Here is a 57,671-nt window from a genome sequence, read left to right on the forward strand (position 1 = left end):
TCAGGGGTCGCGAACGTAGGGTGGAGCAAGTCGAGGTCTTTCGGGATGGCAAGCGTGAAGAACTTCCATCATCCGGGAGACCTCGACCCCTACCCGGTCATCGACGCGCTCAACCGACTACACCCTCGTTCGTGAAGAGCCTGTTAACACCTGTGTACAACCCTCACCGGCTTCGCTTTTCGACGGTGCGCGCCGCAGCGACCCGGGAAAACGAGAAGGCCCCGCACATGGCGGGGCCTTCTCGAACTGTCTCAACACAGTGTGGAGCCTAGGAGATTCGAACTCCTGACATCCTGTCGGCCAAGCATAGCTATTCCTGCAGGTCGCAATATCTGATTCCGCGTATCCATGCGGTCTCGCACAGCTCTACTCGTTCCGAACACACGTGGGTCCGGGGGATCCGCTTGTTTCCTGCTTGCATACATCTTGCGCGTGGATGAAGCGAGCATGAGGCATGCTGAACAGCCCATTCGAGTAGCTAACCTTCAATCTGGGCGTGCGGTAGCCGGAAGACCGGCTCGCGACATGCGCCACGCGGTGGCCCGAGATTCAGCGGTCTCGACCGTCCCGGGCCACCGGGTGCCCGCTGATGCGCAGTGCGCTCTCCCACCGTTGCGTTCGGTCTTGGGCCCAATCAGGTTCGATGTCGGTGGCAAATGCCAAGCACCCATCGATGTGATTGATCATCGACAGCGCTGAGTCAAATCGGCGTGCTTCTGCATGGGCTGCCGGGCCATACTTACCAACGCATCGAATGTGGTTGTCGATGCGGCTTCGAAACTCCCGGACAAGCCGGACGCCTGTTTCTGCGACCATGAGCCCGAGGACAATCTTGCGCGCACCAGGAGGGACGACGCGCGTCTTCTTCTTATGCACCTGGAACCCCGTGAGCCCTACAGCCCGCTCCACCCGAGCCACCAACTTCGGAACCGATGCACGATTGAACTGATCTAGCGAGGAAAACGTCAGGTCGTCTGAGTAGCGCGTATACACAAGACCGTCGTCATCTGCGATCCCTCGGAGCATGACGTCAAGGCGGTAGGCCGCCGCGTTCGCCAACGCTCCACTCGTCGGTGCTCCTTGCGGGAGAACCCCACGGTACGGGCTGCCGTATCGCTCAACACCGCGATTCTCGAGCCAGGGCATTTCCGTACCGGGCCAAACGGTCTTGGTACAGATTCTCGCCATCTCGAACGCGAGTAGTGCCGGATACCCCAGCGAGCGGAACGCCACGTATACCTGTGACTCCTCGACCGTTCCGAAGAAGTCATGTAGATCCATCTTCAGCAACCACCGAGCGCCAACATGCTCCTGGGCACAGTGCTTGATCGACAAGCCTCGTCGGTAGGCGAAGGCGGCTTCGTGCAGTGGCAACCCCGTCAGAACGTGAGTGAGAATCCAACGCTGCACGTGCATGAGGGTCGGCATCGGCGCCGATATCGCTCGAAACGTTCCGTCCCGTTTCATCCTGCGTATCGCGGTGTAGTCCTGGACTTGCCGCTCGACAACCGACCGGAGGTATCCCCACTCTGTGTCGGTTTCTCGCGCCAAGTGTCCCAACGTGAGAAGCGGGTACGCGCCGTTCGCAGAGATATCCCGTAGGTACGACGAGGCACGTCGGAGCATCCCAATATCGCGTCCGAGGCTTTGCCCATACTGGATGTAAGAGTGAGGAGATGGCACCTGGTCTACTCCGAATGGAGATCCCGAAGGGATCCACGGACAGGAAGAGCCCGAAGGCCCACGCAGGGCGGCCTGTCCGTAGTTGCACGCGTTGCGCGAGCTAGTCCGAATACACCGGCCTCCCGGGGCACCATGATTCGTTTCCGAACCAATTGGGCGAAATTACCCAACGAGTCACGACGACGTCGCGACTTCATCTCTAGGCCAGCAGTGCGCATCTCCTCACCTCAAAGATTCAGGATAGTAGGGGCTCGAGTTTTCGATGATGCGTCGAGGCTCGACACGCCGCGGCTTGCGTTTTCCTGCCGCGAGTTCCGCGATTCCACGGTCAGTCACATTCAGACGGTCGTCGATCCACCCCTGGGACTCCAGATAGTTGAGGAGCAACTTGACCTCGTCTTGCGCCAAGTCCAGAGCGCTTCCTAGGATCCGGGCTCGATCTGGAGACGCACGCAGCAACGCCAGCACCGCAAGAATGTCGCGATTGCTTTCTCGCTGCTGCTTCCTGATGCTCACTGCGAGTCGCTCTTGACGCACGGCGGCGACGATCTCATCCTGCGCGACGGCTAGCTCTGGAGATTGCGCGATCTCTCGCACGATGCCTCCCGGAACCTGGCGACCGCCCGCACCCGTGAAGAGTGGCGCCCAATCCGCACCGTTCTGTCGAAAGATTCTCGGGATCGTGTTTGGAAGACGCTCCTGCATGCCGAACAGGCCCGCGTGGTCGCCGTACCCAAGAGGTGCCTTGCCCCACCCATAACGAACGCAAAGGTCGAGGGCGGCTTCGATGTCAGATGCAGCCCAAGGCAGGTGCCGGATAGTTGGAGCTTGTCGGACGTAGCGTAAGGAGTCGACGTGCGGATGGTGCGTGATCACGCGTTCGCCTTCCGGTGATACGGCGTACGCGAGCACCACGAGTCGGACCCAGCGGAACGAGCGCCAGCTCTTGAGAGTTCTGTTGCGGAACAGAGCCTGGACGTACTTCGCGACCTGCCCGCCCGTCTCGATGGTGTCGGAGACCACAATGACGGTCCGCACACGCCTCTCGCGGAGCTCGGCGATGCTCGCCGAACTTGAAAGGACCTCCTTGCCCTGAAAATCACGTAGGAGATGGCCGATCAGCCCCTCGCTTCCTGGCATCGACGGAATCGCCATACCTGGATCGAAGTTGTCGAAGGCCCGCAGTCGCTCGTTTCTGGGAAGATTGTTAGACGACCTGATGTCGCCTGAGTCCATGGCTGGTAAGAGCCAGACAGCACCGTCACTTCGTGCCGCATGTAGCTCATCTGCGATGAGCTCGCTCAGTGAGACCCTGGCGGGACTCCAGCTATCCAGTGCGAAGGCGTCTAGGAGCCGCTTGGCAAGGTAGCGGTCGAGCGGACGGAAGTTTCCGAGCCACGCCACGCCTGCATCGGTGTCCGACAGCGCCATGCTCGCGCCTCCTCTCGTCGCCATGATGACACGGCCTGCGTCAAGAGGTGCCGCACCATGCCCTGCTGACCACGAGGGCCGCCGCAACAAGGTCGTCAAGGCAACCTTGATGTCGGTGACCGCGCCTATAGTCTGATTTCGTGACCAGTAACCCGCCGTACGCAGCACTCGGTCATGATCCAGCCCCCGCGCGCAAGGCCCGCGGTGCGTTCTATACAGACGAAGCGATCACGGAGCACCTCGCGACCTGGGCGATCCGTGACTCCAGCGACTCCGTACTCGAGCCGTCCGCCGGCGAGGCAGCTTTCCTCAGTGCGGCGGTCCGACGCCTGGTCGCTGTCGGCGCCGACCGGCCCACCGTGCACGGAGTAGAGATTCATCGACCCGCCGCCGACGCGGCACGCGAGATCGTCAACGCCACGGGCGGGGTCGCCGAAATTTCGGTCAGCGACTTCTTCCTGATCCATCCCAAGCCGATCTACGACGTAGTAATCGGCAACCCGCCTTTCATCCGATATCAGGACTGGACAGGCCCCCAACGTGACCGTGCCCGGTTTGCGGCCCTCCAACAAGGCGTCGCGCTGACCGGACTAGCGTCGAGTTGGGCGCCATTCGTCGTACATGCCGCTGCGCACCTGAGGCCTGGCGGTCGATTGGGTATGGTGCTCCCCGCGGAGCTCCTGACCGTCAATTACGCCGCGCCGGTGCGACGATTCCTTCTCGAGAACTTCGCCAAGGTCGAACTCGTAGTCTTCGACGAGCAGGTCTTCCCAGACGCGGAGGCCGACACTGTTCTCGTGAAAGCGGACGGCTGGAGGGGCGATCCAGCAGGAGTCGCGACGTTGCGTCAAACGCGGAACGCATCAACCCTCGCCGAATTGGAGAAGGGCGTCACCTGGACGCCTCAAAGGCCGACCGACCGCTGGCTTGCTCAGCCCCTGCGCGTTGAGACTCTGGACGCGGTCGCCGAGAGCATCCGCGCAGGGCATTTCGGCACCCTGCAGGACCTGGGTGAGACATCGTTGGGGGCAGTGACAGGCGCCAATCGCTACTTCGCGCTCTCGCCGGAGCGCGCCAGACGGCTGGGCATACCCGCCCGAGACCTGGTCAAGATCTCGCCACCTGGAAGCTCGCATCTGCGGGGCCTTTCATTCACCAGGTCAGCGTTCACGCGTCTTGGTGGAGAGGGCGAGTCCACCTGGTTGCTATACCCGTCGGCGAGACCCGCAAGGGCAACCTTGCGCTACATCGCAGAGGGCGAAGACACTGGTGTCTCAGCCGCTTACAAGTGCAGGGTGCGCAAGCCCTGGTTCCGAGTTCCTCTCCTCGACCCGCCGGACTTGCTTCTGACATACATGAACGCCGATACAGTTCGGCTCGTCACCAATGACGCCGGCACTCATCATCTAAATTCTGTCCACGGCGTGTACCTACGTGAGGATGTGAAGGAGCTTGCACGCGAGGTGTTGCCCATCGCCTCACTGAACTCGGTCAGTCTTCTCGGCGCCGAGTACTCTGGGCGCTCGTATGGAGGCGGCATTCTGAAGCTAGAACCGCGGGAAGCCGACGGGTGGTGGATGCCCTCTTTGGCCCTGCTCCGACGGCACCGAGACGCACTTCTCGAGGTGCGGCCCCGAGTCCAGCGGATGCTTCAAGCCAAGAACTTGCTCGGCGCCGTCGCAGAGGTGGACGCGATTGTGCTGAAAGGTGTGCTCGACGAGGTTCAGGTTGAGGCAATACGCGCCGACCGGCACGACTGGATGACGAGGCGAACCGTGCGAGGCAAGAGTGGCAAGTAAGAGTCCTTCGAAGGCATCGCAAGCATGGGCGCTGTTCGATGCAGCTGTGGCGCGCGCAGCCCCAGACGGCGACTATTCAAACCCATGGGAAGACGGCGCGTATAAGCCTGACATCGTGACGCTCGAAACGCTGCTCGGGTGCGTGCTCGCAGTTATCCCTGACCCCGCAGACACGCAGAGCGGCGTCGCCGCAAAGGCTCTGGATGTCTGGCTCGCATATGAACTGCGGAGGGCCGGCTTCTCTCCCGATGCCGTGTGGCCCCGAGCACAGCACCCCCGCGTTATACCGACGGACATCGCTGCGCTTCTCGACTCCCTGCGTCCGAAGAAGGACGCGGATTCGCTCCGCGCGCGACTTCAAGGGCCGAATCCGCCGTCGGGGATCGTCAGCGCAAACGCGAACATCCTGGGCCTCAACTACATCAAGCAAGTCGACGTCGTCATGAGCTCGTGGGCGACGGGCCCGGAGATCCTCATCTCGACCAAGCGAATGGATGCGGCGTTTGGCAAGAATGCCGCGAACCGCATCGAGGAAGCGAACGGCGACGCGAAGAACCTTCGCGGACGCCACCCGATGGCCGCGCTAGGGTTCGCGTTCGGGCTGCGATCAACCGCCTTCACCGAGGACGCGAGCTCGGCACAATGGTTGGTCGATCAGCTCCAGAAGCTAAACCGTGAGACAGATGCGTACGATGCCGTCGGTCTGATTGTGCCGGACTACGAGGTTCCCGACTGGGTGGCTAGAAAGATGCCGCCCGCACCGGAACCGACTGAGCTAGATCCGTTCGACCAGCCAGGAGCAGATGACCTGGACCCCGAGCCCGCAGAGATTCCCCTCATCGACCTGCGCCTCGACTCACTGCCGAAGGTCACGGTTCGCGGCGACCTGACACCGGAAGACCTCGCGCCCGCAGCCTTCCTTCGTTCCATCGTGAACTACGTTCTCGATGCGTCGCCAATCACCATGCACACCGAAGCGCGGCGCCGGGCCGGCAGGCCTTTCGTGGAGCCAAGGAAGGGTCAATACCGAGATTGAGGGAGCCCGGGCACGAGTCACGGGCCGACGACTGGTGTTCATCTCAATGTCCCTCGCTCTCGCTAAGGTAACGGCATGACCATCGAGAAGCGCCAAGCACGACTTCTCGTCGTGGACCTCGACGACACCCTATGGACCTGGTTCGACGCCTGGCATTCGTCCTTCTCCGAGTTCCTGCGAGTGGCATCAGAGCTTTCCGGTGTATCTGTGACGGAACTCAAGCGGGCGATCCGCCCAATTCATCAGCGCCGGGGTACCTCCGAGTACTCCTGGTTGATCGATGAACTCGAGGTGTTACGCGAGTCCGTTCCGCCCGGTTCGTCCTTGGCCGAGTACTTCGATCCCGCACTTCACGCCCAAAATCGCGCTCGCAAGGCCGCGACCCAGCTCTACCCGGGCGTTCATGACACGCTCCGACAGTTGCGAGACAACCGCACGACGGTAGTCGCGTACACGGAGTCGCTCGCGTTTTGGACGAGGTGGCGCATTCAGCACACAGGCCTGGACGGTCTGATATCCGAGCTTTACTCCTCGCCCGACCACGATACTGCCGACGGCGTCGACGTAGACGCTCGACGGACACTGCAGACCGAGGACTACCACCTTCGCGCCACCGAGCATCGACACGTGCCGAGAGGAGTTGTGAAGCCAAATCCAAAGATCCTTCAACAGATTCTCGACGACCACGGTGTTCCCGCTTCCGAGGCTGTGTACGTCGGCGACAGCCTGATGAAGGATGTCGCGATGGCACAGACTGTCGGGGCCATTGACGCCCATGCCGCTTACGGCGTAAAAACGAACGACCCTCGGTACGGGTTGCTGCAGGATGTCTCGCACTGGCCAGATGCAGTTGTGGCGAAGGAACAGGACAAGTCACCTGGGGTCCATCCAACGCCGACCTTCACCTTGGAGGACGGCCTGGCTGACATCCTCGATTACGTCGAGTTCGCTCCTACAGTGATGTTGTGACAGGAAATCCATCGCAGGACACCGACACCAAGAATCTTGCCTCCCAGATCGAGGTCTGGAAGAAGATCGTCGACGTGCAACAGCACTTCAACGACATAGGCTGGCGAATCCGCGCGCTCTCAATGACAGCACTGACTTTCACGCTCGGTGCAACGTTCTTCGGATATATCAACGCGGAGCCCGTCTCCGTTGGATGCCTCCGTCTCAATCCGGCCGCGTTTGTCCCCGTCCTCGGTCTTTTAATCTGGCTCCTCTTCTGGTTCGCTGATGGGATTTGGTACCACCGACTACTGAGCGGCGCAGGTATTGCTGCCTCACCCGTCGAACAGCAGTTGAAGGCCAGTGGCATTACCGCCGACCTCTCGACTGAGATTCAGAATGCGAGCCACCGCAACTGGCTTGGCATGGAGATGACATCAACGCGGAAGCTCCATATCTTCTACGGAGCGGGCAGCATCATTCTGATCATCACCATGATCTCCCTGCTTCTGTTGACAGGAAGCTGGGTCAGCCCGGACGTACAGATCCCAGCACCCACCCTGAGCCCGACACCATAGTTGTTCGAGCTGGCTGGTCGAGTTCTGAAGGCAGGGGCGTCAGGGACTGGCTCACCTCTCTCAGCTCTTTGCCGCCACTACACGACGGACGGTTCGCTCCGAGACGCCGAAGATCAACGCGACCTCCGTCGCCTTCCGACCCTCAGATCGCATCCGCGTTACCTCTCGACATTGCATCTCGGTCAGCACTCTTGGTCGACCTCCGACCCGACCGCGCGCGCGTGCTGCCGCAAGTCCCTCACGTGTGCGAGTTCTGAGGGTCTCGAGCTCAAGCTCGGCACACGCGGAGAGGAGGGTTACGAGCAGCGTCGATAGCGGTGATCCGTCGAACGTCAACGCCGGCTGCAAGCAACGCACCGTGACGCCCCTGCCGTTCAACTCGCGCAACAGCGACAGCACTTCAACTGTGCGACGACCCAAACGGGAGAGCTCAGCGACGAGGACTTCGTCGCCGTCCCGGATTCGAAGTACTAGCTCATCTAGCCCGTCCCGGTGCGCCGAATCGCCACTTACACCGTGCTCGATGATGATGTGATCGCTGGTCACACCGGCGAGCTTCAGCGCATCGAGCTGCCGGTCGAGCGCTTGCCGGTCTGTCGAGACGCGAGCCAGGGCGAACGTACGGCTTGTCATATCGACAACATGCGCGGCCGCGGCCATAAACGTACGTCAGCACGAAGCGGCCCGAAACCGGGTTTATGTCCGGAGCACTCACCCGGATTCCCGCCAAGCGCGGTCGCCGCTCTGGCCGGACTGGATGAGCGGCCACAGACCATCGATTGCGGCACTGATATCGGAGTCTCGAGACGATCCTTCAGTAACCATCAAGTCCTGGCGGTATGCCATCAGCACACGCAGATCCGGTCGATGTGTAGAGTCCCGTTAAAGGTGGCACTCGGCCCGGTGTCAACGAAACCTCAGAGGCGTTTCGGAGATGGATGAATGGCCCGGTTCCTAGAGCACTATCAGCGCGGTCGTCCACGTCTTGCCTCGGACGCCCTTGAGCGCGCGCTCCTGGAGGTTCTCGAACCTGCCGCTCAGCGTGCTTCCACTGACCTGTTCGTCTTGACGCACGGGCGTCCGAGTTTGGCTGGTTCCAAGCGTGAGTTCTACGAAGTGACACTCGTTCAGACGCTCTACCAGTACCTATTGATGGCGCCATCTCTCCACGACTACACGATCCGCTGGGAGGCTCCTTATGGCAACGGGGCAACCAATCCGAAGCGCGTTGATCTGGTGCTCGAGAGGCCGACTGATGGACCCGGCCCAACTTTGATGCTTCTCGAGGCCGGCAGGTTCGCAGTTAGCAAGCTCAAAGAAGACTCCGAAAAGCTGCGTGGACTACAGAAGAACGGCTCTCCGGTCAACGGCCTAAAACGAGTGCTTCTTTACTGGATCGGCTCCGATGCGCCAGCAACGGCGGCGGCAGTGCGAGAGGCCATCCAGAGACCCATGCGTAACGCTGCCAGCAGCAAGCGGGTCGGCCCTCACCACATCAAGCCGCTCTGGGTACAAGGTTGCGAACTCTTCGGCGGCCCGACCCATACGCAGTTCAGCGCGGTGATGGTGGAGGTACTGCCTTGACAGGAGCATGGCAATCGAGGGACTCGCTGAGGTCACCGGACCAGACCTCCGCGCGAGACTATTCACGCCCCTGGGCGAAGCAGCGATAGATGGCAGCCGCCTCCGAAACACCTGCGGGAACGTGCGTCGCCGAGAGGTCGAGGTCAGAAGCCCGGACGCAGACCGCCCAGAAGGCCAACTTCAGCCCAACCGGGCGGAGGTGATACGTGACGTTCTCGTAGGCGATTACCCAGAGTTCGGCGGCGTTGTCCTGCCGCCGACCGTTGAGGAATGTCTCGGGTGTGTAGATGCCGAGTGTTTCTCCGATACGGACGAGCTCCTCCTCGCTCCGCTCAGTCCTCGGCTGACGCAGGAACTCTGCCACCACGTCGCCCATCGCGCTGACGATGTAGCCGTCGTAGCCGATGGCGGTGGCGAGCAAGAAGGCTGCCCATGCTTCGAGGGCGAACCCCGCGGCCACCTTGCCTTCCTGCTGCAGCGTGGTGGCTTCGTCTACGGTCTTCGCCAGTCCGTGGACGAAGTCGGGGCCCTCTGCGACAAAGCGCATCGGGTTCTGGATTCGGAGAGGGACGCTCATTCTCATTGCGAGGGCTTCCATCTCATGGGCGAGGGTGGTCATCACAGATTCCGTTCTTCGGGTCGAACCTCCATAGGAGGTCGCAGCGTCGGCTGCATGAGCCCTATGCGCGTGCCCCTCGCTCTCTCAACATCGCTACTCGGCCTGCGGGGCCTGGTACCAGCGCACGCACCCTCCGTCGTCATCGAGGTCCACGAGCAGGTGACCGCCGGCCTCGGGTTTCATGCTTCGCGTCCCGTCGATTTCCACTGCCCACCGCTGGGCGCCATCGACCTCGCCAAGGAGCTCGGCTCCACCCAGCGACCAGGTGCTCCATGTCGAAGGAGCATCGAGACATTGAACGCTGCTGTCGCCGCCCAACCACTGCGTCGCGAGGTCACGCGCTTCGGACCCTGACGACGCGCATCCGGCGAGCGAGATCGCAAGAACACCGGATGCCGCCATAGAGGAGATGAGTTTTGTCTTCATGAGGATCGTTATGCGCGGTGGGGCTTCGTCCCGGCGTCAACCAAGGTGCAGTTCATATCGGCCGCCGCGCTCGGAGTGGACGACGCTGGCGCATGTCCGGTCGCCCCATCGACCGGACATACGTGGGTACGCCGCCGTTCGTCTATGCGCGGTCGGGCGTCCCAGTCGTCACAGTCGGCCTTGACCGTTGGTGCCTCGGCGGAGGACGCGCGTTGCCGCCCGGGCAAGCACAGCGTCAGACGGTGGGACGGTCACGAACCAGACGGCGGAAGCTGCCCGGTTGGAGCGTCGGCCGATGCGGTTGAGTCGCCAACCCCGTCTCGTGCGCTGGACCTCGGCGAAGGTCGCCGTCGTGGTGCCCCGGTGCCTTGAGGGGTCGGCATAGGCACTGACCTCGAGGCAGATACCGACACACTCGGCCGCAGTGAGCCCGAGGCGGGAGAGCGAGGTGTCTGCCTCGGCAGTCGCACGATGCAGATCGTCGATGGTGAGCACGCGTGCACGGTATGAGGTCTGTGCGAGGTGCAGGATGAGTCTGACCATCAGCGTTTCGGACAGGGGCGTGTTGATGACGTCGGGCACTTGGTACATGGAGGCCTCCTGAGGCGTAGGGGATGTCACGGGAGCTCCGTGACCATCGACCTATGCGCGAGCCGACGACACTCCTACTCGCGACAGCTCCGTCCACGCCTCAGCTGGACGGCGGAGGGGTCCTAGCCTGCGTTCAGCCCATGGTTCCTCGAGTCGAGCGCCCGCTTATAGTGGCTCTCCGCGCCGTTGATGACGGTCTCGGGGGTCGCCGGATCAAACACGCGCAGCACTGAGTAGCGGAACGATGACGGGTCGAGTCCGAGGAGCTCCCTGTTGCCCCCGTGCCCGTTGGCGGCATAGGTCGTCCATCGCTGGCGGATGTTCTCGCTCCCGTCGGCCTTCCCCACGTACTGTCGGCCGTCCTTCGTGTCGGTGATGAGGTAGATGCCTTGCACGGCGCCAAGCGCCGTCCTCCACGAGGCATACCGCGGCTCCCGCATCACGGCTTGCAGGTCTGCGTAGCCGAGGATCAGCTCGTTGAACCCAGGGAACGGGATCGGTTCGGCGTCGGCGATGCCAGTGACGGGGTACGTCTCGGCGGTCGCCGCTCGCATCCACCAACGTCGCGGTGCGCTCCACCGAATGACGAGACGGCCCGCGAGCTCGGGCATGAGGTTCGTGCGCTCGATGCCGAACTCGCGTCGGACACCGTCACCGCCGACCTCGCCGTGGTTCTCAACGACCGACCACAGTCGTGCCTCGCTCCCGCCCTCCTTGATGAACACCACCCAGTACCTCGTGGCGTGGCCGGGAACCCGTCGACACCTTGGTTACTCGTGTACGCCAGGACTTCAGCATCCGTCGAGTTCGGGTGAATTCCCCTGAATCGGGAATCTTCGTGCAGCGTGACGTACGCGTGACGGAGCACGATGGCATCAGCTGCGTCGAGGCCGGCGTCGCGGAGGAGAGGAGCGAGGGTCAGGACCATGAGACCTGATGCTACGGGAGACCGTCGTCAACGGAACCGACCGGCGGCGGAGGAATCCCTCGACGCTGAGGAGGCCGCGAGCGTGACCCACGCGGAATTCATCACAGAGCCGCGCGACAGCGCTTCGGGCTTCCACCTGACGAGCTGTCGGGGTCGCCGTGACCGAGGCCGAGGCACAGCGCAGCCTCATAGTAAGAGAGTTCCTTCCCTCCTAGCCGCCCTCTCTTCCCCGCGCTCGCTTCGCTCGCCCGTGTTGTTCGGCCGTTCATCGGTCAGTCACTCGGCTACTTCGTTCCTCGGACTGCGGGGCATAGTGGTGACGCAAGTGAGACCCGTCGAGTATGAGTGCGGGAGGTGATGCTGTTCGCGGGTTGGTGTCGTGTTGCTCGCGGCGAGCTTCGATCTTCGAGATACGGCAACTCATCACCGCGCGAAACTCATCTAGACGTCCGCAAAGGGATGCCCCGGCGACCTGTCCCCCCTCAATCTGTATCGTCACGACCCGGTGGTCTCCCTCGCGCGAACATCATGGTCATCCCGAATCGCGGGCAGATTCGGGAGACAGTCGTAGAGGGGGAGCGGGCGTAGCGCGCCAGAGTACCCGGGATGGGGGATTATCGCGGCACGGACATCTGGTATTTGTTGCCGAAAAAGATCGATTTCTGCCTCTCCTCACAGCTGATGGCGGAGCTCCCAGCCTGCAGCCAGGGACTCGTGGCGGACCCACGCTTGCGCAGTGGCCGCAGCTTCCGAGCAGTCGAGCACACTGGAGGCATGAGCGACGCCCGAGCGCCGTGCTGCCGCTGCTGACGGGGGAAGCACGATGACCTCTCTTCCCTGGGAGTGAGGCGCGACTTCCATCATGTGAATGCCGACCAGAACGTCCACTAGGAATCCGTCCGGTCGGACTCGAGTGATTTGGGCGACGCCGCCGATGTTGACGATGCTGTCCATCCAGAGAATGCATGCTGTGCCGAGACGGGTGCGCGCGACTAGCGCGCCAAGCGTCTGCGACTGGGCGCCTGTTACGTCAGCGAGGACGGCGTCGGGATTTCCTGGATGGCGGCGAGTGAGCATGATCCTCGTCATGAGAACAGACATGCGCGGTGAGTTCAAACGCCTGGTCCGCGCCGGTCTGAACGTGTCCACGCGCGCCTTAGGCTGACCGAGTGGATACCAACGCAACGTTGCCGCCGCATGCGTTCGCCGATCTCTTGCCCCGCATGTCGGATACGGAGATGAACGAGCTCGTGCGAGATATCCAGTCGAACGGGCAGCGTGAGCCTGCGACGACCTGGCAGTCGGCCGATGGGAAGGTGTGGTTGCTCGACGGTAGACATCGAGCTATCGCCGCACAACGACTCGGAAGACCGCTTCGCACGATCCCGTTCATCGGCGATGAGGACGAGGCGCGCGCCCTCGTCATGTCGCTGAACATCCGCCGGCGCCACCTTACGCCGTCTCAGCGCGCACTTGCCGCCGGAGCACTCGCGCGGCGACAACGGGGCGGCGTCCGCGGGAGTGGCCGGCATGCGGCAGGGCTGCCGGATGAAACGACGCCGACGCAGCAGGCAGCTGCAACGATGGCAGGCGTATCAGAACGGCTCGTTCGCGACGGGTCGCTCATTATCAACAGCGGTCTCGACGGTCTGATTGAGGCGGTTGCGCGGGGCGAGATGACGGTGACCGCCGCGGCCGCTGCCATTCGCTCGGGGAAGCGAGATCGACAGGCAGCCACAGCCCTCTATCTCTCCCACCGGCGGTCATCCTCGTCAGACTCCTGGCTCACACCGGGTTGGCTACTGGATCGGGCCGTGGCGTGTCTCGGGGGTATCGATGGGGACGTCGCAGCCGAACCCGAGAGGCGCGTGCCAGCGCGTTGGTGGCTGACCGCGGATGAAGACGCGTTGGCACAGGACTCCTGGGCCAACTCTGACGGAAGTCCGTCTCGACTCTGGATGAATCCTCCCTACGGGAACGACCGGCGTGGCCCCGGAGTGTGGACCTCCCGGATGGTCGAGGAGTGGCGGGGAGGTTCGGTGCGGTCGGCTCTGATGCTGCTGCCCGCACGCCCGGGCTCTCAGTGGCAACACAAGCTCGCCGAGTTCCCTCGCGTCGAGCTCACCGGCCATCTCGTTTTCGAACCCGGTGAGGGAAACCCTGCGCGCGAAGGATGGACGAGCGGCGAAGCGCCGTTTGCCAGCATCCTCGTCGGCGTCGGGATCGGTCCGGAACTGCTCCACCGACACTTCGGTGACGTGGGCATCGTATGGACCGCCTACGCGCCCGCCCGATAGTCGACATCACCCCGCGCCTGCAGCGTCCCCGTCATCGAGGCACGGAATACTCCCGCTCCCGGTGCATTCGAGGGACGAAGGGCAGCCGCTGAGCGGAAAGCCAAGAGTGTGCCGACAGCATCAACCTCTTCCCAAGTTTCTATATCGAGTTTGAGAGAAAGGGAATCACTTCCTCACTGTCATTGACGTGGGACGAAGCCCGGGTCTCGCCCTCGGTGCGTGAGTTGAGACGACACGCATAGAGGGCTCCGAACGGCCCCGCAACGAGGGCCCGAGGGATTGGACCCTCCATGACCACCAGAAGACCCGACTCGACGACAACGACGCGACCCGCGTACGAACGCGACGACCAGGGGAGGATTCTGCTCAGCAGCTTCCTCGACGCTCAGGACACCGTCCACTTCGACGAGGACGCCACCTGGACGCTCCACTGCCGAAGCCACGGAGACACCCACCCGTCCCTCGACATCACGTACAGACGCGCCACTGACTCCGAGCCCGGCAAGATTCTCATGAACTGCTGGAGCGCCGCGTGCACCAAGCAGGACATCCTCGACGCCTACCACCTGTCCCGTCGCGACATCGCCACGATGCAGGCCGACGAAGATGCCTGGTTCATCGACACCGACGGCCCTGTGCCCGGCAAGGCCCGCCGAGGCAAGAGAAGAGCAAGTGCTGTCTATCGGCCCATCGCCGGCATCGACCAGGCGCAGCTCATCGCCAAGCTCGACTACATGGCCAAGTGCCTCAAGGGAAACGTCGCCATCAACGGCATGTTCCCCGACGAGGCACTGCAATACATCCGCCGTCGTTGGGGACTCAGCGCCGGAGAGGCGCAGCGTCTCGGCCTCGGGTTCACCAACATCGCTGCCTTCAAGAACGGTGATGTGCACTCCGCGGGTGTGAGCGTGCCCTTCAGGGGTGTGGTCAAGAACACCGCCGGCGACTACGAACTCGGTGACGAGATGGGCTACCAGGTCCGCAACATCCGCCCGGGGAAGCTGAGGTGGGATGGGCCCGCTAACCCCGGCGATGGCGCCCACGGGTGGACCCGCACCGCATGGTTCAACCTCATCAACGAGGCGTATCGTGCGGACGTACCCGTCGTCGTGACCGAAGGGCCCGGGGACGCGCTGACCGCAAGCTCCCTCGGAGCAGCCGCGGTCGCCGTGCGTGGCTCGAAGAACGCTCAGAACCTCGAAGTTCAGGCAGAAGTCGTGGCAATGGTTCGCCTCCTCGCAGAAGAGCGGAGGATGCCCGTCGCAGCTCTCATCGCGAGGGATGGCGACGCAGCAGGTGAGGGGTTCACTGACCCGCTCGCCAGGGCCCTGCGGGCGGCAGACATTCCCGTCAGCGTCATGAACACTCCCGCCGGCGCCGACCTCACCTCGCTCCGCGAAGCTGATGCTTCGTTGACGATGGACGGGGTACTCGCCATGAGCAGCACCTGGGACGATGGCGCGACGATGAGCGACGCTTCCTCCGCTTCTGATTCCGCGAGGACCCCTGCGGCCAGCGTCGGAGGACTCAGCGCATTCGGCGAACTCAAGCTCGACGTTCACAGCTACAAGAACACCGACCTGAGCAGCGCATACATGGTCCAGGCCGCCCTCGAGCAGCTCGGAGGGCAGGCCCGCTACAACACGGATACCGCCAAGTGGATGACGTACGACCTGACCAGGGGCCTCTGGAAGGTGGACACCCTCGACCGTCTGCAGGCCGCCCTCCGCCGCCTCGCGTCATTCCTTGACGACGCGAGCCGCCGTGACGCACGCGCCGCGGCGGCATGTGAAGAAGGCAGCGCCGAACAGCGAGAGGCCGAGCTCCGCGCCAAGCACAGCGCTGGGATGTCGTTCCGCTTCGAGACCGCAACCAAGGTCGAGGCCACCATCAAGATGCTCAAGAGCATCCTCGTCATCGAGAACGCCGACTTCGACCGCGAGGAGAACCGCGACCTCATCGTGGTCGGCAACGGAGTCGTCGATGCTCGCACGCTTGCGCTGCACCCGCACGACCCGGAGCTGATGGCGACCCGGGGTACGCCCGTGCATTGGAACCCCGCCGCGCGGTCGGCGAAGTGGGAAGAGTTCATCGACCAAATCAGCGAAGCGGACCCCGTGAACATGCCTGCCTACCTCCAGGACCTGTTCGGCATGGTCATCATCGGTCGGATGCGGGACCACCTCTGGCACCTCTACGGGAAGGGCGGCGCCGGCAAGGGCACGTTGGTCCGAAACGTCGCAGCCGCCACCGGCAACTACATCACCGAGCTCAAAGGTACGGACCTCGAAGCAGGCTTCGCCAGCGGACGGCCGAGCGTAGAACTCCTCGACACCATGGGCGCGCGCGGAATCCTCATCGACGAGGTGTCCGAACGTTGCCTCATCGACGATGCCATGCTGAAGTCCATGACCGGCCGAGGACTGATGATGGCCCGGCCGATGTACGGGCGCGACATCATCCGCTTCCGGCTGCAGGGTTCGATGCTCTGCATTGCGAACAACTATCTGCGCTACAAGACCGTCGTTTACGGTACCGACCTCACCCGGCGCGTCATCGTGGTGCCCTTCACCATGCAGCTGACCAGCGAGCAGCGAACGAGCGACCTCGACGACCTTTTGTGCACCCCCGACGGCCTCGAAGCTATCCTCGCCTGGACCATCACCGGCGCGAACCGCACGTACGCACGTGCGACCTGGGACAAGGAGCCGTTCATCGAGCGAGCCACCGACGCGATGTGGGCCGAACTCAACCCGCTCAGCGACATCCTGGGCGCACCCGGCTCGCCACTCGAAGCAACCAACGACCACATCAACGACCGAATCCCGCGGCCGGACACCTTCGCGCTGTACAGCCAGTGGATGCACACCCGCGGAGTCGACGTGCGCATGTCCGGCACCGCGTTCTACAAGCACCTGGAAAACGCTGGCGCGAAGGTACTCAAGTCCAACGGGCAGGTCTACCTCACCGGACTTCGCGTCACGGAAGCGGGCGCGAAGCTTCCCGCCGGAAAGCAGCCCTGAGCTGACTCAGCTTCGTCGTTGTTCCGGTCGCACGACCGGAACAACGACGAAGCTGAGTCACAATGCGGGTTCCAGACCGCCTGACGGTGTCGGAGGACGGCGCTTGTCAGAACTCTTCATCGCCCGAGTAGACGAGCAGAGGGTCTGCTGTCACCCGTATGAGGTCGCCATACTCAACTAGCTCGGCCCGCACGAGATCCACAGATTCAGTATCGACGACCACATGAACGAAGCCGTCAGCCGGAGTGATTGATCCGATCTCCACTCGGCTGGTGATGCTCACCTTGAAGAGGAGGCGACTCCGCGCCTCTCGAGCCACCCTCTCGAGAGGATTGGTCCGCGCCAGTATTGCGGAGTGATCCTCAACGGTGGCACTTGGATCGACGTACGCTCTAAGAGCTCGACCGACACCCGCGTGTCCGAGCTGAGCGGCGGCAGCACGCAGACCGTCTGCTAGTCCGTACATACGCGTGAGCTCCTGGGCGAGGACGCTCGCGGCGGTATCGCGCAAGTCGTGGGGCGTAACCGCATTCCTCAGCCCGAGCTTCGCCAGCTCCCTCCGCAATCGCGTTCGGATGTTCTCCGGCGATAGAAAGCGGCTCGCAGCCGTGCGAAAAACCCACGCCGTTGGCGGCTGTCCGTCGCACCGAGCATCCAGCACCCTAGCCACATCGAAAGCGACGGTCACCGTTCGACGGCCCGCGGGAGTCTTCGCCCCAGAGATAGCGCCGTAGGTGGTGCCGCCTGGACGTGAGGCGGACTCGACCTTCCCGATGTGCGTCTCTCCGACCCGCAGTCTTCGAGTCGACGAATCCCAGTCACGCACCTGGAGCCCGAGGACCTCACCGATCCTCGCTGCCGCGCCCCGCATTGTCTGCCAAGTGTGCAGGAGTATAAGAGGATCGGTCCGACGACCTCGACTCTGAAGAGAGGCGAGATGTTGCTCGATGACCAACATCGTCTCAGGAGAAATCGGCCGCGGGGTCGGTTCGGGCGTCGCAATCTCGAATCCGCCTTGCGCCGGGTTGCTTGACACGAGGCCGCGATTGACAGCGTGTCGGAAGAAGGCGCGCATGACATCAACAAGACTCTTCGGCCGGATCGTCCTTTCATCAGCGTGGATGAAGGTGAAGATCTCATCATGGGTGACGGAATCCAAGACTCGTGCACCGAAGTGGGGGGCGAGATGGCGCTTCCAGGTAGACACGTACTGCAGTCGAGTCTGCTCGCTGACGACTGCCGTCTTTGCGTTCCGTTGAGCGGACTCCCACAGATCGGCGAGCTCAGCCATCGTCGTCGAGCGTCGGTCTCGCGGCTTACGTCCGTTGACCGCTCCGCGGATAGCTTCCAGAGCTTCCTCGCTGGTCGCTGCCTTACGTGAAAGAACAGACCGCTTGCCGTCTGGGTAGGTGACACCTACTTTCCAGGTGTAGCCGTTGCGCCGGTTCCCCCCCTCCACTTGCCATGGTTCCCCGAAAGAAGCGCCATTCAGGTCACGAGGGATTCGGGGCACTGACTCATGCAAACGGATTACTGGTTCGGATGCAACTCTCACGGATCCGCCGCTTGCTATCTGCTTGCTACGGGGAAACGAGAAGGCCCCGCACATGGCGGGGCCTTCTCGAACTGTCTCAACACAGTGTGGAGCCTAGGAGATTCGAACTCCTGACATCCTGCTTGCAAAGCAGGCGCTCTACCAACTGAGCTAAGGCCCCGTGCGGGGATTTTGAGTTTCGGAGTGGGGCTACCAGGACTTGAACCTGGGACCTCTTCATTATCAGTGAAGCGCTCTAACCGCCTGAGCTATAGCCCCGTCAACCTCCGAAACTTTACCGGAGATTCGCGGAAAGTCCCAATCGGGGACGAGACCCGGGTGAGTCCCGCCCCCGACACCCGTCAGCGGCCGGGTCGGATGGTGGCGCTGCCGGCCGAGAGCGACACGTCGATCACGTTGCGCGAGCCCGACGACTGCTTCACGGTCGCATCGAGCGACCCGGCGTCGATGCTCTGATCGATGCGGTACTCGGCATCGGGCAGGGTGAGGTCGAGCGAGCCGGCGCTCACGTCGATACCGGTGCGCGCGGGCGCGGTGCCGGTCAACCTCACCGCCAGGTCGCCGGCCGAGACCGAGAGCGTCGCCTCGTCGACGTCGTCGAGCAGCAGGTCGGCGCGACCGGCACTCATGTCGACGTCGACGCTGAGCGCCGAACCCTCGATGTCGAGCGCCCCCGCGTTCACGTCGACGGCGAGGGCACCGAAGTCGCCCACCACGTCGAGACTGCCCGCGTCGAGCGACAGGTCGGCGTCGATCGCCTCGTCGCGCAGCGACTCCGGCAGCGTGATGACCGCCACCTCGCCCTCGCCGAACCAGCTGCCGAACCACCAGCCCCATCCGCGGTTGGCGCTGTGCACGACGAGCTCGTCCGACTCGCGCTCGAACGTCCACGCCGGTCCGCGCGGGTTCGTCACCTTCAGCTCGGCCTCGTCGACGTCGGCGAACTCGACGCGCACACTGCTCGCGTCGGCATCCACGCGGATGCTGTCGATGCCGTCGACGTCGACGGTCTGCACGGCGGTGGATCCGTCGGTCGACGCGAACATCGCCCCGGCGGTGGCGAAGGCGGCGGTGCCGCCCGTTCCCACCAGAGCGAGCCCGCCGGCGATCGCGGTGATGATCCCGATCGCGGTGAATCCGGCCGTCCGCGAGGCGGCGGGGCCGCCGTCCGCCGCGGGTGCCTGACCCGTCGGTGGTGCTGGCTGCGCAGAGCCCGGCGCGGGCGGGGGAGTGAGCGGGGTGCGGTCGTCGTTGTTCGTGGTCATCGTGTCGTTCCCGTCTGGTTCGGCGACGCGGGGCCGCCGAGGTTCTCGATGTGGGCGAGGGCGGCGAGCACGCGGCGGTTTCCCGACTCGTCCTGCTCGAGGCCCAGCTTCTGGAAGATGGAGGTGATGTGCTTCTCGACGCTCGCCTCCGAGACGAAGAGCAGACCGGCGATGGCCTGGTTCGACTTGCCCTCGGCGATCAGCGCGAGCACCGTGCGTTCCCGCTCGGTGAGCCGGAGCATCCGGTCGTCGCGGTTGCGCCGCGTGAGCAGCTGGGCCACGACCTCGGGGTCGAGCACCGTGGCGCCCTCGGAGATGCGGTTCACCGATTCGAGGAACTCCGCCACGTCGGCCACCCGGTCTTTCAGCAGGTAGCCGAGGGGACCGCCCTGCGCCGCGATGAGGTCGGACGCGTAGCGCTCCTCGACGTACTGCGACAGCACGAGGATGGCGAGCGACGGATGCGTCGAGCGGAGGCCGAGCGCTGCGCGGATGCCCTCGTCGGTGAACGTCGGGGGAAGCCGCACGTCGAGGATGCACAGCTCGGGCGACTCCGCGGCGACCGCCTCGGTGAGACCGTCGGTGTCGGGCAGGGCCGCGACCACCTGGTGTCCGGCGTCTTCGAGCAGCCGCACGAGTCCTTCCCGCAGGAGCACGCTGTCTTCGCAGATCAGGATGCGCATGGCACGTTCACCTCCAGGCTGGTGGGTCCGCCGAGCGGGCTGTCGAGGCGGAACGTGCCTCCCGCGGCGAGGATGCGGTTCGCGATGCCGTCGAGCCCGCCGCCGGGCTGCACCTGGGCACCGCCCATGCCGTTGTCCTCGACGCGGGCCCACAGCGTTCCCCCGTCACGCAGTCGCACGACGACGCGCGCCTCGCTGGCCCGGGAGTGCTTGGCCGCGTTGGTGAGCGACTCGGCGATCGAGAAGTACACGGCCGCCTCGGCCTCGCGGCTGCACCGCCCGTCCATGCGCACGTCGAGGTGCACGGGGATGTGCGATCGCCCGGCCAGCGCCGACAGGGCGGCGTCGAGTCCGCGGTCGTCGAGCACCGACGCGTGGATGCCGCGCGCGAGCTGCCGCAGCTCGGTGATCGCCGCCTTGGTCGAGGTGTGCGCCTCGGCGATGAGCTCTTTCGCGGCGGCGGGGTCGTCGTCGATCTTCTGCTGGGCGAGGCCCAGGGTCATACCCACCGACACGAGCCGGGGCTGGACGCCGTCGTGCAGATCGCGCTCGATGCGGGTGCGCTCGACGTCGGCCGCACGCACCGCCCCTTCGCGCTGTGCAGTACTCGTGCGCACCTGCTCGGTGAGCTCGGCCTCACGGCTGCGCACCACGATCGCGAGCGACAGGGTGCGGTGCAGGAAGGCGAGACCGATCGTGCCCCCGACGGCGGCCGCGATGCCGAGGATGCCGACCAGCGGCGCCCACATCACCGGGATGCCCCCGCCGCCGAACGGACCGAAGACGCTCTCGGCCGGGGTCAGCGGAGCGAAGAGCAGCACCACCGAGCCGACCAGCGCGGCGAACAGGCGGAGCACGACGAAACCGAGGATCGCGGTGATGGCGAAGTTCGCCAGGGCGCGCCACATGCGTCCGTCGACGGCCTGGCGGCCGAGGGCGCGCATCCAGCCGACGAAACCGGGACGGTCGCGCGGCCGCCAGCGCAGCGGAGCGACCGGAACGCGGTACAGCGCGCCGACCCGGCCGATCTCGAACCAGCCGACACCGAACAGCGCGTAGACGAGACCCACCAGGAAGACGAGGCCGATGCCGGCGACGAGCAGCAGACCCAGACCGGTGCTGAGCACGCCGGTGAGCACCGTGAAGATCACGCCGCCGATCAGTCCGACACCGGCGAGATGCAGCACCGTGAGGAAGAAGCGCAGGGGCGGCCGGTCGGCTCTCGCCCGCTGCGGGATCGCTGTCTGTGTGGTCATGGTTCCACGGTAGAGCCGGGGGTCGGGGCCCGACACCGAGTCAACCGGACACCTCGATTCGGGTTTTCCCTACCGTGTTGTGGAGGAAGGCCCGCGGGAACGACGAAGGGGCGGATGCCGCAGCATCCGCCCCTTCGCGAGAACCGTCAGTTCGAGGTGAAGCCGACGAGCAGACCGCCCGTGACCTTCACCGCGAAGTTGTAGATGCCGGCGACGACCGCGCCGAGCACCGTGAAGACGATGAGGTTGAGGATCGCGACGACGGCCGCGAACGCCATCACCTGCGGCAGGCCGGCGATCTCGCTCAGCACGATCTCGTTGTTGCTGAAGCTGCGGAGGAACTCCTCGGCCTTGAGCATCACACCGGTCGCGTCGAGCACGAGGTAGATCAGGAAGAACGACACCATCGTGACGATCGCCAGCGCCACGGCGCCGAGGAACGACAGCTTGATCGCAGACCAGAAGTCGACGTAGACCAGGCGCAGGCGCACCTGCTTGCCGCTGGTCTTGCGGGTGGATTTCTTCGCGAGCTTGTCGGCTACCGTGCTCATGCGTCCGTGCTCTCCTCGGGGGTGTTCGTCGTCTCGGTGACGTCGGAAGCGGCATCCGCCTCCTCCGACTCCTCGTCGGACAGGCCGCGCTCACTGTTACGGGCGATCGCGAGGATCCGGTCGGCTTCCGTCGTCCGGGCGAACACCACTCCCATGGTGTCTCGGCCCTTGGCGGGCACCTCGGCCACGGCAGAGCGTACCACCTTGCCGCTGGAGAGAACCACCAAGACCTCGTCGTCCTCGGCGACGATCAGACCACCCGCGAGAGTGCCTCGATCGTCGTTCAGCTTGGCCACCTTGATGCCGTATCCGCCGCGCCCCTGGACCCGGTATTCCTGCACCGCGGTGCGCTTCGCATACCCGCCGTCGGTCACGACGAACACGAAGCAGTCGGGGTCGGCGACCGAGGCCGAGAGCAGGCTGTCGCCCTCGCGGAACTTCATGCCCTTCACGCCGGCGGTCGCGCGGCCCATGGGACGCAGCGCCTCGTCGGTCGCCTGGAAGCGCACCGACATGCCCTTGCGGCTGATGAGCAGGATGTCGTCGGATGCGTCGACGAGCAGCGCCCCGACGAGGGCGTCGTCGTCGTTCAGACGGATCGCGATGACGCCGCCCTGACGGTTGGTGTCGTACGCCTCGAGCCGCGTCTTCTTGACGAGACCGTCGCGGGTGGCGAGGACGAGGTAGTCGGCCACACCGTAGTCGCGGATGTCGAGCACCTGCGCGATGCTCTCGTCGGGCTGCATCGCGAGGAGGTTGGCGACATGCGTGCCCTTGGCGTCGCGACCGGCCTCCGGCACCTCGTAGGTCTTCGCGCGGTAGACGCGACCCTTGTCGGTGAAGAAGAGCAGCCAGTGGTGCGTGGTCGTGACGAAGAAGTGCTCGACGATGTCATCCGCCCGCAGCTGCGCGCCCTTGACGCCCTTGCCGCCGCGGTGCTGCGAGCGGTAGTTGTCGCTGCGCGTGCGCTTGATGTAGCCCTCGCGCGTGACGGTGACGACCATCTCCTCCTCGGCGATGAGGTCTTCCATCGAGACGTCGCCGTCGAAGCCGTGCAGGATGTGGGTGCGGCGCTCGTCGCCGAAGCGGTCGACGATCGCGGTCAGCTCCTCGCGGATGATCGCGCGCTGACGCAGCTCGTCGGCGATGATCTCGAGATAGTCCGCGATCTGGGCCTCCAGCTCGGTCGCCTCGTCGACGATCTTCTGCCGCTCCAGGGCGGCGAGGCGACGCAGCTGCATCTGCAGGATCGCGTCGGCCTGGATGTCGTCGATCTCGAGCAGCTGCTTCAGCCCGGTGCGCGCGTCGTCGACCGTGGGGGAGCGGCGGATGAGGGCGATGACCTCGTCGAGGGCGTCGAGCGCCTTGAGGTAGCCGCGCAGGATGTGCATCCGCTCCTCGGCCTTGCGCAGGCGGAACTGCGTGCGGCGCACGATCACGTCGATCTGGTGCGAGATCCAGTTCGTGATGAAGCCGTCGATCGCGAGGGTGCGCGGCACGCCGTCGACGATCGCGAGCATGTTCGCGCCGAAGTTCTCCTGCAGCTGCGTGTGCTTGTACAGGTTGTTCAGCACGACCTTCGCGACGGCGTCGCGCTTGAGCACGACCACGAGGCGCTGGCCGGTGCGGTCGGACGACTCGTCGCGGATGTCGGCGATGCCGGTGATCTTGCCGTCACGGGCGAGGTCGCCGATCTTCACGGCGACGTTGTCGGGGTTCACCTGGTACGGCAGCTCGGTGATGACGAGGCAGGTGCGGCCCTGGATCTCTTCGACGTTCACGACCGCGCGCATCGTGATCGAGCCGCGTCCGGTGCGGTACGCCTCGTGGATGCCCTTGGTGCCGAGGATCTGCGCGCCGGTCGGGAAGTCCGGACCGGGGATGCGCTGGATGAGCCCGTCGAGCAGCTCCTCGCGAGTGACCTCGGGGTTGTCGAGCGCCCAGAGCGCCGCCTCGGCCACCTCGCGCAGGTTGTGCGGGGGGATGTTCGTGGCCATGCCGACCGCGATACCCACCGATCCGTTGACGAGCAGGTTCGGGAACCGGGCCGGGAGGACCGTGGGCTCCTGCGTCTGACCGTCGTAGTTGTCGGTGAAGTCGACGGTCTCCTCTTCGATGTCGCGCACCATCTCGAGCGCGAGGGGAGCCATCTTGGTCTCGGTGTATCGCGGCGCCGCGGCGCCCATGTTGCCCGGCGACCCGAAGTTGCCCTGACCGAGGGCCAGCGGGTACCGCAGCGACCACGGCTGCACGAGACGCACGAGGGCGTCGTAGATCGCCGAGTCGCCGTGCGGGTGGTACTGACCCATGACCTCGCCGACGACGCGGGCGCACTTCGAGAACGACTTGTCGGGGCGGAAGCCGCCGTCGTACATGCCGTAGATCACCCGGCGGTGCACGGGCTTGAGCCCGTCGCGCACGTCGGGCAGCGCGCGTCCGACGATGACCGCCATCGCGTAGTCGAGATAGCTGCGCTGCATCTCCGACTGCAGGTCGACCTGGTCGATCCGGCCGTGATCGTGCTCGGGGACGGGGCGTTCTTCGTCAGTCATGTGTCATTTCCTGGGTTGCTGAGCGTGTCGAAGCATCCGGGACCCCGCGGCGCGCCGGGGGACCCACGGAATGGCTAGATGTCGAGGAAGCGGACGTCCTTGGCGTTGCGCTGGATGAACGTGCGCCGCGACTCGACGTCCTCGCCCATCAGCACGCTGAAGATCTCGTCGGCGGCCGCGGCATCCTCGATGGTCACCTGACGCAGCGTGCGCGTCGAGTGGTCCATCGTGGTCTCCCACAGCTCCTTGGCGTTCATCTCGCCGAGACCCTTGTAGCGCTGGATGCCGGCGTCCTTCGGGATGCGCTTGCCGTTGTCGAGGCCGTACTTCAGCAGCGCGTCGCGCTCGTCGTCGCTGAACACGTACTCGTGCGGCGAGTTCGACCACTTCAGGCGGTAGAGCGGCGGCATCGCGAGGTACACGAAGCCGGCCTCGATGAGCCCGCGCATGTAGCGGAACAGCAGCGTGAGCAGCAGCGTCGTGATGTGCTGGCCGTCGACGTCGGCATCCGCCATCAGCACGATCTTGTGGTATCGGGCCTTCTCGATGTCGAAGTCCTCGCCGATGCCCGTGCCGAACGCCTGGATCATCGCCTGGACCTCTTTGTTGCCGAGGGCCTTGTCGAGACGCGCGCGCTCGACGTTCAGGATCTTGCCGCGGAGCGCCAGGATCGCCTGCGTGTGCGGGTCGCGACCCTGCACCGCCGAGCCGCCGGCCGAGTCGCCCTCGACGAGGAAGATCTCGCTGATCGACGGGTCCTTGCTGGTGCAGTCCTTGAGCTTGTCGGGCATCGCCGCCGACTCGAAGACGCTCTTGCGGCGGGCCGTCTCGCGCGCCTTGCGCGCCGCCATACGGGCGGTCGCCGCGTCGATCGCCTTGCGGATGACGTTCTTCGCCTGCGCAGGGTTGCGCTCGAACCAGTCGCCGAGCTGATCGCCCACGACCTTCTGCACGAACGCCTTCGCCTCGGTGTTGCCGAGCTTGGTCTTCGTCTGGCCCTCGAACTGCGGCTCGCCGAGCTTGATCGAGATGACCGCTGTCAGGCCCTCGCGCACGTCGTCGCCCGAGAGGTTGTCGTCCTTCTCCTTGAGAAGGTTGTTCGCGCGGGCGTAGCGGTTGACCAGCGTCGTCAGCGCCGCGCGGAAGCCCTCTTCGTGCGTTCCGCCCTCGTGCGTGTTGATCGTGTTCGCGTAGGTGAAGACGTTCTCGGTGTACGAGGTGGTCCACTGCATGGCGACCTCGAGCGAGATCTTGCGCGCCGTGTCCTCCGACTCGAACGCGATGATCTCCTCGGTGACGACCTCGGCGTGGCGCACCTTGTTCAGGTACTCGACGTAGTCGACGAGACCGCGCTCGTAGAAGAACACGTCGTGGGGCTGCTTCGCGATCGCCTGCCCCTCCTCCTCGATCTCGTACACCGAGGACGCGCGCTCGTCGCGCAGCTCGATGCGCAGACCCTTGTTGAGGAAGGCCATCTGCTGGAACCGGGTGCGCAGCGTGTCGTAGTCGTACTCGGTGGTCTCGGTGAAGATCTCGCCGTCGGCCCAGAACGTGATGCTCGTTCCGGTCTCGTCGGTGCTCTCGCCCTTCTCGAGCGCCTGCTGCGGCTTGCCGCCGTCGGCGAAGCTGTGCCGCCAGACGTGGCCCTTCTGCTTGACCTCGACCTCGAACCGCGTCGACAGCGCGTTCACCACCGACGAGCCGACGCCGTGCAGACCGCCGGAGACGGCGTACGCGCCGCCGCCGAACTTGCCGCCCGCGTGCAGGATCGTCAGCACGACCTCGACGGTCGACTTGGTCGGGTCGGAGGAGTGCGGGTCGACGGGGATGCCGCGGCCGTTGTCGACGACGCGCACGCCGCCGTCCTCCAGCAGCGTCACGAAGATCGTGTCGGCGTAGCCGGCCAGCGCCTCATCGACCGAGTTGTCGACGATCTCGTAGACGAGGTGGTGCAGACCGCGGGGCCCGGTGGATCCGATGTACATGCCGGGGCGCTTGCGCACGGCCTCGAGGCCCTCGAGGATCTGGATCGAGTCGGCACCGTACTCGGGGAGGTCCGGGGGTGTCGATGTGTTTCCGTTCGCGGAGCCCGTCGAAGGGTCGGGGGTTCCCCCGGTCGTCGATTCGGACTCGTCAGCGGGGGATTCAGGTGTCATCAGAAGACATTCTCCACATCGATAGTTCGAACTCCCAGTCTAGCCGGGTTTCGAGTGGGAATATCGCTCAACGGCCGCGTGTGGCCCTCTGAGGCGTCCGACCCCCTCGGATGGTGCCCTACCCGTAGGTATCGCGCGGACCCCGCCCTGGGACGACTCTGGGACCCCATTTCCAGGAGGGAACGTCCGGTCCGATGAAGCGGAGGTTCTCCACCCCGGCGTCGGGATAACGCCGACCGATCTCGGTGAGGATAGTGCCGCGCATGTACTGGAGGTTCTTCGCCCAGGCCGTCGAGTCGCACTTCACCGTGAGCAGTCCGCGCTCGAGCGACACCGGTTCTGAGTGCTGGGCGGTGTCGGCGCCGGCGAGGTCGGCCCACTGCCGCACCAGGTCTTCGCGGGCGAGGGCGACCTGCCAGCCGGAGTCGCGGCTGAGCTTGTCGAGCACGTCGCCGAGCGCGCCCGGATCGCGGCCCGGAGCGAACGGCACGTTCTCGTCGTCGACCGTGAGGCGCTTCTTGCGGCGCCAGTTCTTGCTGCTCGGCTTCAGCCCGCGCAGGCGCAGATAGGTCGCAACCGTCTCGGGCGGCGCGGGCACGGAGGAGTCGGATGCCGCGGCAGACGACGCATCCGACGCCGCGGATGCGCGGGGAGCGGGCTGACCCGGCCGAAGGGTGTCGTTCATGCCGCGCCTCCCTCGCGCTCGTCGGTGATCGTGCCCGCGGTGATGCGGACGACGTGCGCGTGCAGCACCTCGGGGATGTCCTCCTCGACGGCAGCGGTCACCACCACCTGCTCGTATCCGGCGGTCAGCGCGGCGAGGCGCTGGCGGCGGTCGGCGTCGAGCTCGGCGAACACGTCGTCGAGGATCAGCACCGGGTCTCCGGCCGGCGATTCGCTGCGCAGCAGCTCGGCCGAGGCCAGGCGCAGGGCCAGCGCGACCGACCATGATTCGCCGTGCGACGCGTAGCCCTTCACCGGAAGACCGCGCACCCGCAGCACGAGGTCGTCGCGATGCGGGCCCGTGAGCGTGAGACCGCGGTCGAGTTCGCTGGCGCGCTTCGACGCGAGCGACGAGCGGAACATCTCGGCGACGGATGCCGGAGCCGGCGCATCCGCCTCGGCGTCACCGGCCGCGTCGTCGCCGTCTTCGGGGTCGCCGCCGCGGATCGACAGCGCCCACTCGAGCTCGGGGCGATGGTCGGCACCCGCGATCGCGGCGTACGCGTCGGCGACGGGCTGCTGCAGATCGGCGGCCAGGCGCTGACGGGCGACGATGATCTCGGTGCCGAGGGCCACGAGCTTGTCGTCCCACACATCGAGCGTGCTGAGCGCCTCGCCGCGGATGCCCCGGGCTCGGGCCGACTTCAGCAGGGCGTTGCGCTGCTTGAGCACGCGGTCGTAGTCGCCGAGAACGGCGGCGAGCCGAGGGGTGCGCTGAATGAGGAGCTGATCGACGAACCGACGACGCGCCGACGGGTCGCCCCGCACGATCTGCAGGTCTTCGGGGGCGAAGAGCACCACGTGGGCGTACCGGGGGAGCTCGTTCGTCTTCGACGGCGACCCGTTGATGCGCGCCTTGTTCGAGCCCTGGCGGTTGAGCTGCACCTCGGCCAGCACCTTGCGCTCCCCGTGGGAGAGTCGAGCTCGGATGATCGCGAACTCCTGGCCATCGCGCACCATCGGCGCGTCGGCCGAAACGCGGTGCGAACCGAGGGTGGCGAGGAACACGACCGCCTCGGCGAGGTTCGTCTTGCCCTGACCGTTGCGGCCGACGAGCACGTTCGGACCGCGGTGCAGAGCCAGTTCGGCGGTCGCGTAATTGCGGAAGTCCACCAGGCTCAAGTGCTCCACGATCACGCGTTCACACTACCTTCGGGGTCGGACAGTGCTCGCTCCGGCCCGATCGGGATCAGCGGAGGAGCAGGTTGGGCTGGAGCAGGTACTTGAACGAGTCGAGACCGGCCTGGTCGACCGAGGTCTGGCTCGTGATGAGCACCGGGCTGAGCTTGTTCGCGTTGTCGCTCGACGTGAACGTCACGCGCACGAACTCGCTCTTCACCGCGCCGAGCGCCTCGATGAGGTACTGCGGGTTCAGGCCGAGCACCACCTCGTCGCCGCCGGTGAGGATCGCGTCGACCGACTCGGATGCGCGTGCGTGCTCGCTGCCCGAGGCATCCATCGTCACTCCGTCGCTCGAGAACGTGAACCGCAGCGGAGCGGCACGGTCCAGGACCAGGGCGACACGACGGACGGCCTCGACGAGGTCGGCGGTGTTCACGACCGCGTAGTGGTCGGTCTGCTCGGGGAAGAGTCGGCGCACGGGCGGGAAATTGCCCTTGATCAGCAGCGACGTGACGGTCTTGTTGCCGGCGGTGAAGGCGATGATCTCGCGGTCGCCGGCACCCGAGAACGCGATCTGGATCGTGCCGGCGTGACCGAAGGTCTTGCCGACCTCGAGCAGCGTGCGTGCGGGAACCAGTGCGGTCTGGTCGCCCGCGGCTTCGCCGTCCCACGGCACGTCGCGCAGCGACACCCGGTAGCGGTCGGTCGCCACGAGGCTGAGGTTGTGCCCGGAGACCTCCAGCTGTACACCGGTGAGCACCGGGGTCACGTCGTCGCGTGATGCGGCGAAGCCGACCTGCGCGATGGCGGTGCCGAACTCGTCGGCGGGGACGACACCGGAGGGGCCGGACACCTCGGGGATCGACGGGTATTCCTCGACCGGCATGGCCGCGAGGGTGAACCGTGCAGAGCCGCAGGTCACCGCGATCCCGCCGTCGTCCTCGACGGCGATGTCGATCGGGGCGTTCGGCAGGCGGCTTGCGATGTCCGACAGGAGTCGGCCGTGCACGAGGATCGTGCCGGGGTCGTCGACCGTGGCCTCGATGGTCGTGCGGGCGGAGGCCTCGTAGTCGAACGCCGAGAGGGTGAGCCCCGATCCGTCGGCCTCGATCAGCACACCGGCCAGGATCGGCTGCGGATTGCGCTGCGGCAGGAGCTTGACGACGAACGAGACGGCCTCGCTGAAGACGTCGCGATTGACCTGAAACCTCACGGGTGCTCCCTTGTCGTCGATCTGAGACGGGTGTCGTCGGTGGGCTGCAGGGCGTGGCCGACTGCAGGGCTTCCCATGCTAGCCCCACGATCAACCCGATCCCTACGACGAGGTTTCCTGTCATGCCTCGGGGTTCTCCCCACCCGTCTGGTGATCGGATCGCGCCTTAACCGGATTAACTTCTTAACGGTGTTAACAGCTGTGGATACTGTGGATAAGTCGGTGGATAGCAGTCGGCCGTAGGGAACTACACGTTTGTCAGTTGTGGAATTCCTGAGGAATCCGGGGGTGGAGAGCATCCGACGTCCGATTCGTTGTCCCCGAGTTATCCACAGGAATGGGCGATCGGCCCACATTCGTCCCGATGCGCACCCCGATAATCCACAAGTTATCCACATGTGCATAGAGGCATCTTTTCGAGGGGGCTCGGCGGCCGTCCGGCGCGTCGCGTCTCCGCGGAAACGAGAAAGGGCACGGATCCGCGATCGGATGCCTTTCCCTGCAGGTCGAGCGCCGGTGTCAGCGGCGTCCGAGCTGGGTGGTGATCTCGGTGACCTGGTTGTAGATCGAGCGCCGCTCCTTCATGAGGTCGCTGATCTTCTTATAGGCGTACATGACGGTGGTGTGGTCGCGGTTGCCGAACAGCTGCCCGATCTTGGGCAGGGAGAGGCTCGTGCGTTCACGGCACAGATACATCGCGATCTGACGCGCAGTGGCGATCTGCTGCGACCGGCTCGACCCGTACAGGTCGTCGACGGTGAGCTTGAAGTACTGCGCGGTCGCGGTGATGATGTCGGTCGGCGAGATGATGTTGTCCTCCGCCGTGTCGACGATGTCGCGCAGCACGGTCTGGGCCAAGGAGATGTCGAGCGCCGAGCGGTTCAGGCTCGCGAACGCCGAGACGCGGATGAGAGCGCCCTCGAGTTCGCGGATGTTCGACGACACCACGGTGGCGATGTACTCGAGCACCTCGTCGGGGATGTGGAGCGCCTCGCTCTGCGCCTTCTTGCGGAGGATGGCGATACGCGTCTCGAGGTCGGGAGCCTGCACGTCGGTGATGAGGCCCCACTCGAACCGGCTGCGCATGCGGTCCTCGAAGCCGGTCAGGTGCTTCGGCGCGACGTCGCTGGTGATGACCACCTGCTTGTTGTGATCGTGCAACGTGTTGAAGGTGTGGAAGAAGGCCTCCTGCGTCTCGGCGCGACCCTGCAGGAACTGGATGTCGTCGATGAGGAGGATGTCCACCTCGCGGTACCGCGCCTGGAACGCCGCGCCGCGGTTGTTCGCGATCGAGTTGATGAAGTCGTTCGTGAACTCCTCGCTCGACACGTACCGCACCTTCACCCCGGCGTAGAGGGACTGGGCGTAGTCGCCGATCGCATGCAGGAGGTGCGTCTTGCCGAGCCCGGAGTCGCCGTAGATGAAGAGCGGGTTGTAGGCCTTGGCGGGTGCCTCCGCGACCGCGACGGCGGCGGCGTGGGCGAATCGGTTGGACTGCCCGATGACGAAGTTGTCGAAGGTGTACTTCGGGTTGAGGCGCGACTCGTGCCGCAGCGGCGTCGGCTGCTCCATCGGCGACTCGACGCGCCCCGTGCCCTCCTGTCGACCGAAGTCGGGGACGGCGATGGGTGCGGTCGGCTGCTCGGCGAGCTCGGGGTTCACCACCACGCGGAACGAGGTGACCTCTTCGCCGACGTGCGCGAGCGCCTCCATGATGGGCAGCCGAAGCCGCTTGTTGATCTGTGCGGCGGTCAGGTCGTTCGGCACCTCGAGGTAGAGCGTCGCCGACATCACCCCGGCCGGAACGGCCAGGCTGAGGAAGCCCTGCAGCTGCGGGGTCACCCGGTCGTCGTCGACGAGCAGCTCCTGCACCGTGGTCCAGATCGGCACGTCGGGCTGGGCAGGTGAGGACATGACGCTCCGGAGGCTGTGATCGGGCGAGGCGGCGCGGGTTCCGTCCTCCGCCTGTGGATAACTACGGATGCCCACGCTAGTCACCGAGGCTCGGAACGGCAACCTGCCGCGGTATATCAACGCGCGTGTTGTGTGCGGGGTGGGGACGGAGGTTGTGGATAATGGCTGTGCGGTACCCACCGGATGACAAGGGTCGCGGCGCGCAGATTTGCTCTGCGCGCCGCAGCGACGTACCCTTAGTCGGTTGACTTATGCCTTTTCGGCAGTTCCCTACAGATGTCTCCGGTCGCAGTGAATCCGGTGACAGCACCCCCGGAGTGATTCCATGAGCAAGCGCACCTTCCAGCCCAACAACCGTCGTCGCGCCAAGAAGCACGGCTTCCGCGCCCGCATGCGCACCCGCGCCGGCCGCGCCATCCTGTCGGCACGCCGTGCGAAGGGCCGCACCGAGCTCTCCGCGTAACCCGCTGTGCTCGCCCGTCCGTACCGTCTGACCCGCGGCAGCGACTACCGCATGGTGGTTCGTCGCGGATCGCGGTGTGGAGGAGCGAAGGTCATCACCTCGGTGATGACCACGGATGAGCCCCGCGGTCCGCGGTTCGGCTTCATCATCAGCAAGCAGGTGGGCGGCGCCGTCGTTCGCAACACGGTTCGTCGTCGCCTCAAGGCCGTCTGCGCCGAGGCGCTCGACCGCGTCCCCGAGGGCACGGATGTCGTCATCCGTGCCCTTCCTGCGTCCTCGTCGGCGACGTACGACGAGTTGAGGTCGGACGTGCACCGCTGCCTGCGGCGTCTGACGTCGGCGGCCGCATCATGACCGCGCTGCCCGCGTCGTCGATCGGGTCGGGACGGATGCACGCGCGCGATGCGCTGCGGAGCATCCCGCTCATCCCGCGGAACCTGGTGCTCGGCTTCCTGACGGGATACCGCAAGGTGATCTCGCCGATGTATGGCGACGTCTGTGCCTACTACCCCTCCTGTTCGGCTTACGCTGTAGGGGCGGTGCAGCAGCACGGCGCCGTGCGGGGAGCAGTGCTCTCGGCCTGGCGCATCCTCCGTTGCAATCCCTGGTCCCGCGGGGGCGTCGACGACGTGAAACCGCACGCACACTTCCGTTACGACCTGACCGCCCGTGGTTTCGTCGTTCCCGCTCGAAAGGACTGACCGGTGGGTCTCGACCTTCTGCTCGCCAGCGCCACACCGTCGCCGGCCCCCTCCTCCGGAGGTTTCGACCTGATCGGTACCATCCTCTGGCCGCTGAAGTGGCTGGTGGAGCTGGTGCTCGTGGCCTGGCACTGGCTGCTGACCGCGGTCGGGATGGCCGCGGACTCGGGTCTCACCTGGGTGCTCTCGATCGTCGGGCTCGTCGTCGTCGTGCGCGCTGCGCTGATCCCGCTGTTCGTGAAGCAGATCAAGAGCCAGCGCAAGATGATGGAGATCGCTCCTGAACTGCGCAAGGTGCAGGAGAAGTACAAGGGCAAGCGCGACCAGCTCAGCCGCGAGGCCATGAGCCGCGAGACCATGGCGCTGTACAAGAAGCACGGCACGACGCCGATGTCGAGCTGCCTCCCGCTTCTCGTGCAGATGCCGATCTTCTTCTCGCTGTTCAGCGTGCTGAGCGACGTGACCAAGCACCACGCCCAGGGCGTCGGCGGCGTGGGCCTGCTCAATCAGGAGCTCACCGAGCAGTTCTACGATGCCAAGCTCTTCGGCGTCGCGTCGCTGCACGAGACGCTCGGCAACGCGGTGGATGCCGGCAACACCACGGCGATCATCATCCTCGTCACGCTCGTCGTGCTCATGATCGCGTCGCAGTTCTTCACCCAGCTGCAGATCATTTCGAAGAACCTGTCGCCCGAGGCCAAGACCGGCCAGGCGTACCAGATGCAGAAGATCATGCTGTACGTGCTGCCGCTGGGCTTCATCTTCTCGGGTGTGTTCTTCCCGCTCGGCGTCGTCATGTACTGGTTCGTGTCGAACCTGTGGACCATGGGCCAGCAGTTCCTCGTGATCCGAGAGATGCCGACGCCCGGCTCTGAGGCGGCGAAGGCCCGCGAAGAGCGTCTGGCGCGCAAGGGCAAGGCGATCGATTCGTCGGGCAAGGTCGTGTCGATGGCGACGTACGAGGCGGAGCAGCAGCGTCTGCTCGAGGCGGCCGAGAAGGCGAAGGCCGAGGCCCCGAAGCGTCAGCAGCCGGTGGGCAAGAAGCGTGCGAAGAAGAAGGGGAGCGCATGATGAGCGAGAGCATCACCGAGCGTGTCGAGCCCACCGTGGCCGAGCTCGAGAACGAGGGCGACATCGCCGCGGACTACCTCGAGGAGCTCCTCGACATCGCCGACATCGACGGCGACCTGAACCTCGATGTGCGGCAGGGACGCGCGTACGTGTCGGTCGAGGCCGACAGCGGTTCGCTGAGCCTGCTCTCGGCTCCCGATACCGTGCAGGCCCTGCAGGAGCTGACCCGACTCGCAGTGCAGAACAAGACGGGCGCGTTCTCGCGGCTCATCCTCGACATCGGCGGGTCGCGCGATGCGCGGCGCCGGCAGCTCGAGACGCTGGTCGACGCGGCAGCCGCGAAGCTCGACGAGGGCGCATCCCAGGCATCCCTGCCGGCGATGTCGAGCTACGAGCGCAAGCTCGTGCACGATGTCGCGGCCGAGCGGGGATTGGTGTCGGAGTCGTACGGTGAGGGCGCCGACCGCCACACCGTGCTGCGCCGTCGCTGAGCCCGGAGGTCGGGACGACGATGAGCGCTGAGCTCGAGGTCGAGCCGCCTGCAGCGGTCGACATCTTCGGTGATCGGGTCGATCTCGCGCGTGCGTTCACCGCGGCGCTCGCCCGCGAGGGGGAGGAGCGCGGCCTGATCGGTCCGCTCGAACTGCCGCGTCTGTGGACGCGCCACGTGCTGAACAGCGCGATTGCCGCACCGCTCGTGCGTGGGCACGTCGCCGACATCGGATCGGGAGCGGGACTGCCGGGTCTGGTGCTCGCGATCGCCCGACCGGACGTGCAGTTCACATTGGTGGAGCCGATGGAGCGGCGTGTGTCGTGGCTCACGGAGCAGCGGGATGCGCTGGGTCTGGGTAACGTCGAGATCTTGCGGGCGCGGTCGGAAGACGTGCGGCGCCCGGGTGCGTTCGACGTCGTGACCGCGCGCGCGGTGAGCGCGTTGCGCACCCTGCTGCCGATGACGGCGCCGCTCGTGCGTGACGGCGGAGAGCTCACCCTGTTCAAGGGGATGAACGCCGACAAGGAGATCGAGGCGGCGCAGAAGCAGATCAAGAAGTACCGGCTGTCGGACGTGCGGGTCGAGGTACTGGGCGAGGGCGTGCTCGGCGAGACGACGCGCGTCGTGCGGGCATACGTCCGCACCGTCTGACTCCCACCCGCCTCTTTTTGTCGTGATTAAACCTCTGAACTGGGGTTTTCGTCCCGCTGATGCCTCGGATGCCTCGTGGATGGCCGAGCTCCGCGCCGTGGTGATGCGGCCCGACCTGGAGCGTCTCGGCGTCTTCGATCCTCAACGCGTACGGCAGCGGTTCCTTAAGGCCTATGAACCGTCCGATACCCGCGTGATCACCGTCGATGGCCGCGACCGCGGTCTGGTCGCCCTGCGCGCCGCCGTGGACGGCTGGTGGCTGGAGCACTTCTACCTGTCTCCCGAGGTGCAGGGCCGAGGGGTGGGGCATGCGGTGTTGGAGACGCTGCTGTTCGCACGCGATGAGCGTCCGTATCGGTTGAACGTGCTGCAGGGTAGTGCTGCTCGTCGTCTGTACGAGCGGTTCGGGTTCGCTGCGTATGAAGAAGACGACGTGGATGTCTTCATGATTCGGAGCATGCCTGCGGCGTCCGTCTGAGCAGGTGAGCTGGCGGTGGGTCGTCGGGTGAGACGGGGCTCGTTCCGTTCTCCTCATCGGCATAGTGGGCCGAGGGGAGTGCTTCGCGTCGCGTGCGATGCTCACCGCCCGTATGTGGGCGTCGAGTTCGAGACGGGCGCGGATGCCGGGGAATCCGACACAGCAGACGAAGCGCGATTCGCCGGTTTCACGTGAAACACAGGTTCGCCGTGTTCGTAACGTGAATGGAGCGATAAGGAGGTGCACCGCTCGGCATGGGCCACGTGAGCGGGGGAGTAGTGGGGGGAGTCGCCATACGCGGCGGCCGGCGTGACGTCGATCTCTGCGCTCGGGGGTGTACCCCCGTCAGTGGACGATCTCCGGGAAGGATGGAGGCATGGTGGTGCTGCGTGAGAAGACATGGTCACCTCGTCACCCGTGTTCGCGAGGGGATCGCGAACACGGTGGGCGGGACCTACCCGTGGCCGCAGGTGCGTGATGGTTTCTGTAGCGAGCGGGGAGCGGTGAGATGAGTCATCGCACGTGCACCGACGGAACGGGTGCGTAGGCACACAACCCGCGTGCGCCTCTGCGGTGGGTGTGCCTCGATGCCCGACTGCGATCCCGCATACGCCCGGACTGCGCGCGGTGCGCCCCGCCGGAAGGTTGTCACCGGTCCAGTGAGGTGACCCGCTCTCGCGCGATGAAGATCGCGCGAGAGCGGCGCTGTTTCACGTGAAACAGTGCCCACGCTGCCCGGACAGCGAGCGAGGCGCGGCTATTGGCCGCCGACGCGGTGGGGATCCCGGTGTGTGCGAGAATCGGCGCTCTGAACATGGCTCTCTCGACGCCTGCCCGCGGGTTGCGGAGTCGGAAGGGGGAGTGCGTCCGTGCCGGCAAGAGCGGCGCGCGACCGACTCCGACTGGCGATGTAGTGCCGCGCGGCGCCGATGGAAGGCGATCAGGCCGAGGGTGAGGCGAGGTTCGTCCCTCAGATACGGTGCAAGGTCGCGGTCGCGGTGTTTCATGTGAAACATACGGCCGACACGCCTGGACGGGGCAGATGGAGCAGCCGCATCGGCGTCAGGCGCAGCCGATCGTTCTCGGCGGACCTCGGCGGGCGCAAAATATGGCGACCCGGGAGTGCTGGCAGAGTTCGGGGTTGGGGGGGTCCTTGGGGTGGAAGTGTTTCACGTGAAACATCGACGGAGGTCACCGCGAAATGCGGCAGGCATACACACGGGTGGGGGACCGCGGCTCGCGTGCGCGCCCAGCAGCTGCGACAGGGGAGCGCGACACATGGCGACCACGGGGATGGTGAACAGGGCGGCGGAGGGCGACCGCCCGATTCGGTGGGCAACGAGAAACAGGCGATGTTTCACGTGAAACGCGATGACGGCGTGGTGCTGGCGTCGTTGATGGCGGAATCGGAGTCTGAGTCGGCGCCGTTGATGTCGGAGGCGAAGCCGAGTCGAGGTCAGTGTCGGCGGCGGTGTTCGTGTTGGATGCGTGCGCAGGGCTCCGGTGTCGGGTGCGCGGGTGGGTGATGGAGGCGTGGGTCGGTGTTGGATGCGTGCGCAGTTGTTGGATGCATGCGCCGTTGTTGGATGCGTGCGTTGGTGTTGAATCCGTGGGCCGCCGTTGTATGCGTGGGTGGGCGGTGGATGCGTAGGTAGGTGCTGGATGCGTGGGTTGGTGTTGGATGCGTGGGTTGGTGTTGGATGCGTGAGCCGGTGTTGGATGCGCGGGTATCTGGGTGCGAGGGTAGGTGCTGGATGCCAGGTGGTGTGGCGGGCGTCTGTCCCGGTGTCTTTCGAGGTTGGGCCGCCGATCGAGTTCTCCGAGTGACATTCGCGGAACGACATTCCGCACAGTGATGCGGGAAGGAGCCCGGCCCCCAGGAAGGGAGGCACGAGTGTCATCGAATACCAGTTCTTCCCCTGTCGTGTGAGTCGAGGTCTGCAGGCGAGCCTCCTGATCTCGGCTCGCGCGTTTTCCCGCAGAGCGGGGCATCAGATCACAGGCGCGGTGTCGTTTCACGTGAAACACGACGGCCACCATTCGGTTAGTGAGCGCGCGACCGTAGTCTGGAAGGGCATCGCGGCCCGCCAATGCACCCCTCCTCCGCCGCTACTCCTGCAACGAGTGCGCGGCGTCCTCCTCGTAATGCGTAAGAGGTGGGGCCGACCACCAGCGGTGACGGTGCGACTACTCTGCGCGCGAACCCGATCTCTGGCGGCTGATTCGCCCGACTGTGAGGTGACCCCCGGTATCAATACACGAGTGGAGTTCCTGGGGAAAGGAGGGTTGTGGCAAGGCTTGCCCCACAGAACGTCCCGTCGTGAGTCGGCGACGTGCTGTGGAGGGTCCGCCTCGGAGCAACGTGTGCGGAAAAGAGCACCGGTACCCGATGCGCGGCGGCGCAGCTAGTCCAGTGCCGTTTCACGTGAAACCACCACCCCGGCCCGCGACCGCACGGCGGTGTCGTGTCCGATGGTGGGGGAGGGTCCCGGGTCGGTATGCCCGTGCCGCGAGCCGGGGCGAGATACCTACTTTCAGCGAGGTTAATGGTGAGGAGTGGATTTGGAGTGCCTCATCGTGGGAGGAGAGGGGAGTGTTCTACGCCTGCGGAGGCGTTCCACGCTCCGAAGCCGTATGCACAGGGCCTGAAAAGGCAGTTGAGTTGCCGTTTCACGTGAAACATCGGCGACAGCATCGTTGAGACGGCGCCACTGGGGTGCATGCGCCGCCGCGATCACCCCCGTTCCCGCCCGTCGGCAGAAGCGATGTCGGCCCGAGCGATTAGAGTGGAGAGCGGCCCCGAAAGGAGTGGATGTTTCACGTGAAACAGTCCGAAAAGGCATCCTCGAACTCAACGTTCGGTATGGACACACCGCTCGCGCGGGAGCTGGCCGACCTCTCTGCTCGTCGACGTGCACTGGAGTCGGTGAGTGTGACATTCTCGGGGGAAACCCGCGTGATGACGGTCTCCAACCAAAAGGGCGGCGTCGGCAAGACGACGACGGCGGTGAACATCGCCTCGGCCCTCGCTGGTCTCGGCGCGAAAGTGCTGGTCATCGATCTCGACCCCCAGGGCAATGCGTCCACCGCCCTCGGAGTACCGCACAACGGAGACACGGCGAGCATCTACGACGTGCTCATCAACGGCACGTCTCTCGCCGAAATCGTGCAGAAGAGCCCCGAGAGCGACAACCTGTTCTGTGCACCCAGCACGATCCACCTCGCAGGAGCAGAGATCGAGCTCGTCGCCCAGGTCGCCCGTGAACATCGGCTGCGGACCGCCCTCGACGAGTATCTCGCCTCGAACCCCGTCGATTTCGTCATCATCGACTGCCCGCCGTCGCTCGGCCTGTTGACGATCAACGCGTTTACCGCAGCGTCCGAGGTCTTCATCCCCATCCAGTGCGAGTACTACGCGCTGGAAGGGCTGAGCCAGCTGCTCGGCAGCATCCAGATGATCCAGAAGCACCTGAACCCGGCGCTTCACCTCTCGACCATCCTGCTCACCATGTACGACGGACGCACGCGCCTCGCACAGCAGGTGGCGGAGGAGGTGCGCGGGCACTTCCCCGACCAGGTTCTGACGACCATGATCCCGCGCTCGGTGCGCGTGTCGGAAGCCCCCAGTTTCGGCCAGACGGTGATCTCGTACGACGGCCAATCGGCCGGCGCGATCGCGTACCGCGAGGCAGCAGTAGAGATCGCGTCTCGCACGGCGCAGAGCAAGGAGAAATGATGGCGAAGCGCACTGGCTTGGGCCGGGGGATCGGGGCACTCATCCCGACGGCAGACCAGACCGAGCGTCCGGTCGACGTGTTCTTCCCGGGTGGAAGCATCCGCCCGTCGGAGGTCACGACGACGACCGAGACGCCGACCGCGGATGCGCCGGAAGATGCCGAACTCACCGCGGTCCCCGGCATCCGTCTCGTGCAGGTCGACCCGCAGAAGATCGTCGCCAACCCGCGTCAGCCGCGCACGCACTTCGACCCCGAGGCCCTGGCCGAGCTGGTGCACAGCGTGGGTGAGTTCGGTGTGCTGCAGCCCGTCGTCGTGCGCACCAACTCCGACGGTGACTACGAGCTCATCATGGGTGAGCGACGCACACGCGCCGCCCGCGAAGCCGGCCTCACGTCGATCCCCGCCATCGTCCGCGAGACCGCCGACGAAGACCTGCTGCGCGACGCGCTGCTCGAGAACCTCCACCGCTCCGAGCTGAACCCGCTCGAAGAGGCATCCGCGTACCAGCAGCTGCTCGACGACTTCGGCATCACCCAGGAGGAGTTGGCCACCCGCATCGGCCGCTCCCGTCCGCAGATCAGCAACACGATCCGACTGCTCAAGCTGCCCGTGCCCGTGCAGCAGCGGGTGGCCGCGGGCGTGCTGACCGCCGGCCACGCCCGCGCCATCCTCAGCCTCGAGAGCCCCGAGGCCATGCAGCGCCTCGCCGACAAGGTCGTGAATGAAGACCTCTCGGTGCGCGCAACCGAAGAGGCGGCGAAGAACCAGTGGAGCGGCGGATCGAGCTCGGCGAAGGCCACTCCCGGTGCCCGTCGCGCCTACCTCGACGAGGTCGCCGGCAAGCTCGGCGACCGCCTCAACACGCGCGTCAAGATCTCGCTGGGCGCACGAAAAGGCCAGGTCACAATTGATTTCGCATCGATCCAGGACCTCAACCGTATCCTCGAAGAACTCGGCGAAGAGAGCTACGGCCGCTAACAGAGGCCCCCTCCCTGGAGCCACCGCGCCCGGGCGTCCCACAACGGGACGTCCGGGCGTTCCCGTCCCGCTGTGCGCGAAAGTCAAGCACCGGCGCGAAATCGTCGCCCGTCCTAGACTCGCTGGGTACGAACCCACGGGAGGGCACACATGTCTGCGACAGCATCCGCATCCGGGATCAAGGGCAAGGTGATCGGAATCGCCATCGCGGCGGCCCTCGGCGGGTTCCTCTTCGGCTTCGACACCGCCGTCATCAACGGCGCGGTCGATGCTCTCGCCGGCACCCAGTCGGGCTTCGACCTCGGGGCGGGCCTCAAGGGCTTCGCCGTCTCGTCTGCCCTGATCGGATGTGCGATCGGCGCGTGGTTCGCGGGCCCGCTCGCGAACAAGTACGGGCGCATCCCGATCATGGTCGCGGCTGCCGTGCTGTTCTTGCTCTCGTCGGTCGGGTCAGGGCTCGCGTTCGGCGTCGTCGACCTCATCATCTGGCGCGTCGTGGGCGGGCTGGGGGTGGGGGCCGCGTCCGTCATCGCCCCCGCCTACATCGCCGAGGTCTCACCCGCCACGATGCGCGGCCGCCTGGGATCGCTGCAGCAGCTCGCGATCGTGATGGGTATCTTCGTGGCCCTGCTCTCCGATGCCATGCTGGCGCAGGTCGCCGGGGGAGCGGCCGAGTCGCTGTGGGGACTCTACGCATGGCGGTGGATGTTCATCGCCGAGGCGATCCCCGCGATCGTCTACGGCATCATCGCCCTGAAGCTTCCTGAATCGCCGCGGTATCTGGTGCGCAAGGGTGAGATCGACCGGGCATCCGAGGTGCTCACCACCGTCACCGGCACCGTCGACGTGAATGCCAAGATCGACGAGATCACCGGCACGATCGACACCGAGAAGAAGGAGTCGTTGCGCGACCTGCGCGGAAACCGTCTCGGTCTCAAGCCGATCGTCTGGGTGGGCATCCTGCTGTCGGTGTTCCAGCAGTTCGTCGGCATCAACGTGATCTTCTACTACTCGACGACGCTGTGGCAGTCGGTGGGCTTCGGTGAGTCCGAGGCGCTGCTCATCACCGTCATCACCTCGGTCACGAACATCGTCGTCACCATCGTCGCCATCCTGCTCGTCGACAAGGTGGGACGGCGCATCATGCTGCTCGTCGGCTCGGTCGGCATGACGCTCTCGCTAGGCACCATGGCGGTGGCCTTCTCGTTCGGCACGCTCGACGGGGCCGGAGCCGTCACGCTCCCCGAGCCGTGGTCGACCGTCGCCCTGATCTGCGCCAACGCGTTCGTCGTGTTCTTCGGTGCCACGTGGGGTCCGCTGGTGTGGGTGTTGCTGGGCGAGATGTTCCCCAACTCCATCCGCGCGGGCGCCCTCGCGGTGGCCGCAGCCGCGCAGTGGGCGGCGAACTTCTTCATCTCGACGACCTTCCCGTGGTTCTCGAACATCGGTCTGCCGTTCGCCTACGGGTTCTACGCGTTCTTCGCGCTGCTGTCGTTCTTCTTCGTGTGGTTCAAGGTCGCCGAGACCAAGGGCAAGGAGCTCGAGGAGATGAGCGAAGACGTGAAGGTGGAGCGCCGACCCCGGCGCGCACGCGCGTAGGCTGGAGGAATGACCGAGTCCGTTCCGCGCCGCGCCAGCCTCGAAGTGCTGCGCGCCGAAGCGTCGGACGAGCTCGCGGTCATCGTGCAGGAGCGCCTGCTCGGGGGCGAGGACCCCTGGGAGTTCATGGAGGAGCTGCCGAGCATCGACGAACTCGTCGTCTACCTGCTGCGCGCCGACAACATCGCCGCGAACGACGGCGTGCGTCCGAGCGAGGCGCGGCACTACCGGGTGCTGCGCCAGATCGCCCTCGAGTACCCCGAGCTGACCCCGGCGGTGTGGGGACTGCTCGACGAGAAGCAGCGGTACCGTCGTTGGGACCCGACGGTCGCCTGACACGTCCGTCACCATCTGGCGGATGCTCGCTCCTCGAGGGGCGGATGCGGAAAGGGCCGCCGCCTCCGAAGAGGCGACGGCCCTGACAGCCTGCGGGGGACTCAGCCGAGGAACGCGGCGAGATCCTTCTCGAGGGCGGGCTTCGGCTTCGCGCCGATGATGGTCGTCTTGACCTCACCGCCCTGGAACACCTTCATCGCGGGGATCGAGGTGATCTGGTACTTCATCGCCAGCTCGGGGTTCTCGTCCACGTTGAGCTTGAGGATGGTGATCTTGTCGGGGTTCGCCGACTGGATCTCGTCCAGCACGGGCGCGACCATACGACACGGTCCGCACCACTCGGCCCAGAAGTCCACGAGAACGGGACCGTCGGCCTGCAGAACGTCCTGCTCCCAGGTCGCCTGGCTCGTAGCCTTTGCACTCATCAGAGTTTCTCCTTGTTCGAGGTACGTCGTTTACAACAGCAGACCGCGGGAAAGTGTTCCCGGGCCGGGTCAGGCCGTGAGGACCTCGGCGGCTTCGGCCGCCGGCACCTCGACCGAGGCGTCTTCGAGGTCGGCGAGGAAGTGCTCCGCGTCGAGCGCGGCGACCGTGCCCGAACCCGCGGCGGTGATCGCCTGACGGTACGTGGGGTCGATCACATCACCGGCCGCGAACACACCGGGCACCGAGGTCTTCGACGAGCGGCCGTCGACCCAGATGGTGCCCTCGGCGGTGAGGTCGAGTTTCTCGTGCACGAGGTGGGTGCGCGGGTCGTTGCCGATCGCGACGAAGAGGCCGTCGAGCGGCAGATCCCGCAGCGAGCCGTCTTCGGTGGAGCGCAGCTTCACGCCGGTGACGGCGGTCTCTCCGATGATCTCGGCGACCTCGCTGTTCCACACGAACTCGATCTTCTCGTTCGCGAACGCGCGCTCCTGCATGATCTTCGACGCGCGGAGGGTGTCCTTGCGGTGGATCACGTACACCTTGTCGGCGAAGCGCGTGAGGAAGGTGGCCTCCTCCATGGCCGAGTCGCCGCCGCCGACGACCGCGATCGTCTTCTCGCGGAAGAAGAACCCGTCGCAGGTGGCGCACCACGAGACGCCGTATCCGGAGAGGCGCTCCTCGCCCTCGACGCCGAGCTTGCGGTAGGCCGAGCCGGTCGCGTAGATGAGGGTCTGGGTCTCGTGCACCGCTCCGCTACCGAGGGTGACCTTCTTGACGGTGCCCGCGAGGTCGAGGTCGGTGACGTCGTCGTAGACGACCTCGGTACCGAACTTCTCGGCCTGCTCCTGCAGCTTCGCCATGAGCTCGGGACCCTGGATGCCCTCGGGGAAGCCCGGGTAGTTCTCGACCTCGGTGGTGTTCATCAGCTCGCCGCCGACCTCGACGGAGCTCGCGATGAGCAGCGGCTGAAGGCTCGCCCGCGCCGCGTAGATGGCGGCGGTGAAACCGGCGGGGCCGGAGCCGATGATGATGACCTGACGCATGGTGCTCTCCAAAGGACTGCAATGCCATCGAATGATGTTCGACTGCTTCAACCCATGGTAGCTGCGGCGCATTCCCGCGAGCGGGGGCGCGCGGCTCATCGCCGCCGGGTCAGCGCCCGGGGAGGAAGCGCCGAACGAGACCGCCGGCGGCCTTCAGCTCGGGGGCGCGCAGCAGGGCCAGGATGCCGAGGTAGACGGCCACGACCACGAGCCCGACGACCGCGGTGCCGAGGGCGCCCTGGATCTTGTCGGCCATCGTCCACCCGTCGACGCCCCCCATCAGCGCGAATGCGCCCCATCCGGCGAATCCGGCCGGGATGCCGGCGAGGGCGAAGCGGCCGATCGCGGCCATCCAGGACCGGATCTTCAGGCCGCCGATCTTGCGGTGCAGCAGCCAGGTGGCGACGATCGTCTGCACGATGCTGGCGATCGACTGGCCGAGGGCGACGGCGGCCGCGAGCGAGGTGAGGGGGATGAGGCCGGCCTCGCGCAGACCGAGGGCACCGAGCGCTGTGCCGACGATGAGCACGCACTGGAAGATCGTGAACCAGAACGGGGTGCGGGTGTCGTCGTAGGCGTAGAACGTGCGCTGCACGATGAACAGGATCGTGAGCGGGATGAGCCCGAACAGGTAGGCGATGAGCACGAGCGCTGCCGCCTGCGCGTCGTCGGCGTTGTCGGTGAACACGCGGGAGGCGGGGATCGCGGCGGCGGCGACGGCCGCGGTGGCCGCGACGATGAAGAACAGCAGGGTGCGGATGCTCTGCGCGATGTCGCTCCGGACCTCGTCGTCGCGCCCGGCCGCGGCGTGCGCGCTGATCTGCGTGAAGTAGGGGGTGCCGATCGAGAGCACGATCACCGAGTACGGCAGCATGAAGATCAGCCAGGCGTTCGCGGTCACGGTCACCGACGCCCCGAGGCCCGACGCCTCGCTGACGAGGTACCCCTGGTACATGCCCGCGGCGAGGCTGGCGAACGCCATGAGGAACGTCCAGCCGGCGAGGCGCCCGACGTTGCCGAGGCCCACTCCCCGCCAGCGGAAGTCGGGCTTCAGTGCGAGCCCGGTGCGACGCCAGAACACCAGCAGCACGAGCGCCTGCAGGGCGATGCCGAGCGTGGCGGTGCCCCCGAGAACGGTGATCATCTCGGGAGTCCAGTCGGCGGCCTTCGTCGACACCGGGCCGAAGAGAGCGCCGAGGGCGAGGAATCCGACGATCGAGACGATGTTGTTGACGACCGGCGCCCAGGTGAACGGGCCGAAGATCCTCCGCGCGTTGAGGGCTTCGCCGAGCATCGCGTACAGGCCGTAGAGCAGGATCTGCGGCAGGCACCAGTATGCGAGCGCCGTGGCGAGGGCCTGCATCTCGTCGTTCGCCTTCCCGGCGACGAGATGCACGAGCCAGGGGGCAGCAGCGGTCGCGATGGCGGTCACGACCACGAGCACCACGGTGCCCAGGGTGAACAGCTTCGAGATGAAGGCGTTGCCGCCGTCGGCGTCCGCGGTGGCCTTCACGATCTGCGGCACGATCACGGCGGTGAGGATGCCGACCGAGATGAGCGAGAAGACGCTGTTCGGCAGCTGATTCGCCGCTGTGAAGGCGTCGGCGGCCGCACTCCCGACGGATCCGAGCACCCCGACGAGCACGATGCTGCGCAGGAGTCCCGTGATGCGCGAGACGAGCGTGCCCGCGCCGATGATCGCGCTCGCGCGCCCGAGGCTAGTCATTCCGGACTCCTGATTCGGCGTCGGCATCCGCCTCTACGTCTGGGTCGGCATCCGCCTCGGCGTGCTCGCGGCGCTTTCGCACCACAGTGCGAACGACACCGCCCGCGATGAGCAGCACGGCGAGCGATCCGAACAGGATCAGGCCGATGGTCTCCCACTCCGCGCGCACGGCGACGCGGGCGATCTGGGGCCCGTCGACGAGCACGCCGGCGGGGCTGTACACGCTGAGGCGCAACGCGACCTCGCCGCTGCCCACCCGGGCCGTCACGGGCACCTTGACGCGGGCGCTCGTGTTCGCCGGCACCACGACGTCGATGTCGGTCGCGACGTCGAGCCGCGGGTCGGTCGACGCGACGGCGAGGCGCACCGTCACCGGCCACGGGAGGTCGTTGCGCACGCTGAAAGGCAGATCGGCCGCCGCGCTGAGCAGCTGGATGGTGCTCGACGGGGGAACGCTGACGGCGCCCAGCGTCGAACGGGTGCCTTCGCGTCGCGCGTCGACCGTGCGCTCGAACTCCTCGGCGGGCACACCCACGGCGATCGTGCGGAGGAGGCGGATGCGTTCGCGCTGGATGAGCACCTGCGGGTCGTCGAGCACCGTGGCGAACTGGGCGATGGAGCCCTCGTCGGCGAGGAGCTGACCCAGGGCGTCGACGCGCGCGGTGTCGACCTCGGCCGCGGCCAGCGTCACCGCCGAGGCCGGCGTGGCACGGATGGCGGTGAGGTCGAGGCCGACAGTATCGACGGCCGCGATGGCTTCGCGCAGGGCGTCGGCGTCGCGGCTCTCGTCGCGCTCGAGTCCGACGAGCAGCGGGGCATCGGGCGCAGCGGCGGCCGCCAGGTACATGCGTGCGCTCGCCGCCGCGAGCAGCTGCTGCCGCGCATCGTCGTCGGACTCGTCTGCGGCGTCGGAGATCGCGGCCGACACCGTGTCGTCGATGACGAGCAGCTCGTGCTCCGCGACCTGCCCGTGCGCGGCGGACGTGCCGCCGGTCGTCGCGGACGACACGATCGTCGTGGTCCCGGCGCCGAGGTAGGTCTCGAAAGTCGCCAGATCTTCGGCACGCACGCCCGCGCGCGGCCACAGGATGCCGTCGAGAGAGCCGTCGAGCGCGGTCAGCTCGGCATCGTCGGGGAGGTCGGCATCCGCCTGATCGACCGGTGCAGGCGTCGCGGTGACAGCGGGGTCGGGCGTCTCGGTCGCCCGGACGCTCGGGAAGTCCTGCGGGGCGAGGAAGGGCGACAGCGTCGCGGGCTGCAGCAGTGCCGGCAGCTGGGCCTGCGACTGCACCGTCGCGTCGGCGTCGCCGAACTGCAGGGCGAAGCGCTCGTTGGGCAGCTCGTCGAGGCGGGTGAGCCACTCGATCGCGCTGTCGGGAGCAGCGGTGCCGCGCGAACGGATCGCGGCGGGGATGGCCGGGTCGACGGCGAGCACCGCGGCGGTTCCGGTGACGCCGTCGAGCACCGCGGTGAGGGCCCCGTCCGGCGCCGTGAGGTCGCTGAGTTCGTCGGTCGACAGCAGCACGCCGTCGGCCGGCGTGGCGGTGACGGGAACGATGACGCCGACCTGAGCCGTCGTGGGGGTGATCACCAGCACGCTCTCGGTGGTCGTCTCGCGTTCGTCGACCTCGTCGCCCGTCGCGGCGGAGGCGCCCGCCAGCGACGCGCGCACCGGATAGACGCCGGGTGCGAGGTCGGCGAGGGCCGCCGGATCGACCGAGAGCGCCACGCGCTCCTCGTCTCCCGCGGCCAGCACCGCGGAACGCTCCGAACCCAGCGCGGAGAACGTGCCGGAGGCCTGCGCGTCGTCCAGCCACGCGGTGACCGAGGCGTCGTCGGCGAGCGGGGTACGGTTCAGTTCGATCACCACGTCGCCGGCGGAGATCTCGGCATCCGTCTCGTTGGCGACCGTCACCGTCGCTGATGCGCCCGCACCGGGCACGACGCGCCCGTGCACGCCGAGGGAAAGCGAGAGCTCCACGCCCGCGGCATCCGTCTCGTCGCCGTCGCCGTCGGCTGCGAGGGCGGGCGTCGCGATCGAGCCGATCCCCAGGGCCAGCGCCCCCACCGCGACCGCGCTCGTGAGTCGCCGAACGCGCGCTCGGAGTCCGGCGGGGGTGGTCGCGGTCATGAAGGTCTTCCTCGGACGCCCGGATCGGGCGGGATCGTGAGTACTGACCCTGCGATTCTAGGAGGCGCGACGAGCCGAACCCTGAAGGCGCGTAGAGTGACGCCCGTGTCCGCCCCGCTCTCGCCTCGTCCCGATGCCCTGCGGTGCGCCGCTCTCGCCGCCGATCTCGACGCCGCCGACCTGCGGTCGGAGCCGCTCCGCCGGTTGTGGGGTGACGAGGCCGACGACGCGCTGGCGCGGGGGATGCGCGAGCCGATCCTGCGGGCGATCCGCGGCGACGACGGAGCATTGGCCACCCTCGGACGGCTGTTCGTGCTCGGGATGCCTCAGCCGCACGCCGCGGTCGCCGACGCGCTGCCGCGCCTGGGCGTCGAGGGACTCGTGGCGCTCGGCCTCGCCTCCGACGACGACGAGACCGTCGCCCCGGCGGCGCTGATCCGGCCGCAGTCGTTCGTCGACGCCGACGGCGTGGGGGAGTGGTGGATCGCCAGCGACCTCGACGAGGTCGCCCTCGGAACGGCGCTTCCGCCCGACCACGTGCTCGGAGTCGGCGGAGCCTCGCGCACCCTCGCCGAGATCATCGTGCCGATCGAGGTGGAGCGCGCGCTCGACCTCGGTACGGGATGCGGCATCCAGGCCCTCCTCGTCGCCCGCCGTGCGGGAACCGTGGTGGCCACCGACATCTCCGCCCGGGCCCTCGCCTACGCCGAACTCAACGCCATGCTGAACGGCGTGGGGAACATCGACTTCCGGCTCGGCAGCATGTTCGACCCGGTCGCGGGCGAGGCGTTCGACCTCGTCGTCTCGAACCCGCCGTTCGTCATCACCCCGCGCACGGAGGGCGTGCCCGCCTACGAGTACCGCGACGGTGGGCTCGTCGGCGACGCACTCGTCGAGCAGTTCGTGCGGACGGTTCCCGATTACCTGACCACCGGCGGCATCGCCCAGCTCTTGGGCAACTGGGAGTCGCGCGGCGGGGTGAAGGGACTCGCCCGTCTCGACGCCTGGGTGCCGCGCGACCTCGACCTGTGGGTCGTGGAGCGCGAAGAGCTCTCGCCCTTGGCCTATGCGGAGCTGTGGATCCGCGACGGCGGCACGACTCCGCGCGACGCGGAGTTCACGCCGCTGCTCACCGCGTGGCTCGACGACTTCGCGGCGCGGGAGGTCGACGCCGTCGGCTTCGGCTACGTGCTGATGCGCCGCGGAGAGGGCGAGGCGCTGCGCCGTACCGAGCGGGTCGGTCAGCAGGTGTCGGGCGTCGGGCAGGCCCTGGCCCACGGCCTCGCCGCACACGACGTGCTCGCCGACGGCATCCCGTCGACCCTGGTCACCGCCGCCGACATCACCGAGGCGCGTCATCTGCTGCCCGGTGCCGACGACCCCAGCGTGATCGAGCTGCGCCAGGGCGGCGGGTTCGCCCGCACGGTCAACGTCGACCCCGCGCTCGCCGCGTTCGTGGGGGCGTGCGATGGAGAGCTGACGGTCGGTCAGATCGCGGCCGCCCTCGCCGACCTCTTCGATGTGCCGCTCGCCGACCTGTGGGCCGAGCTCGAACCGCGCATCCGCGCCCTTCTCGTCGACGGTTTCCTCTCCGCGGACTAGCGCTGCCGCGCGGCGTGCCGTGACACATCACCTGCCGTGACACACCACGGCAGGTGTGGTGTGTCACGGCGAATACGGTGTCTCGGGTGCGCCGGTCGCGCCTGGTCAGGCCGCGCGGCGCCGGGCGGACCGGAAGACCGCCGCGCCGCCGATCACTGCGAGAGCGGCGAGAAGCGCGAGCAGACCGGATGCCGACGCCTCGGGGCCCGTGGCCGCCAGGCCGTCGCCCGCGGGATCGCCGCCCGCAGTGCCGCCGCTTCCGCCGGAGCCCGGCGTGCCCGGAGTGCCGCCGGGTTGCCCGGGAGCGGCGGGCACGATCAGCTCGGTGTCGGCCGCGAGGAATCGCGCCGTCCCCTCGGCGCCGATGCCGGAGGAGACGATCGTGTGCGCTCCCTCGACCTGGTCGGCCGACACCGTCACGACGATGCGGAACTCACCCTGGGCGTCGGCGACGACCGCCCCGAGCGGCGCCGGCGACGAGTACATGGTGAGCTGCACGGTGGCACCGGGCAGGTAGCCGTCGCCGCCGATCGTGAGCTGCTGACCTCGGGTGACCTCGGGCGGGACGCCGGTGAGCGCCCCGTCGGTGATCTCCGGTGCGGCGAAGGGCGGCGGCACGGTGTCGGCGACACGAATCGTCGCGGTCGTCGAGTCGGTGCCGAAGCCGTTGTCGACCGTGACGACGACCTCGATGCGTCCGGCGTCGTCGAGCGCGGGGGTACCCGTGAGGGTTCCGGTGCCGTCGCCGTCGTCGGTGAACGTCAACCAGGCGGGTAGCGGCGCGGCGGAGAGCGCCCCGGAGGGGAGCCCGCTGCTGCGCACGTCGATCATGAGCTTCCCGCCTGCGAGCACGGTCACCGGCTCGATCGGGGCAAGGGCGGGTCGCTCGCCAACGGTCAGCAGGGCCTCGTCGCTCGTCGCGCTCGCCACGATGTTGGTGAACACGGCGCGCAGACGGGCTCCGTCGTCGGCGATCGTCGTCGTGACGGTGAACGTCGTCGACGTGGCCCCGGGGATATCGACCCACCCGTCGCCGTCGTTGCGCTGCCACTGCACGGAGGGTGCCGGGTAGCCGGCCGCGGAGGCCGAGAAGACGGCGTCGCGCCCGGCGTTCACCGTGACGGATGCCGGCTGGTCGGCGATCACCGGTGCCTCGTTCACCGTCAGCGCGATGGTCTGCGTGACGGTGCTGCCGACGATGCGGAGCCACACGACGGCGCTACCTCCGGCCAGGGCGGGCGGGGTGCCGACGAGCCGCTGGTCGCCCGGCGCGCCGACCAGGCTGACCCAGTCCGGCCAGCCGATGATCTCCACGGTGTCGAGGGCCGGGTACCCGGGGTCCACGACGATCGGGATGTCGAAGGGAACACCGACCGTGACGGTGCCCGTCGCCGGGCTCGTGAACGACGGAGGCGCGGTGAGGGTCAGCACGAACTCCGCGGAGGTCTGCCCCCGATCGTTGGTCGCGGTGAGGGGGATGCGGTACTCGCCCGGGGCGACCGTGGGCGTGCCGGACAGTTTCGCGGTGCCGTCCGTGGCGGCGTCGAGGGCGAGGCCGGCGGGGAGGTCGGTGGCCGCGATGACGGCGGGCGGGGTGCCCACGGTCGAGAGGGTGACGTCGACCGGAGCGCCGGCGGCGACCGTCGCCGCCAGCGGGCCGGTGAACGACGGCGCCTGTCCGACGGCGATCGTGAGCACCTGGGTGGCGGAGGTGTCGCCGTTGCTCGCCGAGAAGGTCACCGGGAACGTGCCGACGCTGGTGGGGGTGCCCGCGAGCAGCAGCGTCGCGCCCGACCCTGAGAGCGTGACGCCGGGCGGCAGGTCACCCGTCGTGCGCGCCACCGTGGGGGCGGGGAAGCCGGATGCCGTCACCGAGAACGAGAACGCCTGACCGAGCGTCGCGGCGGCAGCATCCGCGCTGGTGAAAGCGGTCTGCTGACGAACCGCGACCGCCGCACGCGCGGAAGCGGCGTCGAGGTTCGCGGTGACCCCGCCCTGTCCGGGCGTGGGGCCGGCGACGAAGGTTGTGGTCGCCGTGCCGCCGCTGAAGAGGCTGCTCGGGGCTGCGGTCGTGGCGCCCGCGGGCTGCACATCGGTCCAGGTCACGGACCGGCCGTCGAACGCGCTGAGATCGACGGCGCTGACCGACGCGCCCGCGGAGTTGGTGCGCAGCGAGGCGGTGATCGCCGTGCTGGCGCCGGAGTCGACGGTCGACGCTCCCGCGGTCGCGGAGAGGACGAGGTGCGGCTCGGTCGTTCCCGTCGTGATGGCGGTGGTATCGCACCCCGCGGCGTTCGCGCCGCCGTTGCAGCCCCACCAGTTGTTCGGAGCGGTGACCGGCGCCGAGGCGCTGGCGGTCACGGCTGCCGTACCCGTGTTGCCCGTGAAGGAGTTGCCGCGGGCGGTGAGCGCACCGCCGGTCGCATCGATCGCTGCGCCGCCGGCGACCGCGGTGTTCTGGGTGAAGACGTTCTTCGAGATCGTCGCGGGACCGCCGAGCTGCTGGATCGCGCCGCCGCGGGCGGTGGGACCGGAGGCGGTGTTGCGGTCGAACACATTGCCCGAGATCGCGACCGAGCCGCCGCCGTCGACCGCGATCGCGCCGCCGCCCGCCGAGACGGTGCCGGCCGCGGTGAGGGTGTTCTGGGTGAACGTGCTGCCGCTCACGTCGAGGTAGTCGCCGGGGGCCGCGGCCTCGTAGTAGACCGCCCCGCCGTTCGCCGATTCGCTGGTGTTGCGCTCGAACCGGGAGGACTGGATCGTCAGGTCGCCGCCGATGAACTGGATCGCACCGCCGGGGTTGGCAGCGCCGCCGGACGAGGCGTTGTCGATGAACGTCGAGTCGCGCACGAGCAGGGTGTCGCTCGGGGCATCGATGCTGCCGCCGATGATCGCGCCGCCGCCGAAGATGTCGTCTCGGCCGCCGCGGAAGGTGAAGCCGTTGATCTCGACGGCGATACCGCCGACGATGTCGGGGTCGAGAGTGAGGATCTGCGAGCTGCCGTCACCGACGATCTCGGTCCGGTTGCCGATCGATTCGAGGGTCACGTCGGTGCCGGCGCGGGTGCCCAGCACCAGGGCACCGTCGGTCAGGGTGTAGGTGCCGTCCGGCACGGTGACGATCGAGACGCCACCAATGTTGCTCGCCACGCAGAGCGCGTTGCGCAGCGTGACGGGGGTCGCCGGCGTCGTGATGCTCGGCGTCGTGCAGGCGCCGTTGGCGTCGCCGTCGGCCGTCGTGGTGACGGTGAGCGAGGTTGCGGCGGAGGCCGGCGGCGCGACCAGGAGGCCGGAGCCGACGAGGGCGAGGATCGCGGCGGTCGCGGCGAGGCCGCGCGGAAGAGCAGGCAGCGCCCGGTCAGCAGACATCGAGGTCCTTCGCTCGGGCGCGAAGGCGCCGTGTGCCGATTGGAATATCCGAATGCTATCGGCCGGAGGCCGCTGCTGATAGCGTCAGTTCCGCACCGCGCCCGCTCGGGCAGATCCCCGCGTGCACTGACCGCTGGAGTGGAATGACTGCTCTGTTCACGCGACGAGGCCTGCTCGCAGTCGGCGCCGTCGTCGGCGTCGGCGCCGGCGTGGGCGGCGCATCCGCTTCCGCCTCCGCCGTCGCGCTCGCCCCCCGGCCCGCTGGAGCGTCCACCTCGGATGCTCGCGCCACTGCGGCGCTCCCCCTGCAGGCCGACCCGGACCGCCCGCAACGCGGACTGTTCGTCGGACGCGAGGGCACGGTCTACCGCGCCGTCTCGACGCGATCGGTGCACCGTATGACGCTCGTCGGCGTCGGCGACATCGGAGCGGACGGCGACCCCGCGCACCGCTTCCGCCTCGAATTCACCGCCGACGACGCCGTCCGCGACGACATCTACCGCCTCGAGCAGGACGGCGCCGTCGTCGCACGCCTCTACCTCGGCCGCGTCACGCGCTCCGCGCGATTCGAGGCCGTCATCGATCGGGGCATCGGCGCATGAGCGACGCGTTCATCGGCGAGATCCGAATCTTCGCCGGCAACTTCGCCCCCGTCGGCTGGGCGTTCTGCGACGGCAGCATCCTGCCCATCGCCGAGAACGAGGCCCTGTTCACCCTGATCGGAACCACGTACGGCGGCGACGGCATCAACAACTTCGGGCTGCCCGACCTGCGCGGGCGCTCGGCGGTGCACGCGGGAACCGCCCGTACCGGGGAGCGCTACGACCTGGGTTCCTCCGGGGGAGTGGAGCAGGTGACGCTCACCCCCGGCCAGATGCCGGCGCACACGCACCTCCCGACCACCGCGGGCGCGGCGACGTCGTCGTCGCCCGAGGGCACGCGGTGGGCGGCGCAGGCGGCGAACGCCTCCTCCGACGTGCAGCCGAACGCGCAGATGGCCGCGGGCGCCGTACAACCGGCCGGCGGGTCGCAGCCGCACGAGAACATGCCGCCCTACCTGGTCGTGTCGTACATCATCTCGCTGAACGGCATCTTCCCCGCGAGAGAGGGCTGACGAATGGCCGAACCCTACCTCGGAGAGATCCGCCGCGTCGCCTTCGACTTCGCCCCGCGCGGATGGGCGCTCTGCAACGGACAGATGCTCGCCATCAACCAGCACCAGGCGCTCTTCGCCCTGCTGGGCACGGTCTACGGCGGAAACGGACAGACCACTTTCGCCCTCCCCGACCTGCGGGGGCGGGCGGCGATCCACCCCGGCGGTGGCGGCATCGTGCAGGGCATGGCGGCCGGGGCCGCGAGCGTGACTCTGCAGGCGTCGCAACTGCCCGCGCACACGCACGCCGTCGTCGCGGCATCGGACGCCGCCGCCCAGACGTCGCCGCAGGACGCCTACTGGGCCGCGACCGCGCAGCCCGGATACGGCGGTCAGGCCACGGGCACCATGTCACCGGCGGCTCTCAGCGCTGCCGGTGGCAGCCAGCCGCACGACAATATGTCGCCCTACCTGGCCGTGAACCACATCATCGCCCTGACGGGCATCTTCCCGGCGCGGGACTGAGGCAGAACCGGAGCGCACATGGACCCCTTCCTCGGAGAGATCCGCACCATCGGCTTCTCCTACGCACCCCGCGGGTGGGCGATGTGCAGCGGACAGCTGCTGCCCATCACGCAGAACACGGCGCTGTACAGCATCCTCGGCATCCAATTCGGCGGGGACGGCAAGACGACCTTCGCGCTGCCCAACCTCAACGGCGCCTTCGCGATCGGTCAGGGCGCGGGTCCCGGGCGCACTCCGCGGTCGGTCGGCGACTTCGGCGGCGTCTCGGCGGTCACGCTGACTCAGGCCGAGATCCCCGTGCACACCCACCGGCCGAACGCTGTCGCGGCGACCGGCACCAGCGGCGACCCCACAGGACGCACCTGGGCGCAGCCCCGGTACGGACGAGCGGCGCGCGACGCCTACGGGGCCGACGGCGACGTCGCGATGGCGGCCGACGCGCTGGCCACGGCGGGGGGTTCTGCGCCCCACGACAACATGCCGCCGTACCTCGGCATGTACTTCGTGATCGCACTCATGGGCGGCTTCCCGCCGCGTGGCTGAGCGGGCGGCGCGGATCGAGTGCGTCAGCCTCGACGACCCGCGCGTGCACGAGATCGCGGCGGATGAGGTGCGCAGCCGACTGCCCGATGCGGGGGACGGGGTCATCGAGCCGCTCGTCGCCATGCAGCTCGCCTCGAAGATGAGCACGCTGCGGGCGCAGCATCGGGATGCCGTCGTGGAGCTGCTCTCGATCGGCGGGGCCCCCGTGGGCTATGCCGTGATCGACGCCGGCGCCGAGGCGGTGCGCCTGTGCGACATCGCTGTGATCGACGCGGCGCGCGGTCGCGGCAACGGGCGGATGCTCATGGAGCGGATTCTCGCCGCGGCGGATGCCGACGGAGCCGCGGTGGAGCTGTCGGTGTGGTCGGACTCGCCGGCCCACCACTGGTACACGCGGCTGGGGTTCGACACGACGTCGGACGATGCCGCGGGGCATGTGGAGATGCGGCGCACCGCCGCGGAATAGTTCGCAGCATCCATGCGTTCGAATAGAACATGAAGGCTTTCGGATTCCTCTCTTTCGGCCACTACGCCGACGTTCCCGGATCGGCGACGCGCACCGCGGGCGACATGCTGAAGCAGACGATCGAGATCGCCGAGGGGGCAGACGAGCTCGGCGTCAACGGCGCCTACGTGCGCGTGCACCACTGGGCACGTCAGGCCGCCTCGCCCATGCCGCTGCTGTCGGCGATGGCCGCGCGCACCGAGCGCATCGAGGTCGGTACCGGCGTGATCGACATGCGGTACGAGAACCCCTTCCAGTTCGCGGAGGAGGCCGCCGCCCTCGACCTCATCTCCGACGGCCGCATCGCGCTCGGCGTGAGCCGGGGGTCACCCGAGACGGCGCTGCGCGGCTACGAGACCTTCGGATTCCGCGACACCGAAGACCCCGAGCGCGGCAGCGTGCTCGCGCGGGAGAAGTTCGAGATCTTCCTGCGGGCCATCGACGGCGAACCTCTGGCCCCCGGCGACCCGCGCATGGTCGGTGCCGGACGGTACCTGCAGGTCGAACCGCAGTCGCCGGGGCTGCGCGACCGCATCTGGTGGGGCTCCGGCTCGCGCGCCACGGCCGAGGACACGGGACGTCAGGGGCTCAACATGATGAGTTCGACGCTGCTGACCGAGGCCACGGGCGTGCCCTTCCACGAGCTGCAGCGGGAGCAGATCGAGCTGTACCGCGCCGCGTACAAGGAGGCGGGACACACGCGTCCGCCGCGCGTCTCGGTGAGCCGCAGCGTTTTCCCGCTGATCGACGACCGCGACCGCGCCTACTTCGGGCTGCGCAGCGAGGAGAACGGCGACCAGATCGGCATCATCGACGGCTACCGGTCGACGTTCGGCAAGACGTACGCCGCCGAACCCGACGTCCTGATCTCCCAGCTGAAGCAGGACTCGGCCGTCATGGCCGCCGACACCCTGCTGCTGACCATCCCGAACCAGCTCGGACCGGAGTACAACCTGCACGTGCTCGAAGCGTTCGCCGAGCACGTCGCCCCCGCACTCGGCTGGAAGCCGAACACCGAGGGACCCGTTCAGGGCGACCCGATCGTCTGAGACGCACTGAGAACTCCGCCTATGCGCGCTGGTAGACGAGTGCGCTCGCTCACGCCTTCGATTCGTCGAGCCCGGAGATCGTTGTGTACAGGGCGCGGAGCGAACCATCGGACATGTCGATGATCGGCTCGTACATAAACGAGTTGATGTGAAGGTTCTCGGGAGTCATGAGCAACACTGAGCGCAGGTGTGCAAGCTCTGCGGCGTTGCCAACTCCGCGCTGATCGAACAGCTTGAAGAGTTCCCAGTTCTGGTTCTTGGTGATTGCGTCGGTGGTCACCGGGTCGTTGATCCGACCGAGCATGTACGACTCCGAACGAAGCCTCACAGCCATCGACAGGACGATCTTGTTGGCGAAGTTCACACCCTCATCTGCTTCAAGGCAGGCATCTGCCTCCCGGTAGATCATGTCGATGACCGGCTCATCCGGATCTGCCCATGACTGGTCGGGCAGGCCCGCCAGCGCATTCCTGAAGATGGTGTCGAGCTCGGCCTGGGTGATGGACGCGGTGTCGGTCTTGTGGTGGAGAAGAGAGGTGAGCTTCAGGTAATCGACGTCGTCGGTTCCCCGGCTGTACTCGATCAGGTTTCGCACGAAGGGGATGCAGGCGATTCGCTTCATCCCGTCGATGAAGATTTTCTTCTTGAAGTCCAGCGTGAAGGGGTTCTTGATGGTGTCCCCAGCCATCCTGCTGAGCTTCACCCGTTCGGGGCTCTTCTCGGCCATGAAGCAATGGCCCCAGCCCACGACGCCGCGGCCATAGATCGTGCGAAGGAAGTCGAAGTTGTGCGTCAGGATCAGAAGGCGGAAGTTCTCCTCCTGCTCCATCTCTTGCAGGTAGTAGATGATGGCGTACTTGTTCTTGTAGTCGAAGGAGTCCGCAATGTCATCGATGACGAAGAGCGCCAGCTCACCCGTCCCGCGCCGAGCCTCCACCTCAAACAGAATGTTCAAAATGTAGAGAGCCTTCTTCTCGCCGGTGCTCAGTACACGGAGAAGGTGCTCCCTGTCGACGCGCGAAGCACCGCCGCCATCCTTGAAGTCGAAGTCAAGTTCGAGAAATGGCTCTTGAGCGAGCATCACCTTTTCCCGATTCCTTGGGACGAGAGTGAAGGGGACGGAGAACCGGGCGTTGAAGAGATCGATCACCTCCTCCCACCTGGTTCGCTCGGCCACCGCCTGCTTGAGGATCGCCTTGCGCCGTCCCTCGGATGACT

The 57,671-nt window shown here is 66.7% G+C and carries 49 protein-coding genes and 2 tRNA genes (1 of these 51 running past the window's edge); 25 read left to right on the forward strand and 26 right to left on the reverse strand.

What is annotated here, in order from left to right; all coding sequences use genetic code 11:
- Positions 1-549: 549 nt before the first annotated feature.
- Both AC3A3J_RS04140 and AC3A3J_RS04145 read right to left on the reverse strand, forming a co-directional pair.
- Positions 550-1,626: a reverse transcriptase family protein gene (locus AC3A3J_RS04140; RefSeq protein ID WP_487671069.1), complete on the reverse strand. Its 1,077-nt coding sequence runs from the start codon at positions 1,624-1,626 to the stop codon at positions 550-552.
- A gap of 279 nt (positions 1,627-1,905) precedes the next feature.
- Positions 1,906-3,114 (reverse strand): phosphoribosyltransferase-like protein, encoded by a 1,209-nt coding sequence (locus AC3A3J_RS04145; RefSeq protein ID WP_487671070.1) that lies wholly within the window; start codon positions 3,112-3,114, stop codon positions 1,906-1,908.
- A 140-nt stretch (positions 3,115-3,254) separates the two neighbouring features.
- On the opposite strand from AC3A3J_RS04145, the gene AC3A3J_RS04150 reads away from it, so the two are divergent.
- The 4 genes from AC3A3J_RS04150 to AC3A3J_RS04165 all read left to right on the forward strand — a co-directional run bounded on the left by AC3A3J_RS04150 (position 3,255) and on the right by AC3A3J_RS04165 (position 7,475).
- Positions 3,255-4,913 (forward strand): Eco57I restriction-modification methylase domain-containing protein, encoded by a 1,659-nt coding sequence (locus AC3A3J_RS04150; protein WP_487671071.1) that lies wholly within the window; start codon positions 3,255-3,257, stop codon positions 4,911-4,913.
- 115 nt (positions 4,914-5,028) lie between these two features.
- Positions 5,029-5,949 carry a hypothetical protein gene (locus AC3A3J_RS04155; RefSeq protein WP_487671072.1) on the forward strand — a complete coding sequence of 307 codons (921 nt, stop codon included), beginning with the start codon at positions 5,029-5,031 and terminating at the stop codon, positions 5,947-5,949.
- Between the two features lie 75 nt (positions 5,950-6,024).
- A complete protein-coding gene (locus AC3A3J_RS04160; protein ID WP_487671073.1) occupies positions 6,025-6,918 on the forward strand; it encodes an HAD family hydrolase in 894 nt (297 codons plus the stop codon).
- Positions 6,915-7,475, forward strand: a complete 561-nt coding sequence (locus AC3A3J_RS04165; protein WP_487671074.1) for a hypothetical protein — start codon at positions 6,915-6,917, stop codon at positions 7,473-7,475. The genes AC3A3J_RS04160 and AC3A3J_RS04165 overlap by 4 nt, the downstream gene beginning before the upstream one ends.
- Positions 7,476-7,535: 60 nt before the next feature.
- On the opposite strand, the gene AC3A3J_RS04170 is transcribed toward AC3A3J_RS04165, so the two are convergent.
- Positions 7,536-8,108, reverse strand: coding sequence for a recombinase family protein (locus tag AC3A3J_RS04170; RefSeq protein WP_487671075.1), 573 nt, complete (start codon positions 8,106-8,108; stop codon positions 7,536-7,538).
- Between the two features lie 309 nt (positions 8,109-8,417).
- On the opposite strand from AC3A3J_RS04170, the gene AC3A3J_RS04175 reads away from it, so the two are divergent.
- Positions 8,418-9,059, forward strand: a complete 642-nt coding sequence (locus AC3A3J_RS04175) for a hypothetical protein (RefSeq protein WP_487671076.1) — start codon at positions 8,418-8,420, stop codon at positions 9,057-9,059.
- 58 nt (positions 9,060-9,117) lie between these two features.
- On the opposite strand, the gene AC3A3J_RS04180 is transcribed toward AC3A3J_RS04175, so the two are convergent.
- The 4 genes from AC3A3J_RS04180 to AC3A3J_RS04195 form a co-directional block, all read right to left on the reverse strand.
- The gene (locus AC3A3J_RS04180) at positions 9,118-9,678 is read right to left on the reverse strand and encodes a hypothetical protein (protein ID WP_487671077.1); all 561 of its coding nucleotides are present in this window, start codon (positions 9,676-9,678) and stop codon (positions 9,118-9,120) included.
- A 93-nt stretch (positions 9,679-9,771) separates the two neighbouring features.
- Positions 9,772-10,104, reverse strand: a complete 333-nt coding sequence (locus AC3A3J_RS04185; protein WP_487671078.1) for a hypothetical protein — start codon at positions 10,102-10,104, stop codon at positions 9,772-9,774.
- 168 nt (positions 10,105-10,272) lie between these two features.
- Complete coding sequence (locus tag AC3A3J_RS04190; protein ID WP_487671079.1) at positions 10,273-10,695, reverse strand: hypothetical protein; 423 nt, start codon at positions 10,693-10,695, stop codon at positions 10,273-10,275.
- A gap of 122 nt (positions 10,696-10,817) precedes the next feature.
- Complete coding sequence (locus AC3A3J_RS04195) at positions 10,818-11,423, reverse strand: GIY-YIG nuclease family protein (RefSeq protein ID WP_487671080.1); 606 nt, start codon at positions 11,421-11,423, stop codon at positions 10,818-10,820.
- Positions 11,424-12,792: 1,369 nt separating this feature from the next.
- On the opposite strand from AC3A3J_RS04195, the gene AC3A3J_RS04200 reads away from it, so the two are divergent.
- Both AC3A3J_RS04200 and AC3A3J_RS04205 read left to right on the forward strand, forming a co-directional pair.
- Positions 12,793-13,920 (forward strand): DNA N-6-adenine-methyltransferase, encoded by a 1,128-nt coding sequence (locus tag AC3A3J_RS04200; protein ID WP_487671081.1) that lies wholly within the window; start codon positions 12,793-12,795, stop codon positions 13,918-13,920.
- 290 nt (positions 13,921-14,210) lie between these two features.
- Entirely contained in the window at positions 14,211-16,943 is a 2,733-nt protein-coding gene (locus tag AC3A3J_RS04205; RefSeq protein WP_487671082.1) for a phage/plasmid primase, P4 family, read from the forward strand.
- Positions 16,944-17,049: 106 nt separating this feature from the next.
- Here the strand turns inward: AC3A3J_RS04205 and AC3A3J_RS04210 are convergent, their stop codons facing one another.
- The 13 genes from AC3A3J_RS04210 to dnaA form a co-directional block, all read right to left on the reverse strand.
- A complete protein-coding gene (locus AC3A3J_RS04210) occupies positions 17,050-18,234 on the reverse strand; it encodes a tyrosine-type recombinase/integrase (protein WP_487671083.1) in 1,185 nt (394 codons plus the stop codon).
- Positions 18,235-18,585: 351 nt separating this feature from the next.
- Positions 18,586-18,658 (reverse strand) — tRNA-Ala (locus AC3A3J_RS04215).
- A 24-nt stretch (positions 18,659-18,682) separates the two neighbouring features.
- Positions 18,683-18,756 (reverse strand) — tRNA-Ile (locus AC3A3J_RS04220).
- 83 nt (positions 18,757-18,839) lie between these two features.
- A complete protein-coding gene (locus AC3A3J_RS04225; protein ID WP_487671084.1) occupies positions 18,840-19,763 on the reverse strand; it encodes a hypothetical protein in 924 nt (307 codons plus the stop codon).
- Complete coding sequence (locus AC3A3J_RS04230; protein ID WP_487671085.1) at positions 19,760-20,446, reverse strand: LuxR C-terminal-related transcriptional regulator; 687 nt, start codon at positions 20,444-20,446, stop codon at positions 19,760-19,762. Before AC3A3J_RS04230 ends, AC3A3J_RS04225 begins: the two co-directional genes overlap by 4 nt.
- Complete coding sequence (locus AC3A3J_RS04235) at positions 20,434-21,702, reverse strand: sensor histidine kinase (protein WP_487671086.1); 1,269 nt, start codon at positions 21,700-21,702, stop codon at positions 20,434-20,436. The genes AC3A3J_RS04230 and AC3A3J_RS04235 overlap by 13 nt, the downstream gene beginning before the upstream one ends.
- A 146-nt stretch (positions 21,703-21,848) precedes the next feature.
- The gene (locus AC3A3J_RS04240; RefSeq protein WP_487671087.1) at positions 21,849-22,253 is read right to left on the reverse strand and encodes a DUF3566 domain-containing protein; all 405 of its coding nucleotides are present in this window, start codon (positions 22,251-22,253) and stop codon (positions 21,849-21,851) included.
- Positions 22,250-24,805 (reverse strand): DNA gyrase subunit A, encoded by a 2,556-nt coding sequence (gene gyrA / locus AC3A3J_RS04245; RefSeq protein ID WP_487671088.1) that lies wholly within the window; start codon positions 24,803-24,805, stop codon positions 22,250-22,252. The genes AC3A3J_RS04240 and gyrA overlap by 4 nt, the downstream gene beginning before the upstream one ends.
- 74 nt (positions 24,806-24,879) lie before the next feature.
- On the reverse strand, positions 24,880-26,961 hold the full coding sequence (gene gyrB / locus AC3A3J_RS04250) for a DNA topoisomerase (ATP-hydrolyzing) subunit B (protein WP_487671089.1): 2,082 nt from the start codon (positions 26,959-26,961) through the stop codon (positions 24,880-24,882).
- A 118-nt stretch (positions 26,962-27,079) separates the two neighbouring features.
- Entirely contained in the window at positions 27,080-27,646 is a 567-nt protein-coding gene (locus tag AC3A3J_RS04255; protein ID WP_487671090.1) for a DciA family protein, read from the reverse strand.
- Positions 27,643-28,821: a DNA replication/repair protein RecF gene (gene recF / locus AC3A3J_RS04260; RefSeq protein WP_487671091.1), complete on the reverse strand. Its 1,179-nt coding sequence runs from the start codon at positions 28,819-28,821 to the stop codon at positions 27,643-27,645. The genes AC3A3J_RS04255 and recF overlap by 4 nt, the downstream gene beginning before the upstream one ends.
- A 52-nt stretch (positions 28,822-28,873) precedes the next feature.
- Positions 28,874-30,019, reverse strand: a complete 1,146-nt coding sequence (dnaN, locus tag AC3A3J_RS04265; protein WP_487671092.1) for a DNA polymerase III subunit beta — start codon at positions 30,017-30,019, stop codon at positions 28,874-28,876.
- Between the two features lie 519 nt (positions 30,020-30,538).
- Entirely contained in the window at positions 30,539-31,933 is a 1,395-nt protein-coding gene (gene dnaA / locus AC3A3J_RS04270; protein ID WP_487671093.1) for a chromosomal replication initiator protein DnaA, read from the reverse strand.
- A gap of 325 nt (positions 31,934-32,258) precedes the next feature.
- Between dnaA and rpmH the strand changes: the two genes are divergently transcribed.
- From rpmH to AC3A3J_RS04325, 11 genes are all read left to right on the forward strand, one after another.
- Positions 32,259-32,396 (forward strand): 50S ribosomal protein L34, encoded by a 138-nt coding sequence (rpmH, locus tag AC3A3J_RS04275; protein WP_022879826.1) that lies wholly within the window; start codon positions 32,259-32,261, stop codon positions 32,394-32,396.
- Between the two features lie 6 nt (positions 32,397-32,402).
- On the forward strand, positions 32,403-32,750 hold the full coding sequence (gene rnpA, locus AC3A3J_RS04280) for a ribonuclease P protein component (RefSeq protein WP_487671094.1): 348 nt from the start codon (positions 32,403-32,405) through the stop codon (positions 32,748-32,750).
- Positions 32,747-33,097 carry a membrane protein insertion efficiency factor YidD gene (gene yidD / locus AC3A3J_RS04285; protein WP_487671095.1) on the forward strand — a complete coding sequence of 117 codons (351 nt, stop codon included), beginning with the start codon at positions 32,747-32,749 and terminating at the stop codon, positions 33,095-33,097. Before rnpA ends, yidD begins: the two co-directional genes overlap by 4 nt.
- 3 nt (positions 33,098-33,100) lie before the next feature.
- Positions 33,101-34,168: a membrane protein insertase YidC gene (yidC, locus tag AC3A3J_RS04290; RefSeq protein WP_487671096.1), complete on the forward strand. Its 1,068-nt coding sequence runs from the start codon at positions 33,101-33,103 to the stop codon at positions 34,166-34,168.
- On the forward strand, positions 34,165-34,659 hold the full coding sequence (locus tag AC3A3J_RS04295; RefSeq protein WP_487671097.1) for a Jag family protein: 495 nt from the start codon (positions 34,165-34,167) through the stop codon (positions 34,657-34,659). The genes yidC and AC3A3J_RS04295 overlap by 4 nt, the downstream gene beginning before the upstream one ends.
- Before the next feature lie 20 nt (positions 34,660-34,679).
- The gene (gene rsmG / locus AC3A3J_RS04300) at positions 34,680-35,312 is read left to right on the forward strand and encodes a 16S rRNA (guanine(527)-N(7))-methyltransferase RsmG (protein ID WP_487671098.1); all 633 of its coding nucleotides are present in this window, start codon (positions 34,680-34,682) and stop codon (positions 35,310-35,312) included.
- Positions 35,313-35,391: 79 nt separating this feature from the next.
- The gene (locus tag AC3A3J_RS04305; RefSeq protein WP_487671099.1) at positions 35,392-35,790 is read left to right on the forward strand and encodes a GNAT family N-acetyltransferase; all 399 of its coding nucleotides are present in this window, start codon (positions 35,392-35,394) and stop codon (positions 35,788-35,790) included.
- Positions 35,791-38,602: 2,812 nt separating this feature from the next.
- Complete coding sequence (locus tag AC3A3J_RS04310) at positions 38,603-39,526, forward strand: ParA family protein (protein WP_487671100.1); 924 nt, start codon at positions 38,603-38,605, stop codon at positions 39,524-39,526.
- Positions 39,526-40,506, forward strand: a complete 981-nt coding sequence (locus AC3A3J_RS04315; RefSeq protein WP_487671101.1) for a ParB/RepB/Spo0J family partition protein — start codon at positions 39,526-39,528, stop codon at positions 40,504-40,506. The genes AC3A3J_RS04310 and AC3A3J_RS04315 overlap by 1 nt, the downstream gene beginning before the upstream one ends.
- A 150-nt stretch (positions 40,507-40,656) precedes the next feature.
- Complete coding sequence (locus tag AC3A3J_RS04320; RefSeq protein WP_487671102.1) at positions 40,657-42,105, forward strand: sugar porter family MFS transporter; 1,449 nt, start codon at positions 40,657-40,659, stop codon at positions 42,103-42,105.
- Positions 42,106-42,114: 9 nt separating this feature from the next.
- Positions 42,115-42,441: a tryptophan synthase subunit alpha gene (locus AC3A3J_RS04325; protein WP_314648278.1), complete on the forward strand. Its 327-nt coding sequence runs from the start codon at positions 42,115-42,117 to the stop codon at positions 42,439-42,441.
- Positions 42,442-42,542: 101 nt separating this feature from the next.
- On the opposite strand, the gene trxA is transcribed toward AC3A3J_RS04325, so the two are convergent.
- From trxA to AC3A3J_RS04345, 4 genes are all read right to left on the reverse strand, one after another.
- A complete protein-coding gene (gene trxA / locus AC3A3J_RS04330; protein ID WP_314648273.1) occupies positions 42,543-42,866 on the reverse strand; it encodes a thioredoxin in 324 nt (107 codons plus the stop codon).
- Positions 42,867-42,935: 69 nt separating this feature from the next.
- Complete coding sequence (trxB, locus tag AC3A3J_RS04335; protein ID WP_487671103.1) at positions 42,936-43,910, reverse strand: thioredoxin-disulfide reductase; 975 nt, start codon at positions 43,908-43,910, stop codon at positions 42,936-42,938.
- Positions 43,911-44,019: 109 nt separating this feature from the next.
- The gene (murJ, locus tag AC3A3J_RS04340) at positions 44,020-45,636 is read right to left on the reverse strand and encodes a murein biosynthesis integral membrane protein MurJ (RefSeq protein ID WP_487671104.1); all 1,617 of its coding nucleotides are present in this window, start codon (positions 45,634-45,636) and stop codon (positions 44,020-44,022) included.
- Positions 45,629-47,767: a DUF6049 family protein gene (locus AC3A3J_RS04345; RefSeq protein ID WP_487671105.1), complete on the reverse strand. Its 2,139-nt coding sequence runs from the start codon at positions 47,765-47,767 to the stop codon at positions 45,629-45,631. Before AC3A3J_RS04345 ends, murJ begins: the two co-directional genes overlap by 8 nt.
- Before the next feature lie 105 nt (positions 47,768-47,872).
- Between AC3A3J_RS04345 and AC3A3J_RS04350 the strand changes: the two genes are divergently transcribed.
- Positions 47,873-49,369 carry a DUF7059 domain-containing protein gene (locus AC3A3J_RS04350; protein ID WP_487671106.1) on the forward strand — a complete coding sequence of 499 codons (1,497 nt, stop codon included), beginning with the start codon at positions 47,873-47,875 and terminating at the stop codon, positions 49,367-49,369.
- A gap of 105 nt (positions 49,370-49,474) precedes the next feature.
- Here AC3A3J_RS04350 and AC3A3J_RS04355 read toward each other — a convergent pair whose 3' ends face one another.
- The gene (locus AC3A3J_RS04355; RefSeq protein WP_487671107.1) at positions 49,475-52,738 is read right to left on the reverse strand and encodes a beta strand repeat-containing protein; all 3,264 of its coding nucleotides are present in this window, start codon (positions 52,736-52,738) and stop codon (positions 49,475-49,477) included.
- A 143-nt stretch (positions 52,739-52,881) separates the two neighbouring features.
- Here AC3A3J_RS04355 and AC3A3J_RS04360 point away from each other — a divergent pair, with 143 nt between their 5' ends.
- Genes AC3A3J_RS04360 through AC3A3J_RS04385 form a run of 6 tightly spaced genes read left to right on the forward strand, consistent with a single transcriptional unit; the run spans position 52,882 to position 56,453 of the window.
- Complete coding sequence (locus AC3A3J_RS04360) at positions 52,882-53,340, forward strand: hypothetical protein (RefSeq protein WP_487671108.1); 459 nt, start codon at positions 52,882-52,884, stop codon at positions 53,338-53,340.
- Complete coding sequence (locus tag AC3A3J_RS04365; protein ID WP_487671109.1) at positions 53,337-53,852, forward strand: phage tail protein; 516 nt, start codon at positions 53,337-53,339, stop codon at positions 53,850-53,852. The genes AC3A3J_RS04360 and AC3A3J_RS04365 overlap by 4 nt, the downstream gene beginning before the upstream one ends.
- A 3-nt stretch (positions 53,853-53,855) precedes the next feature.
- Positions 53,856-54,356: a phage tail protein gene (locus tag AC3A3J_RS04370; RefSeq protein WP_487671110.1), complete on the forward strand. Its 501-nt coding sequence runs from the start codon at positions 53,856-53,858 to the stop codon at positions 54,354-54,356.
- An 18-nt stretch (positions 54,357-54,374) separates the two neighbouring features.
- On the forward strand, positions 54,375-54,899 hold the full coding sequence (locus tag AC3A3J_RS04375; RefSeq protein ID WP_487671111.1) for a phage tail protein: 525 nt from the start codon (positions 54,375-54,377) through the stop codon (positions 54,897-54,899).
- A complete protein-coding gene (locus AC3A3J_RS04380) occupies positions 54,892-55,365 on the forward strand; it encodes a GNAT family N-acetyltransferase (RefSeq protein ID WP_487671112.1) in 474 nt (157 codons plus the stop codon). The genes AC3A3J_RS04375 and AC3A3J_RS04380 overlap by 8 nt, the downstream gene beginning before the upstream one ends.
- Positions 55,366-55,394: 29 nt before the next feature.
- Entirely contained in the window at positions 55,395-56,453 is a 1,059-nt protein-coding gene (locus AC3A3J_RS04385; protein ID WP_487671113.1) for an LLM class flavin-dependent oxidoreductase, read from the forward strand.
- Positions 56,454-56,502: 49 nt separating this feature from the next.
- Here AC3A3J_RS04385 and AC3A3J_RS04390 read toward each other — a convergent pair whose 3' ends face one another.
- Positions 56,503-57,671, reverse strand: partial view of a hypothetical protein gene (locus tag AC3A3J_RS04390; RefSeq protein WP_487671114.1) — the 3' portion only. Its footprint extends 1,027 nt past the window's final position; only the last 1,169 of its 2,196 coding nucleotides appear in the window; its start codon lies off the right edge, out of view; it ends in the stop codon at positions 56,503-56,505.

Source organism: Microbacterium sp. Soil_N32 (assembly GCF_057655505.1).

What these genes read in the sequence shown, in the direction of transcription:
- AC3A3J_RS04140 (WP_487671069.1), bottom strand. Translation starts at nt 1,626, where the DNA reads ATGCTCCGACGTGCCTCGTCGTACCTACGGGATATCTCTGCGAACGGC.
- AC3A3J_RS04145 (WP_487671070.1), bottom strand. Translation starts at nt 3,114, where the DNA reads ATGGCGCTGTCGGACACCGATGCAGGCGTGGCGTGGCTCGGAAACTTC.
- AC3A3J_RS04160 (WP_487671073.1), top strand. Translation starts at nt 6,025, where the DNA reads ATGACCATCGAGAAGCGCCAAGCACGACTTCTCGTCGTGGACCTCGAC.
- AC3A3J_RS04170 (WP_487671075.1), bottom strand. Translation starts at nt 8,108, where the DNA reads ATGACAAGCCGTACGTTCGCCCTGGCTCGCGTCTCGACAGACCGGCAA.
- AC3A3J_RS04175 (WP_487671076.1), top strand. Translation starts at nt 8,418, where the DNA reads ATGGCCCGGTTCCTAGAGCACTATCAGCGCGGTCGTCCACGTCTTGCC.
- AC3A3J_RS04180 (WP_487671077.1), bottom strand. Translation starts at nt 9,678, where the DNA reads ATGACCACCCTCGCCCATGAGATGGAAGCCCTCGCAATGAGAATGAGC.
- AC3A3J_RS04185 (WP_487671078.1), bottom strand. Translation starts at nt 10,104, where the DNA reads ATGAAGACAAAACTCATCTCCTCTATGGCGGCATCCGGTGTTCTTGCG.
- AC3A3J_RS04190 (WP_487671079.1), bottom strand. Translation starts at nt 10,695, where the DNA reads ATGTACCAAGTGCCCGACGTCATCAACACGCCCCTGTCCGAAACGCTG.
- AC3A3J_RS04205 (WP_487671082.1), top strand. Translation starts at nt 14,211, where the DNA reads ATGACCACCAGAAGACCCGACTCGACGACAACGACGCGACCCGCGTAC.
- AC3A3J_RS04210 (WP_487671083.1), bottom strand. Translation starts at nt 18,234, where the DNA reads ATGGCTGAGCTCGCCGATCTGTGGGAGTCCGCTCAACGGAACGCAAAG.
- AC3A3J_RS04225 (WP_487671084.1), bottom strand. Translation starts at nt 19,763, where the DNA reads ATGACCACGAACAACGACGACCGCACCCCGCTCACTCCCCCGCCCGCG.
- AC3A3J_RS04230 (WP_487671085.1), bottom strand. Translation starts at nt 20,446, where the DNA reads ATGCGCATCCTGATCTGCGAAGACAGCGTGCTCCTGCGGGAAGGACTC.
- AC3A3J_RS04235 (WP_487671086.1), bottom strand. Translation starts at nt 21,702, where the DNA reads ATGACCACACAGACAGCGATCCCGCAGCGGGCGAGAGCCGACCGGCCG.
- AC3A3J_RS04240 (WP_487671087.1), bottom strand. Translation starts at nt 22,253, where the DNA reads ATGAGCACGGTAGCCGACAAGCTCGCGAAGAAATCCACCCGCAAGACC.
- gyrA (WP_487671088.1), bottom strand. Translation starts at nt 24,805, where the DNA reads ATGACTGACGAAGAACGCCCCGTCCCCGAGCACGATCACGGCCGGATC.
- gyrB (WP_487671089.1), bottom strand. Translation starts at nt 26,961, where the DNA reads ATGACACCTGAATCCCCCGCTGACGAGTCCGAATCGACGACCGGGGGA.
- AC3A3J_RS04255 (WP_487671090.1), bottom strand. Translation starts at nt 27,646, where the DNA reads ATGAACGACACCCTTCGGCCGGGTCAGCCCGCTCCCCGCGCATCCGCG.
- dnaA (WP_487671093.1), bottom strand. Translation starts at nt 31,933, where the DNA reads ATGTCCTCACCTGCCCAGCCCGACGTGCCGATCTGGACCACGGTGCAG.
- rpmH (WP_022879826.1), top strand. Translation starts at nt 32,259, where the DNA reads ATGAGCAAGCGCACCTTCCAGCCCAACAACCGTCGTCGCGCCAAGAAG.
- yidD (WP_487671095.1), top strand. Translation starts at nt 32,747, where the DNA reads ATGACCGCGCTGCCCGCGTCGTCGATCGGGTCGGGACGGATGCACGCG.
- AC3A3J_RS04295 (WP_487671097.1), top strand. Translation starts at nt 34,165, where the DNA reads ATGATGAGCGAGAGCATCACCGAGCGTGTCGAGCCCACCGTGGCCGAG.
- rsmG (WP_487671098.1), top strand. Translation starts at nt 34,680, where the DNA reads ATGAGCGCTGAGCTCGAGGTCGAGCCGCCTGCAGCGGTCGACATCTTC.
- AC3A3J_RS04305 (WP_487671099.1), top strand. Translation starts at nt 35,392, where the DNA reads ATGGCCGAGCTCCGCGCCGTGGTGATGCGGCCCGACCTGGAGCGTCTC.
- AC3A3J_RS04310 (WP_487671100.1), top strand. Translation starts at nt 38,603, where the DNA reads ATGTTTCACGTGAAACAGTCCGAAAAGGCATCCTCGAACTCAACGTTC.
- AC3A3J_RS04315 (WP_487671101.1), top strand. Translation starts at nt 39,526, where the DNA reads ATGGCGAAGCGCACTGGCTTGGGCCGGGGGATCGGGGCACTCATCCCG.
- AC3A3J_RS04320 (WP_487671102.1), top strand. Translation starts at nt 40,657, where the DNA reads ATGTCTGCGACAGCATCCGCATCCGGGATCAAGGGCAAGGTGATCGGA.
- AC3A3J_RS04325 (WP_314648278.1), top strand. Translation starts at nt 42,115, where the DNA reads ATGACCGAGTCCGTTCCGCGCCGCGCCAGCCTCGAAGTGCTGCGCGCC.
- trxA (WP_314648273.1), bottom strand. Translation starts at nt 42,866, where the DNA reads ATGAGTGCAAAGGCTACGAGCCAGGCGACCTGGGAGCAGGACGTTCTG.
- trxB (WP_487671103.1), bottom strand. Translation starts at nt 43,910, where the DNA reads ATGCGTCAGGTCATCATCATCGGCTCCGGCCCCGCCGGTTTCACCGCC.
- murJ (WP_487671104.1), bottom strand. Translation starts at nt 45,636, where the DNA reads ATGACTAGCCTCGGGCGCGCGAGCGCGATCATCGGCGCGGGCACGCTC.
- AC3A3J_RS04345 (WP_487671105.1), bottom strand. Translation starts at nt 47,767, where the DNA reads ATGACCGCGACCACCCCCGCCGGACTCCGAGCGCGCGTTCGGCGACTC.
- AC3A3J_RS04355 (WP_487671107.1), bottom strand. Translation starts at nt 52,738, where the DNA reads ATGTCTGCTGACCGGGCGCTGCCTGCTCTTCCGCGCGGCCTCGCCGCG.
- AC3A3J_RS04360 (WP_487671108.1), top strand. Translation starts at nt 52,882, where the DNA reads ATGACTGCTCTGTTCACGCGACGAGGCCTGCTCGCAGTCGGCGCCGTC.
- AC3A3J_RS04365 (WP_487671109.1), top strand. Translation starts at nt 53,337, where the DNA reads ATGAGCGACGCGTTCATCGGCGAGATCCGAATCTTCGCCGGCAACTTC.
- AC3A3J_RS04370 (WP_487671110.1), top strand. Translation starts at nt 53,856, where the DNA reads ATGGCCGAACCCTACCTCGGAGAGATCCGCCGCGTCGCCTTCGACTTC.
- AC3A3J_RS04375 (WP_487671111.1), top strand. Translation starts at nt 54,375, where the DNA reads ATGGACCCCTTCCTCGGAGAGATCCGCACCATCGGCTTCTCCTACGCA.
- AC3A3J_RS04385 (WP_487671113.1), top strand. Translation starts at nt 55,395, where the DNA reads ATGAAGGCTTTCGGATTCCTCTCTTTCGGCCACTACGCCGACGTTCCC.